Annotated in this window: 57 protein-coding genes; 17 read left to right on the top strand and 40 right to left on the bottom strand. The window is 41.3% G+C overall.

The window, feature by feature from the left end:
* The 4 genes from M3210_RS10385 to M3210_RS10370 form a co-directional block, all read right to left on the bottom strand.
* Window positions 1-474 (bottom strand): GNAT family N-acetyltransferase, encoded by a 474-nt coding sequence (locus M3210_RS10385; protein WP_251514079.1) that lies wholly within the window; start codon window positions 472-474, stop codon window positions 1-3.
* Window positions 475-513: 39 nt separating this feature from the next.
* Window positions 514-1,260 carry a phosphotransferase family protein gene (locus M3210_RS10380; RefSeq protein ID WP_251514077.1) on the bottom strand — a complete coding sequence of 249 codons (747 nt, stop codon included), beginning with the start codon at window positions 1,258-1,260 and terminating at the stop codon, window positions 514-516.
* Between the two features lie 89 nt (window positions 1,261-1,349).
* Window positions 1,350-2,141 carry a hypothetical protein gene (locus tag M3210_RS10375; protein WP_251514076.1) on the bottom strand — a complete coding sequence of 264 codons (792 nt, stop codon included), beginning with the start codon at window positions 2,139-2,141 and terminating at the stop codon, window positions 1,350-1,352.
* A 187-nt stretch (window positions 2,142-2,328) separates the two neighbouring features.
* Complete coding sequence (locus tag M3210_RS10370) at window positions 2,329-2,664, bottom strand: zinc ribbon domain-containing protein YjdM (protein WP_251514075.1); 336 nt, start codon at window positions 2,662-2,664, stop codon at window positions 2,329-2,331.
* Between the two features lie 221 nt (window positions 2,665-2,885).
* Between M3210_RS10370 and M3210_RS10365 the strand changes: the two genes are divergently transcribed.
* The 4 genes from M3210_RS10365 to M3210_RS10350 all read left to right on the top strand — a co-directional run bounded on the left by M3210_RS10365 (window position 2,886) and on the right by M3210_RS10350 (window position 8,030).
* Window positions 2,886-3,677: a hypothetical protein gene (locus M3210_RS10365; protein ID WP_251514072.1), complete on the top strand. Its 792-nt coding sequence runs from the start codon at window positions 2,886-2,888 to the stop codon at window positions 3,675-3,677.
* 5 nt (window positions 3,678-3,682) lie between these two features.
* Complete coding sequence (locus M3210_RS10360) at window positions 3,683-4,054, top strand: GntR family transcriptional regulator (protein WP_251514070.1); 372 nt, start codon at window positions 3,683-3,685, stop codon at window positions 4,052-4,054.
* Window positions 4,055-4,057: 3 nt separating this feature from the next.
* On the top strand, window positions 4,058-4,747 hold the full coding sequence (locus tag M3210_RS10355) for an ABC transporter ATP-binding protein (protein WP_251514069.1): 690 nt from the start codon (window positions 4,058-4,060) through the stop codon (window positions 4,745-4,747).
* Between the two features lie 223 nt (window positions 4,748-4,970).
* Window positions 4,971-8,030 carry an efflux RND transporter permease subunit gene (locus tag M3210_RS10350; RefSeq protein WP_251514068.1) on the top strand — a complete coding sequence of 1,020 codons (3,060 nt, stop codon included), beginning with the start codon at window positions 4,971-4,973 and terminating at the stop codon, window positions 8,028-8,030.
* 139 nt (window positions 8,031-8,169) lie between these two features.
* Here M3210_RS10350 and M3210_RS10345 read toward each other — a convergent pair whose 3' ends face one another.
* Window positions 8,170-9,675 (bottom strand): class I adenylate-forming enzyme family protein, encoded by a 1,506-nt coding sequence (locus M3210_RS10345; RefSeq protein ID WP_251514067.1) that lies wholly within the window; start codon window positions 9,673-9,675, stop codon window positions 8,170-8,172.
* Window positions 9,676-10,318: 643 nt separating this feature from the next.
* Between M3210_RS10345 and M3210_RS10340 the strand changes: the two genes are divergently transcribed.
* Window positions 10,319-10,729 carry a GNAT family N-acetyltransferase gene (locus M3210_RS10340; RefSeq protein ID WP_251514066.1) on the top strand — a complete coding sequence of 137 codons (411 nt, stop codon included), beginning with the start codon at window positions 10,319-10,321 and terminating at the stop codon, window positions 10,727-10,729.
* A gap of 65 nt (window positions 10,730-10,794) precedes the next feature.
* Here the strand turns inward: M3210_RS10340 and fabG are convergent, their stop codons facing one another.
* The 12 genes from fabG to M3210_RS10280 all read right to left on the bottom strand — a co-directional run bounded on the left by fabG (window position 10,795) and on the right by M3210_RS10280 (window position 21,737).
* Entirely contained in the window at window positions 10,795-11,538 is a 744-nt protein-coding gene (fabG, locus tag M3210_RS10335; RefSeq protein WP_251514065.1) for a 3-oxoacyl-ACP reductase FabG, read from the bottom strand.
* A complete protein-coding gene (gene phaZ / locus M3210_RS10330; protein WP_251514064.1) occupies window positions 11,539-12,450 on the bottom strand; it encodes an intracellular short-chain-length polyhydroxyalkanoate depolymerase in 912 nt (303 codons plus the stop codon).
* Window positions 12,451-12,465: 15 nt separating this feature from the next.
* The gene (locus M3210_RS10325) at window positions 12,466-13,473 is read right to left on the bottom strand and encodes a 3-oxoacyl-ACP synthase (RefSeq protein ID WP_251514063.1); all 1,008 of its coding nucleotides are present in this window, start codon (window positions 13,471-13,473) and stop codon (window positions 12,466-12,468) included.
* A 7-nt stretch (window positions 13,474-13,480) separates the two neighbouring features.
* On the bottom strand, window positions 13,481-14,500 hold the full coding sequence (locus tag M3210_RS10320; protein ID WP_251514061.1) for a branched-chain amino acid ABC transporter permease: 1,020 nt from the start codon (window positions 14,498-14,500) through the stop codon (window positions 13,481-13,483).
* Window positions 14,501-14,506: 6 nt separating this feature from the next.
* Entirely contained in the window at window positions 14,507-15,367 is an 861-nt protein-coding gene (locus M3210_RS10315) for a branched-chain amino acid ABC transporter permease (RefSeq protein ID WP_251514060.1), read from the bottom strand.
* A gap of 11 nt (window positions 15,368-15,378) precedes the next feature.
* The gene (locus M3210_RS10310; RefSeq protein WP_251514059.1) at window positions 15,379-16,086 is read right to left on the bottom strand and encodes an ABC transporter ATP-binding protein; all 708 of its coding nucleotides are present in this window, start codon (window positions 16,084-16,086) and stop codon (window positions 15,379-15,381) included.
* Window positions 16,086-16,838, bottom strand: coding sequence for an ABC transporter ATP-binding protein (locus M3210_RS10305; protein ID WP_251514058.1), 753 nt, complete (start codon window positions 16,836-16,838; stop codon window positions 16,086-16,088). The genes M3210_RS10310 and M3210_RS10305 overlap by 1 nt, the downstream gene beginning before the upstream one ends.
* 72 nt (window positions 16,839-16,910) lie before the next feature.
* On the bottom strand, window positions 16,911-18,113 hold the full coding sequence (locus tag M3210_RS10300) for a substrate-binding domain-containing protein (protein ID WP_251514057.1): 1,203 nt from the start codon (window positions 18,111-18,113) through the stop codon (window positions 16,911-16,913).
* 71 nt (window positions 18,114-18,184) lie between these two features.
* Window positions 18,185-19,192, bottom strand: a complete 1,008-nt coding sequence (locus M3210_RS10295; protein WP_251514056.1) for a 3-oxoacyl-ACP synthase — start codon at window positions 19,190-19,192, stop codon at window positions 18,185-18,187.
* Window positions 19,189-19,605: a MaoC family dehydratase gene (locus M3210_RS10290; RefSeq protein ID WP_379595765.1), complete on the bottom strand. Its 417-nt coding sequence runs from the start codon at window positions 19,603-19,605 to the stop codon at window positions 19,189-19,191. Before M3210_RS10290 ends, M3210_RS10295 begins: the two co-directional genes overlap by 4 nt.
* A 33-nt stretch (window positions 19,606-19,638) precedes the next feature.
* Window positions 19,639-21,132: an o-succinylbenzoate--CoA ligase gene (menE, locus tag M3210_RS10285; protein WP_251514053.1), complete on the bottom strand. Its 1,494-nt coding sequence runs from the start codon at window positions 21,130-21,132 to the stop codon at window positions 19,639-19,641.
* A 5-nt stretch (window positions 21,133-21,137) separates the two neighbouring features.
* Window positions 21,138-21,737, bottom strand: a complete 600-nt coding sequence (locus tag M3210_RS10280) for a TetR/AcrR family transcriptional regulator (RefSeq protein WP_251514052.1) — start codon at window positions 21,735-21,737, stop codon at window positions 21,138-21,140.
* Window positions 21,738-21,899: 162 nt separating this feature from the next.
* Here M3210_RS10280 and M3210_RS10275 point away from each other — a divergent pair, with 162 nt between their 5' ends.
* Window positions 21,900-22,616, top strand: a complete 717-nt coding sequence (locus tag M3210_RS10275; RefSeq protein ID WP_251514050.1) for a ferredoxin reductase domain-containing protein — start codon at window positions 21,900-21,902, stop codon at window positions 22,614-22,616.
* A 171-nt stretch (window positions 22,617-22,787) separates the two neighbouring features.
* Window positions 22,788-23,648, top strand: coding sequence for a ComEC/Rec2 family competence protein (locus M3210_RS10270; RefSeq protein ID WP_251514049.1), 861 nt, complete (start codon window positions 22,788-22,790; stop codon window positions 23,646-23,648).
* Between the two features lie 239 nt (window positions 23,649-23,887).
* Here M3210_RS10270 and M3210_RS10265 read toward each other — a convergent pair whose 3' ends face one another.
* Window positions 23,888-24,370, bottom strand: a complete 483-nt coding sequence (locus M3210_RS10265; protein ID WP_251514047.1) for a nucleoside deaminase — start codon at window positions 24,368-24,370, stop codon at window positions 23,888-23,890.
* Window positions 24,371-24,655: 285 nt separating this feature from the next.
* The gene (locus M3210_RS10260) at window positions 24,656-27,892 is read right to left on the bottom strand and encodes an AfsR/SARP family transcriptional regulator (protein ID WP_251514046.1); all 3,237 of its coding nucleotides are present in this window, start codon (window positions 27,890-27,892) and stop codon (window positions 24,656-24,658) included.
* 246 nt (window positions 27,893-28,138) lie between these two features.
* On the opposite strand from M3210_RS10260, the gene M3210_RS10255 reads away from it, so the two are divergent.
* The gene (locus tag M3210_RS10255) at window positions 28,139-30,514 is read left to right on the top strand and encodes a polyprenyl synthetase family protein (protein ID WP_251514045.1); all 2,376 of its coding nucleotides are present in this window, start codon (window positions 28,139-28,141) and stop codon (window positions 30,512-30,514) included.
* Window positions 30,515-30,687: 173 nt separating this feature from the next.
* Window positions 30,688-31,104: a VOC family protein gene (locus tag M3210_RS10250; protein ID WP_251514044.1), complete on the top strand. Its 417-nt coding sequence runs from the start codon at window positions 30,688-30,690 to the stop codon at window positions 31,102-31,104.
* Window positions 31,105-31,198: 94 nt separating this feature from the next.
* Here M3210_RS10250 and M3210_RS10245 read toward each other — a convergent pair whose 3' ends face one another.
* Complete coding sequence (locus M3210_RS10245) at window positions 31,199-31,519, bottom strand: YflT domain-containing protein (protein ID WP_251514043.1); 321 nt, start codon at window positions 31,517-31,519, stop codon at window positions 31,199-31,201.
* 228 nt (window positions 31,520-31,747) lie between these two features.
* Here M3210_RS10245 and M3210_RS10240 point away from each other — a divergent pair, with 228 nt between their 5' ends.
* Window positions 31,748-32,266: a DoxX family protein gene (locus M3210_RS10240; protein ID WP_251514042.1), complete on the top strand. Its 519-nt coding sequence runs from the start codon at window positions 31,748-31,750 to the stop codon at window positions 32,264-32,266.
* Between the two features lie 101 nt (window positions 32,267-32,367).
* Here M3210_RS10240 and M3210_RS10235 read toward each other — a convergent pair whose 3' ends face one another.
* From M3210_RS10235 to M3210_RS10205, 7 genes are all read right to left on the bottom strand, one after another.
* Window positions 32,368-32,907, bottom strand: coding sequence for a GbsR/MarR family transcriptional regulator (locus M3210_RS10235; protein ID WP_379595570.1), 540 nt, complete (start codon window positions 32,905-32,907; stop codon window positions 32,368-32,370).
* 156 nt (window positions 32,908-33,063) lie between these two features.
* A complete protein-coding gene (locus M3210_RS10230; protein WP_251514041.1) occupies window positions 33,064-33,711 on the bottom strand; it encodes an ABC transporter permease in 648 nt (215 codons plus the stop codon).
* Between the two features lies 1 nt (window position 33,712).
* Window positions 33,713-34,591 carry an osmoprotectant ABC transporter substrate-binding protein gene (locus M3210_RS10225; RefSeq protein WP_251514139.1) on the bottom strand — a complete coding sequence of 293 codons (879 nt, stop codon included), beginning with the start codon at window positions 34,589-34,591 and terminating at the stop codon, window positions 33,713-33,715.
* Between the two features lie 54 nt (window positions 34,592-34,645).
* Complete coding sequence (locus M3210_RS10220; RefSeq protein ID WP_251514040.1) at window positions 34,646-35,293, bottom strand: ABC transporter permease; 648 nt, start codon at window positions 35,291-35,293, stop codon at window positions 34,646-34,648.
* 13 nt (window positions 35,294-35,306) lie between these two features.
* Complete coding sequence (locus tag M3210_RS10215; RefSeq protein WP_251514038.1) at window positions 35,307-36,470, bottom strand: betaine/proline/choline family ABC transporter ATP-binding protein; 1,164 nt, start codon at window positions 36,468-36,470, stop codon at window positions 35,307-35,309.
* Between the two features lie 224 nt (window positions 36,471-36,694).
* A complete protein-coding gene (locus M3210_RS10210; RefSeq protein ID WP_251514037.1) occupies window positions 36,695-38,032 on the bottom strand; it encodes an MFS transporter in 1,338 nt (445 codons plus the stop codon).
* A 154-nt stretch (window positions 38,033-38,186) separates the two neighbouring features.
* Window positions 38,187-38,924, bottom strand: coding sequence for an SDR family NAD(P)-dependent oxidoreductase (locus tag M3210_RS10205; protein ID WP_251514036.1), 738 nt, complete (start codon window positions 38,922-38,924; stop codon window positions 38,187-38,189).
* Between the two features lie 113 nt (window positions 38,925-39,037).
* Here M3210_RS10205 and M3210_RS10200 point away from each other — a divergent pair, with 113 nt between their 5' ends.
* Window positions 39,038-39,814 carry an ABC transporter substrate-binding protein gene (locus M3210_RS10200; protein ID WP_251514035.1) on the top strand — a complete coding sequence of 259 codons (777 nt, stop codon included), beginning with the start codon at window positions 39,038-39,040 and terminating at the stop codon, window positions 39,812-39,814.
* 248 nt (window positions 39,815-40,062) lie between these two features.
* Window positions 40,063-41,409, top strand: a complete 1,347-nt coding sequence (locus M3210_RS10195) for a cyclic 2,3-diphosphoglycerate synthase (RefSeq protein ID WP_251514034.1) — start codon at window positions 40,063-40,065, stop codon at window positions 41,407-41,409.
* Between the two features lie 77 nt (window positions 41,410-41,486).
* Here the strand turns inward: M3210_RS10195 and dhaM are convergent, their stop codons facing one another.
* From dhaM to nagA, 5 genes are all read right to left on the bottom strand, one after another.
* Window positions 41,487-41,864 (bottom strand): dihydroxyacetone kinase phosphoryl donor subunit DhaM, encoded by a 378-nt coding sequence (dhaM, locus tag M3210_RS10190; protein ID WP_251514033.1) that lies wholly within the window; start codon window positions 41,862-41,864, stop codon window positions 41,487-41,489.
* Between the two features lie 5 nt (window positions 41,865-41,869).
* A complete protein-coding gene (gene dhaL, locus M3210_RS10185) occupies window positions 41,870-42,490 on the bottom strand; it encodes a dihydroxyacetone kinase subunit DhaL (RefSeq protein WP_251514032.1) in 621 nt (206 codons plus the stop codon).
* A 15-nt stretch (window positions 42,491-42,505) separates the two neighbouring features.
* Complete coding sequence (dhaK, locus tag M3210_RS10180) at window positions 42,506-43,501, bottom strand: dihydroxyacetone kinase subunit DhaK (protein ID WP_251514031.1); 996 nt, start codon at window positions 43,499-43,501, stop codon at window positions 42,506-42,508.
* A 112-nt stretch (window positions 43,502-43,613) separates the two neighbouring features.
* Window positions 43,614-44,003, bottom strand: coding sequence for a hypothetical protein (locus M3210_RS10175; protein WP_251514030.1), 390 nt, complete (start codon window positions 44,001-44,003; stop codon window positions 43,614-43,616).
* 36 nt (window positions 44,004-44,039) lie between these two features.
* On the bottom strand, window positions 44,040-45,212 hold the full coding sequence (gene nagA / locus M3210_RS10170; protein ID WP_251514029.1) for an N-acetylglucosamine-6-phosphate deacetylase: 1,173 nt from the start codon (window positions 45,210-45,212) through the stop codon (window positions 44,040-44,042).
* 115 nt (window positions 45,213-45,327) lie between these two features.
* On the opposite strand from nagA, the gene M3210_RS10165 reads away from it, so the two are divergent.
* The gene (locus M3210_RS10165; protein ID WP_251514028.1) at window positions 45,328-46,053 is read left to right on the top strand and encodes a GntR family transcriptional regulator; all 726 of its coding nucleotides are present in this window, start codon (window positions 45,328-45,330) and stop codon (window positions 46,051-46,053) included.
* Between the two features lie 199 nt (window positions 46,054-46,252).
* On the opposite strand, the gene M3210_RS10160 is transcribed toward M3210_RS10165, so the two are convergent.
* The 5 genes from M3210_RS10160 to M3210_RS10140 all read right to left on the bottom strand — a co-directional run bounded on the left by M3210_RS10160 (window position 46,253) and on the right by M3210_RS10140 (window position 51,095).
* On the bottom strand, window positions 46,253-47,149 hold the full coding sequence (locus tag M3210_RS10160; protein WP_251514027.1) for a DUF7916 family protein: 897 nt from the start codon (window positions 47,147-47,149) through the stop codon (window positions 46,253-46,255).
* A 58-nt stretch (window positions 47,150-47,207) separates the two neighbouring features.
* Window positions 47,208-48,662, bottom strand: coding sequence for an N-acetylglucosamine-specific PTS transporter subunit IIBC (nagE, locus tag M3210_RS10155; RefSeq protein ID WP_251514025.1), 1,455 nt, complete (start codon window positions 48,660-48,662; stop codon window positions 47,208-47,210).
* Between the two features lie 214 nt (window positions 48,663-48,876).
* Window positions 48,877-49,608, bottom strand: coding sequence for an SIS domain-containing protein (locus M3210_RS10150; protein WP_251514024.1), 732 nt, complete (start codon window positions 49,606-49,608; stop codon window positions 48,877-48,879).
* A 19-nt stretch (window positions 49,609-49,627) separates the two neighbouring features.
* On the bottom strand, window positions 49,628-50,107 hold the full coding sequence (locus M3210_RS10145; RefSeq protein WP_251514023.1) for a PTS sugar transporter subunit IIA: 480 nt from the start codon (window positions 50,105-50,107) through the stop codon (window positions 49,628-49,630).
* Between the two features lie 97 nt (window positions 50,108-50,204).
* On the bottom strand, window positions 50,205-51,095 hold the full coding sequence (locus M3210_RS10140) for a LysR family transcriptional regulator (RefSeq protein ID WP_251514022.1): 891 nt from the start codon (window positions 51,093-51,095) through the stop codon (window positions 50,205-50,207).
* A 130-nt stretch (window positions 51,096-51,225) separates the two neighbouring features.
* On the opposite strand from M3210_RS10140, the gene M3210_RS10135 reads away from it, so the two are divergent.
* Window positions 51,226-52,422 carry a coenzyme F420-0:L-glutamate ligase gene (locus M3210_RS10135; RefSeq protein WP_251514017.1) on the top strand — a complete coding sequence of 399 codons (1,197 nt, stop codon included), beginning with the start codon at window positions 51,226-51,228 and terminating at the stop codon, window positions 52,420-52,422.
* 298 nt (window positions 52,423-52,720) lie between these two features.
* On the opposite strand, the gene M3210_RS10130 is transcribed toward M3210_RS10135, so the two are convergent.
* Both M3210_RS10130 and M3210_RS10125 read right to left on the bottom strand, forming a co-directional pair.
* A complete protein-coding gene (locus tag M3210_RS10130) occupies window positions 52,721-53,224 on the bottom strand; it encodes an LURP-one-related/scramblase family protein (protein ID WP_251514016.1) in 504 nt (167 codons plus the stop codon).
* A 64-nt stretch (window positions 53,225-53,288) separates the two neighbouring features.
* Entirely contained in the window at window positions 53,289-54,131 is an 843-nt protein-coding gene (locus M3210_RS10125; protein WP_251514015.1) for an aldo/keto reductase, read from the bottom strand.
* Between the two features lie 110 nt (window positions 54,132-54,241).
* On the opposite strand from M3210_RS10125, the gene M3210_RS10120 reads away from it, so the two are divergent.
* From M3210_RS10120 to M3210_RS10110, 3 genes are all read left to right on the top strand, one after another.
* Entirely contained in the window at window positions 54,242-55,243 is a 1,002-nt protein-coding gene (locus tag M3210_RS10120; protein WP_251514014.1) for an aromatic acid exporter family protein, read from the top strand.
* A complete protein-coding gene (gene menC, locus M3210_RS10115) occupies window positions 55,240-56,346 on the top strand; it encodes an o-succinylbenzoate synthase (RefSeq protein ID WP_251514013.1) in 1,107 nt (368 codons plus the stop codon). Before M3210_RS10120 ends, menC begins: the two co-directional genes overlap by 4 nt.
* A 395-nt stretch (window positions 56,347-56,741) precedes the next feature.
* Complete coding sequence (locus M3210_RS10110) at window positions 56,742-57,065, top strand: nucleoside triphosphate pyrophosphohydrolase (RefSeq protein WP_251514012.1); 324 nt, start codon at window positions 56,742-56,744, stop codon at window positions 57,063-57,065.
* A gap of 17 nt (window positions 57,066-57,082) precedes the next feature.
* Here the strand turns inward: M3210_RS10110 and M3210_RS10105 are convergent, their stop codons facing one another.
* Complete coding sequence (locus M3210_RS10105; protein WP_251514011.1) at window positions 57,083-57,538, bottom strand: DMT family transporter; 456 nt, start codon at window positions 57,536-57,538, stop codon at window positions 57,083-57,085.
* Window positions 57,539-57,671 lie beyond the last annotated feature (133 nt).

Below are 57,671 nucleotides of genomic sequence, written 5' to 3'. Positions count from 1 at the left end.
TTAGAAGTGACCCTTTTTAACCTCAGAACGAGTTTTCTCAAATTCCATTAAGGTCAGTCGTTCATTCACGATTATTTCTTTCGTAACTTTAAAACCGTTCTTTTTATAAAATTTAACTGCTGGGATATTTTTAGATGCTGTTGCAGTTTTTATTGTGATACCTAGATACTTTTCTTCGAGAAAGATAAACAGTTTTTGGGCAATCCCTCTTCCAAAATAATCAGGGTGAACAAACAGCCGATGAATATCGACTACCTCATTTACTTCTTTTATTGATAAAACGCCACAAAGTCTATCATTGTAAAAATAACCGTAAAATGTTTCTCCACACTGTTCTAATATATCGATTGTTTCTTTAAGTGGTGGTAGTTCCAGATAATTAATGATTTCCGCCTCTATTTTGTAAGAGGCTACTTGAAGCTCCAAGACCTCTTCAGAAATAGTACGGTCGCGGATATCGAGTTCTTTGATCAAGACACATCACCTTCTACAGTCATAATGAATCAGCTATTATCAGGAGCAGGCATCTTTAATTATACCTAATAGACGTTCTGCCTCAGCCTTCTCTATATTCTCAGCCAGCCTGGCGCCCGCAAGGATCGGCTCCCATTGTAAGATTTCGTCTCTAGAAAAATCACTCTTACTAAGATATACTCGCATATACATTTCAGCTAGCTCTGTGGAAAGCTGTGAGTACAAAAGGTATGTCCGACAAATGTCAGCACAGCTATCCCCTGCACTTGCATCTACCCAGTCTATTATTTTTACTTCATCATTATCTGTAACAATTAAATTAAAAAAGTGGAAATCTCCATGGCATAAACTATTGTTATTCGGCATGGATTCTAATTTGCGAACTAAACTAGTTTTATATTTTTCTTCGATGACAGCCTGCTTAATTTTACTCCTTAATTTAACCGCCATCGGTTCGAATGAATCAGCTGTAACGCTATGAATCTGTTGCTGCACGTCAATGGAGAGATCCATGTAATGCTCCGTTTGCTGTCTATTCTCAGATACAAGTTCACCAATTGTTTTCCCGTTGATATGCTCCATGACTATCGCTTGTTTCCCATGTACTTTCAAAACATCAATGACTCGGGGTACAGGAAGTCCTTTTGAATACACAAACTCCTGCTTTTTCGCTTCATAAACTGACTCTGTATCTGGTAAATGGTCTTTAAATACCTTGACAACCATACCCTCACAAAGATAGATCTCTGCAGTATTTCCCACTGCTATTGGTCCTTCTAAATTCATTTGCTTTCTCCTAATCCATACTCTATTGTCAAAAAAATGGGCCAATCAAGGAACTCCTGACTGACCCAAACGATGTATTATTTATCTGATTAAAATAATCCAAAATCAATTCCAGTAATAAAGTAAGTTGCGACTAACAACACTAGTAAATACCCTGAACTCAACCAAAACAAATCATATTTTGGCTTATCCACATTCATAAGGAAAAGATAAATATGAATCATTCCGAACAGCATGAGTCCGAATACATACATGATTAAAAAGAAATCAATCAGTACGAATCCGAAGAGGGTGAAAATTAAACAAAATACAAGGACGAACGGAATGTTGACGATAGCATATTTCGTTAATAATAATTGGTGATCCATTTTTCTGTTGCCGAAGTAGGATAGCATAAAGTACAAAGAAAAATACCCAATGGCAAATGTAGCGAGCCAACCTAGCATCGTAAGGAATAAAAAGTCGATTCCAATCGAGGGACCAAAGAGGCTTCCAAAGCCGCCGAACGCGTTGTCCATAAAGTTTTTAACACTAAAATAAGCAGATACCCCTACAAGTATAGTAAGGATTACAAAAATGATGACACTTGTTTCTATACTGATGGATCGATTCGAAACGATTAAGGAATGCGGTCTGAACACAGCATCCTTCACAATACTCTTCGATTCATTCATGCTCTTTCCAAAGTCAAAGTTGATTTTGTTTTGGGATTTTGTTTCTTGCTGATTAGAACTTTGTTCCATATTCGCTTGATGAGGGGTGTGGATCTCTGGTTGAGTGGTTGAAGCATGTTGATGTAATGTTTCTTCTTGGGGGTCAGTAATTTCCTCTTCCGTTTGATTTTCATTGTTTTCAGAATCAGGGTTTAAATTTTTGTCCATTCCTTTTCTCACCTTTCCTATTCATTTCTATCACTCTTTTAACCTATGTTCCTCTGGATTAAACATACAAGCTCCAGGTATTATACAAACATAACTTTTCACTATTTACAATAGACTTATGAATTAGGAGTAAGGTGGCAAAAAGGGGCAGTGTTAGTGTATCAACTCTCCCTGCCCATTTCCTGCATTATAATTTTTTAACAAATTCTGATTTTAACTTCATCGGCCCGAAACCATCAATTTTACAATCAATGTTATGATCGCCATCAATTAGTGTAATATTTTTCACTTTTGTTCCTTGTTTCAGCGGATTCGAGCTTCCTTTTACTTTAAGATCCTTGATTAAAGTCACGGAGTCTCCATCTGTAAGGATATTGCCAAATGCATCTTTCACAACTGACTCTGTTTCTTCTGTCTCTGCAGCAGGTGACCATTCATGACCGCACATTGGACAAACTAAAAGAACACCATCCTCATATGTAAGATCAGATTGGCACTCTGGACAATTAGGTAATTGACTCATATGTATCCCTCCATATTAATTTTAAATAAGCAGGCTTAGCTTTGATTCTCCCATGCTTTTAAGATTTTGTCTAATGTACATATCCGTCTATCCCCCATCCTGATAAAAGTCTGTAACTGCAGAATATTTTTTAATTTATCTAAAAATTCATTGACATGTATTGATGTATTAGTGTACTATACAAATAGTACACTAATTTTTGTTTTTAGGAGGCTAAAAATATGAACGCTTGGTTGGCTTTAACAAAGAAGGAATTGCGCCTTGGTTTACCCATATTCATCTTTGTTTTGATTCTCTATGCTGGAGTCATTGCCTTAGCTTATTACATTGGTTATCGTCTCGGCTTGGAAGAGGAACTCATCATGGGAGCATTAGGAGTTGTTCTTCTGTTCCACTTATTCTTCTTATTCCTCTACCTCCTCTATGCTTTGAATTCCGAAAGAAAGAGATTGCATCTATGGTTGCATACACCAATGCCAGTCACAGGTTTGCTCCTCTCTAAACTGGCAGCAGGCATCTTGTTTATGTCACTAACCTTTATTCCTATCGCGATATTTACAAATAATTTCTTCAGTGACCATTATAATTTTTTGACGGAGCAATCAACGATAAATCTTCTTGGACTATCCACCTTTGGAATTTACACCTCAGCCATTCGGATGGCGTTGACGTTCATGTTCTTTTGGTCAATCTTCCTGACATGTAGCCAGCGGATGAATGATTTCCTTAGTTTTTTAATTACATTTGCATCCTTCTTACTGTTCGGGTATCTTTACGACCAATTCGTCCATTTGTCATTCATTCAAATGCTCACAGATTGGGGAGCTATTTCAGCAAACGACGTCATTACAGGATTTGAGTTCAAGTTTACGATGACGGAAGATTATTTTGAAGCAGGAACAATGATGGATACTTCCATTTTCTATATTGGACATTTTATTAGGGATTCGATTATGGCAATCCTTATGTTTTTCGGTGCATGCTGGATCATAGACAAAAAAGTAGAGGTGTAGACATCATGGCAGAATTATTTCATTCATCTAAGCCTATATACGAACAAATTGCAGAAATGATTAAGAAACGGATTATCCGGGGTGAACTGACGGCAGGTGGTAAATTGCCATCCGTCCGCGAAATGGCAATTGAAGTAAATGTCAATCCGAATACGGTACAACGAACTTATAGGGAGTTGGAAACGATGGATATTGTTGAATCCAAACGTGGGCAAGGAACATTTGTTACAGAGGATACGGAAGTGATTGCATCCATACGTGAAGAAATGAAAAAGGAAATCTTAATGAATTTCACCAAGCAGATGTTTGAAATGGGCTATACAAAAGAAGAGATAAAACAGGGATTAACGGAATATTTAAATCGGAAAGGAGAATAAGCAGTGATTAAGTTGACGAATGTAACGAAAAAATACGGATCCCGAACTGCACTGAATCAAGTGGATTTGGAACTTGATCAAGGTAAATTGATCGGACTTGTCGGGGAAAATGGCAGCGGAAAATCGACTACTTTAAAGTTGATTGCCGGATTGATCCATCCGACAAGTGGTGAGATTACGGTAAATGGAGAAAAAGTGAATCGGCAAATCGCTTCTTCTGTTGCCTATCTGTCAGAGCTTGATGAATATTACCGCTTTTTTACTGTCAAGGATACGATTGAGTTTCATGCAAGTCAATTTGGGGACTTTGATATCGAAAAAGCATATGAGATCATGGATTTCATGAAGCTTGAACCGGAAAAGAAATTAAAACATCTTTCAAAAGGGAACCGTGGGCGGGTCAAAATCGTACTAACATTAGCACGCCATACTCCGGTAGTTTTGATGGATGAACCCTTTTCCGGCCTTGACCCGATGGTCCGGAATTCCATTGTAAAAGGATTGATTTCCTTTGTGGATTTGGAAAAGCAGCTCATCTTAATTACCACTCATGAAATTAGAGAAATAGAAAACATCCTGGATGAGGTAGTGGCTATAAAAGACGGTCACATTATTGGCCATCATAACGTCGATGACCTTAGGAAGGAAAACCAACTCAGCATTGTGGATTGGATGAACGAGATCTATGGATAGATGGGGAGTCCGTGTATATATCTCTAGTAAGTTTTTAAAGGCAAGCCCTGACTCCTCATCCATCGGCCTTAAACCAACTAAGTCTCAAGGCTGAGATAAAATAAATCTTTAGCTCATTATAGAATTTTTGTTTTCATTATAAGCTTAACTTAAGGATTAATTAGGGGATTGGGACAATAAAACAAACCATTGTCTCCAAAAAAATCAGGGGCGGGGGAAGTAAATGATTCGATTTATTTTAAACAGGAAGATTTTGGTCGGGTTGTTAACTATTTTAACGATTTTGGTTGGGGCCTATTCCATCACCAAGTTAGATGCGGAATTAATGCCGGAAGTTGATTTTGATGGTGCTTATGTCGCCATTAGTGCTGGGGATATGGCGGCAATTGAAGTGGAACGGCAGATTACTACACCATTGGAGCGAGCAATTCTTGGAATTGAAGGTGTAGAGGATGTTTTTTCTACAACAATGACTGGGATGAGCAATATTCAAATTATGATTGAGCAAGGCCGTGGTGAAGAAGTTTCCAAGGAAATCCAAACGACCACTACTACAATGACTGCCAATATTTCAGGAGTGACCGATGTTATCGCAGAGCAAATGAGCTTGAGTCAAAGCTATGAGTTTTTCATGGACATCTCCGACGGGGACATGAATGAAATGACAAGTTTTGCAGAGGAAGTCCTTGAGCCCCGTTTAGAAGATTTACCAGAAGTAAAAGATGTCGCTCTGATGGGTATCCAGGAATATGAAATGGTCATTTCCTTTAACAAGGATCGTTTGACAGAACATGGATTAGACAGTAACCAGGTGATATCGATTATCCAGCAGGCAAATACAGATGCAACATTAGGGGAATTCACTGCTGAAAATGAACAACCTGCAATACGTTTTGAGACCAATCTTTCTTCGGAAGAGAACATTGAAAATATAAAAATCCCAACACAGAATGGTTTAATCACCGTTTCTGATATTGCTCAAGTCTCTTTAGAGCCAATGGAAACATCTTCGTATGTCTGGAAAGAAGGATCGAAGGATTTTATTTTTGTCCAAGTCGGCAGATCTGCTGGTGTGACTCAAATTGAAATGGCCGATGCTGTAAGAACAGAAATTCAAAAGATAAAAGACGAAAATTTAGTGGATGGCTTTACGGTAAATGAGCTTGTCGCACAAGCGGATTATGTAGAAGATTCGATTAATGGGATAACGGAAAACATCATTATCGGAGGAATTATCGCAATTCTCATTCTACTTGTTTATCTGCGCAATATCCGAGCCACCGTCATTATCGCCATCTCGATTCCAACTTCCATTTTGTTGACATTTATGTCCATTTGGATGTTGGGTTATAGTTTCAATATGATGACATTAGTCGCCTTAGGACTTGGTGTAGGAATGATGGTCGACTCCTCCATCGTTATTTTAGAATCCATATTCAAGAAGAAAGAAATAGGACTTGATGCACGTCAAGCTGTCCTGGAAGGAACAAGAGAAGTAAGCTCTGCAGTCATTGCTTCCATACTCACGACAATCGTTGTGTTTATACCGATTGGATTAATGAGTGGTGATGTAGGTCAGTTCATGGTCATTCTGTTCGCTGTTGTTTCCGTCACATTGATCAGCAGTCTTCTCGTTGCTTTCACTATCATCCCTGCCCTTTCGGAAAAATTTTTGAAAGCACCGAAGAAAAAAGTAAAAGAAGGAAAACTGCTCCGAATTTATGACCGTATCATTTCTTGGATTGTAAAGAGAAAACGTCATAGCTTGGCCATGGTTGTCATCTTTATCGTCATGTTCGCTGGTTCAGTCTTTCTCTTATTCAAAATTCCAATGACGATTATGCCTGATATGCTAAATCGATATACAGAAATCTTGGTTGAATTGGAACCTGGGATTACACCAAATGAAAAAGAAGAACTCGTTTCACAAGCTACAAAAGAATTGAACCAAATTGACGATGTGGATACAAGCTATATCATGGACGATGGCACGCTGCTCTTCATGCTGATTAATATGACTAAAGATGAGGACATCACGAGAGAACAAAAGGAAGTCAATGAGGAAATCTTAAGAAGTTTACGTGGACTCACTGAAAATTATCCAATAGTAAGTGTTGAGAGAGCGATGGTAGCAACTGTTGGCCAACCAGTACAAATTCAAGTAAAAGGAGAAGAGTTTGATCAGTTGCTGGATATTGCCAATTCGCTTAAGGAAGAATTGAGTGATATTGAAGGCTTAGTTGGAATCAACACCTCGATGGAACGGACATCAATTGAAAAAGTAGTCGAATTGGACAGCAAGAAAATGGATGACGCAGGCATTTCTGAACTTCAATTGCGGGGAGCGATGGAAGAAGCATTTCTACAAATGCCAATTAGTGAAATCAGCACGGATGACCGTACCGTTCCATTGGTCGTAAAATGGAAAGATGAAGTCGTTTCAGAAGCAGAATTATTAGAATGGAAAATTCCTACAGCTCAAGGGGAAGAAAGTTTAGGCACATTCATCGACTTACAAAGTGTGGAAGTCCCAAATGAAATCTCTCATTTGGATGGGGAAAGATATATTACCGTATCAGCTGACATAGAGAATACAGATTTGGGAACAGTTAATCGGGAGATACAACAATTGCTTAGTGATTTTGAGACGCCAAATGGCTATACGGTTTCAACAGGCGGGGATATTGAAACTCAACAAGAGTTGATTTACGATCTCGCATTGATTTTGGTGATTTCTGTCTTCCTCGTCTATCTTGTTATGGCAGTACAATTTAATAACTTGGCACATCCACTGATTGTGATGTCCACCATTCCGATGGCATTCATTGGGGTTGTAGTTGGGTTGTTTGCAACACAACGAGAACTCAGCATTATGTCGGCGATGGGGATTTTGATGTTATTTGGAATTGTATTGAACAATGCAATCCTGCTAATTGACCGCACGAACCAATTGCGGAGAAAAGGAATGTCTGTGAATGAGGCGATTGTAAGTGCAGGTAAAGACCGAATCCGGCCGATTTTTATGACGACCTTCACAACAGTTGGTGGAATGATGCCACTCGCATTGGCAACCGGAACAACCGGGAATTATCAAGCACCTATGGCAACCGCCATCATATCCGGACTGCTTTTTGCAACGATGATAACTCTCGTATTAATCCCAGCAGTATATCGACTCTTCCATTCGTTCGGCAATGGCATTCGGAAATTGTTTAAACGGGAAAGGAAAAACAAAGTAATAGAAAGCACGAATGGACCGAAACCTATCGAACTCGTAAAATAAACTACAATATATTTAACATAAAATAATTAAGGGACGCGGGATATCCATCCAGCGTCCCTTTAAGAAGGGGGACTAAGGTTCGGAACATTTGTCCCATTTGTTTTTTTAGACAAATACTCCGAACTTTAGTCCGGTTTTTTTATAATAAACTTTTATTTGGCTTGCTATATGATTCTTTCAATAAATTTTTATTTACTTTACCGACATCTGTCTTCGGCAATTCCTCTATAAAAATAAATTGCTTCGGTACTTTATAACGAGTCAATTGCTCGTTACAATACGCTTCCAATTCTTCCGGAGTAAGTTTACTTTCACTTACAATAAATGCCGTTACCGCTTCTCCCCATTTTTCATCCGGCATTCCAACCACTGCCGCTTCTGATATGTCGGGATGAGATTCCAGCCAATGTTCAATCTCTAGCGGATAGACATTTTCGCCGCCTGTGATGATCATATCCTTTTTCCTTCCCACGATATATACATATCCGTCCGCATCCTGCCGTGCCAAATCACCGGTCCTGACCCATCCATCCACAAGCGTCTCCTCTGTTTCTTCTGGTCGGTTCCAATAATACATAAATGCATGATTCCCACGGACATACAGTTCCCCCACCTCATCTGTACCTGCATGTAACGAGTCTTCGGCTACAATTTTAATTTCATTAAACAGCATCGGTTTCCCTACCGAGCCCATCTTGTTCATAACATCACTCGGATCAATATAAAAGTTATTCGGACCCGCTTCGGTTAAACCATACCCCTCTTTAAAGACGATTCCTTTATCAAGGAAAGCCTGGTATACCCGAAGAGGACAAGGAGCACCGCCAGAAACGAACAGTTTCATACTTGGAAATTCAGTGGTTCTAAAGGTTTCTGATTCGATTATCATATGATACATCGTAGGCACTAACATGACAACCGTACATTGGTGCTTATTAATATCTGACATGACTTGCTCTGGGTCAAAGTCAGAACGAAGAACGACCTTTCCGCCGACTAATAATAGTGGCAGAGACAATACATTCAATCCACCTGTATGAAACATCGGTAAACATGTAAGTGTCACATCATCTTTTGTCAGTCCCCAACTCGTAATCGTATTTAATGCATTCCATAAAATCGAACGGTGTGACAGGATGACACCCTTTGGCCTTCCGGTCGTTCCTCCGGTGTAAATCATTGCTAGAGGATCAATCTCTTCCATTTTAGTTTCGGTATCTATAAATCCTGAAATGATCTCTTTTTCCAAGTAATCATCGTGCTCGATGATAAGTGTATTTACCTGATGATCACAAACTGCTAGTTTCGCTGCAAAATTGGGTGATGCACCTACTAGTATTGGAGCGGAATCATTTAGGCAATAATTCAACTCAGATGTTGCAAGCCGCCAATTGAACGGTACAAATATTGCACCTATTTTCATACAGGCAAAGAAAAAATCAAAGTAACTGATATCATTAGGTGATAGAAGACCAACTCGATCCCCTTTTTTCACACCTTTTGCATGGAATATTGCCGTAAGTTTCATTACTCGTTCGTGTAACTGTTCATATGTCCAAGACTTATTTGTCTTTGCATCAACTATAGCTGTTTCCTTCGGTGTGAGTTTTACCCGACCCTCAAACCAATTCACATCATTAACCATCCGAGACACCCCTTGCCAACGAATTAATTAACCATACTATAATCCAGCAAAGTTACAACGTAGTTACATGATTCAAAAAGCATATTTATCCATATAACCGAATCCGGACAATACGCTTCCGTCCGTGGCTCCGCATCCCCCGATACACCTTCGCTTTCCGTGGGCGGCTGGTGAGCCTCCTCAGGCGCAAGCGCCTTGCGGGGTCTCACCGATGCCTCTGCTCCCACAGGAGTCTTCGGTGTATCGGGGGATGCTCCGAGGAGAACAGTTAAATAGCTTATTTATAAATATTAAAAGAGATTCCTTTGTAAATAGTTTTGTAGTTTAATTCAATTAACTAATATTCTAATCTTCATTCTATATTTTAAATAAAATTCATTGCGTATAACCTGGCTTTAGCAGGGAGCAGTCCAAATACCCCGAGACTCCTGCAGCAAAGCAAGGAGGCTCACGGGCCGCCTGCGGAAAGCGAGGGGTATTGGACTGCGGACCTCGGATAGAAGCGTTGCTATTTCCAATTCAAGAAAGCAGGAATTTGGTTACTATTGTCGAATTAGTTAGGTAGAGATATTTAAGGAGGCATGTTGGTGGATAAATTATGGATTGACTCTTCAAAATAATACATTTTGAGGAGGATGAGGAAATGATAATTACTTATAAAACTGATAAAAATATAAACCGCGACCAATTGGAAAGCTTATATAATGACGTGGAATGGTATGCATATACAAAAGAAATGGAAGTTCTTCAACGTGCGCTGGAACAATCATTGGACGTCATCTCTGCTTGGGATGGTGAAAAACTGGTTGGACTTGTGCGTGTTGTGGGAGATGGATTAACCATTATTTATATCCAAGATATCCTTGTATTAAATGCATATCAAAACCAAGGTATTGCCAGTAGATTAATGGTACAAATCCTCGAGAAATATAAAGACGTTCGTCAAAAAGTTTTATTGACAGAGGAAGCCCCTGATGTAAGGCATTTTTATAAAAAGAATGGCTTTATATCCTGTGACCAAGGCACTCTGGTGGCATTTGCAAAGTTGAATTAAGAAGACGTGTAGAAAAGAATACGAGCAGTGCTGTTGGCCACTGCTCGTTTTTTATATTTGCTGCATCACATCATAATTCCGCCATCTACATGAAGAGCGTGGCCATTCACATAATCCGATTCATCTGACGAAAGGAAAAGATAAGCATTGGCGATTTCCTCTGGTTTCCCGAGGCGTTGCTGTGGAATTTGTGCCTTGATCTGATCAATTACTTTCTCGGGAACAGTATTTACCATGCTCGTTTCTGTAAACCCTGGCACGACCGCATTGACATTAATCCCTTTTCTCCCTAGCTCCTTCGCCCAGCTTTTTGTCATACCGATAATTCCCGACTTGGCCGCTGCATAATTCGTTTGTCCGACATTTCCATACACTCCTGAAACCGAAGAAGTGCTGACGATTTTACCTTTTCCTTGTTCGATCATATAGGGGATTACGGCCTTCGTACAATGGAATACGCCAGTCAGGTTTACGTCGATGACTTGCTGAAACTGATTGACCGTCATTTTTGCCAACATAGCATCCCTTGTAATTCCGGCATTATTGATTAAGATATCAATCTTGCCATATACATTTTTCGTTTCCTTGGCAAGGGATTGCACACTTTCCCAGTCGGAAACATCGACCTGGATAAATTTACAATCTATTCCTTCCCCTTGTAGGGCTCGTTCCTGTTCTTTTCCAGCCTTTTCGTCAAAATCTGCGAGCACCACTTTGGCCCCTTCTCTCGCAAAAACACGGACAGCTGCAAGTCCAATTCCATTTGCCGCTCCCGTAATTATGGCAACTTTACCATCCAATCTTTTCATCTACAAAACTCTCCCTTGTCTACTTCTAGCGAAGAAATGTTCCATCGTTTCGACCACTTGCGATAGATTATCGACTTGTGGGGAATGGCCGCAATTTTTAAGCTCAACTACTTCTGCCCGCTCACCAAAATCCTCAATCAACTCATCTGTCATATTTTTCGTAACGACCATATCATTATCTGCATATGCGATGAGCACCGGGATATTGATATCATCCACTTGATTGGTGCCTTCCACCAAGCCATTATGCACATTACTGATATTGAATGTATTTAACGCATGATAACAATCCACCAAATTCCGCTGATTCGTCATCGCTTCCAAATACTTTTCATAGCGAGCTTCATCCGGCTTTTTATTTACATAAATGACCATATCCCACATTTGTCTTAAAAAGTCATAATTCAGCGTATCATAAGCGGTCTGCACATATTTCGCCTTATCATCTTCACGAATCTCCTCCAACGTGCGCAGACGGTTTGCGACATCAGGCAAACCGTCTTCTCCTACTGGATAGTAAGGGTACCCGCGTGAAGAGCCGGAAGCAAATAGATATAAACGATTACAATATCCTGGATAATCCGCACAAAACTGCTGACTCACCGTACCACCGAGGGACCAGCCAACTAAACCGAAATCTTTCAATTCCAGTTCGTCTACAAATAACTTCAAGTCATCAGAAAAGTCTTTTATTCCCGTAATTGGTTGCTTGTAACTCGATTTACCAAATCCGCGCAAATCAATCGCATACACTTTGAAGTGAGGGTCCAGCTTTTCGATTACTACATCCCAGTGAACGGAAGACGTCATATTTCCGTGTATGAGTATGACCGGATCTTCACCACCATTTCTTTCCTGATAGTAAATCTCTTCACCGTTCGCTAACTCTACACTTTTCTCTTCAACCAACATGATTATCAGTCCTCCTTACTTTCCCCATTTAATGACATTTGCACCCCATGCATAACCGATTCCCGCAGAAACTAAGACAACAATGGAGCCATCTTTGAGCTTTCCTTCTGCTTCAGCAAGCTCTAATGATAATATTTGATCGATTTGCCCGATATGGCCATAATCCTCTAAATAAATCGATTGTTCAGCTGACAATCCAAGCTGATCCAGCACATAGTGATGTGCCGACCGTTTCATATGAAGGATGGCGACATAATCAACGTCTTTCTTTGTGTATCCGCTCTTTTCCAAAGCCTTCTCGATACATTGGATAAAATTGACCATTGATTTTTCTTCCAAGCGCGCCTTCATTCCGGCTGGATCCGGGACGTCAAAAAAGTGAAGACCGACCTCCGCCGCTTCTTGGCTGATAGGCTGTTTCGTCCCGCCTGCAGGGACAATCACATCTTCTGAAAAAGCACCATCGGTAATCAGATGCGATGTTAAGATCCGATTCTCCGCATGCCCCTTTTTCAGTACCAATGCGCCGCCCCCTGCAGCAAGATTAAACATAAACCGGGTACTGCTATTTTCATAGTTTATCAAGTCACCGTTCCGGTATCCCCCTGCAAGCAGTACCGTCTCGATTGAATCATCCTGAAGCATCATGTCTTTCGCAAGTTTCAATGCCATGACTGTCGTTCCACAGCGGAGAGCTGTATCAAAAGCCCACGCATTCGTCGCACCAATTTCATGCTGCAGTTTAATTCCCGCTGTCCAAACTGGATATTCCTTATACTCCTCACCAATATATATGACAAGATCGATTTCCTTCGGGTCAATCCCCGCTTTTTCAATCGCCTTATTGGCCGCTCTCACTCCCATTTCGACTGTATGATCATCTTCCCCAGGTATAGGTTTTTCCTTAATCCCCATCTTCTGTTCGACAACTTCTAATGGAAGTCCTGCTTTTTCGGCAATTTCCTCTGATGTCATCCGCTGCTCAGGTAGGTAGATTCCCGTACTTACAATCCCAATGTTCACAATATGTTCAAGCCCCTTTCCTATTTTCCTTCTTGCCGTCTGATTTTCGATTCGTTCGGAGCGCCCGCACTGGACGGTTCATAAACTTCGATTGAATAGTTCCGACAATCCCGAGCGGGAAAAAGATAACGACGAGGACATAGACGATTCCGTAAAGGATGATCCACCGTTCAAAAATCCAATGCACATCCGCCAGACCAGATAGCCAATGATGTGCAAATTCCACTAACCCTGCTCCGACAATCGGGCCAATCAATGTTCCAACTCCACCGATAATCGTCATGAGTAACACATCAATCGTCAGGTCTGTTGCAAACACTGCTGTATTTACAAATCGGAGTGACAAGGCATATAATACCCCTGCAAAACTAGCAACAACACCTGCGACAACACTTGCCAACACTTTATAATAAGTGACCTGAAAACCTAATGATTCTGTCCGATTTTCATTCTCACGGATTGCCATGAGCACCCGGCCAAATGGAGATCTTGTAAACCGTCTTAGCCCGAAAAATATCAACACCATCGACAGTAAGGAGAACCAATACATCGTCTCCGAATCACGGAAAAATTCGGGCAGGCTGAAAGTGAATCCGTCATTCCCTCCTGTAACCGAGCGCCATTTTTCCGCTAATACGAGGAATAATCCTGCAAGCGCCAAAGTGAGCATCGCATAGAAATGACTTTTCAGCCTAAGCGTGAGCGCTCCAACAATCAAACTTACAATTGCGGCAATAACTAATGCGATGATTGCTCCCAGAACGAAGGAACCAATCGTAGCATCCATCCGTCCAAGAGTAACCGCAGTGGAATAAGCACCAATCCCAAAGAACATGACATGTCCGAACGAAATGATACCTGTAAACCCTAGCAAAATATCATAACTCATCGCGAAAATCGCAAAAATGAAGATTTGAATGAAGATAAATTGCATACTTCTGCCCGTTACAATAAACGGAATAAAGATTAATAGAAAACTAATGGCTAAATAGATCCACGTACTCGTTTCCACACGACGTAAATTCACTTATCCTCACCCCTTCACCTGAAACAAGCCTTGTGGTCGGAAAATGAGTACAATGGTCATCAAAAGCATGTTCACTGCCAATGATAGAGCCGGCACATAGTAAGCCATAAAGGCTTGTGCTAATCCAACCAGAATAGCTGCAAATAATGATCCAGGAAAACTACCCATTCCACCGATAACAACAACGATAAATGCCAAGATAGAGAATTCAAGTCCCATCTCTGCATATATGACACCAGAATATACCGCATGCAGGATTCCACTTAATGCGGCCAACCCAGCACCTGTCATGAACACAAGCATAAAAACAAGTTTGATATTGATTCCAAGCGCCTGCACCATTTCCTTATCCATTACCCCAGCTCGAACGATCAAGCCGATTCGTGACTTTTTCAAGATTAAACTGGCAATGACAAAGACGAGGATACCAACCGCAATAATAAACAAACGATATTTGATAAGTACGATGTCTCCAACCATGAAGCTTCCCGCAAGAAAATCAGGTGGGAAAACCGCTTTTTGGTCAGGACCGAATGCTACTTTAATCAATTCTTGCAAAACGAGCATAAATCCTAACGTAATTAAAATTTGCTGCATATGGTTTCCATATACTGGACGTATGACGAGACGCTCTGTAACCAGACCAAGTAGTAGACCAATTAGAATTGCAGCGACAATTCCCAGTGTAAAGCTATTTGTCATCTGAAAGACCCAAACACCGGTATACGCTCCCCAAATGAATAACCCACCATGTGCAAAGTTCAACACACTCATTAATCCAAATATCAGTGTCAGACCGGCAGCAAGGAGGAAGATTAACATGCCCGTCGCAAGCCCGTTAATGACTAAGCTTATGAATAACTCCATTTTCACTCCCCCTATGAAATCCCAAGGTATTTTTTCATCGATTGCTTATCTTCCTTCAGTTCATCCATTGCACCGCTATGGACTGTAACTCCATCATCAATAATGTAGAAGCGGGTGCCGATTTGACTAGCCATCATAAAATTCTGCTCCACCAATACGATGGTCGTCTGTTCCTTCATTTGCTGGATGGATTCTGTCACTTTGTCCACCATAATTGGAGCGAGTCCTTTACTTGGTTCGTCGATAAGCAAGAGATCATTTTCATTTACATAGGCTCTGGCGATTGAGAGCATTTGCTTTTGCCCACCACTTAACTGTCCGCCTTCCTTCTTCCAGAACTTCTTTAAATCTGGAAAAAGCTCCAATATCCACTCGAGTCTCTCCGTCGTTTTTTCATCTTCCTTCTTCATCGCGACCCGTAGATTTTCACCAACCGTCAAGCCACCGAAGATCCCTTGGTCCTCGGGGACATAGCCGATTCCACTATTCGCAATATCAAAAGTAGTGCGTCCTACAATGGATTCACCTTTAAAGGAAATGCTTCCCTTGGACACCCGGTTCAGTCCCATGATTGTTCGAAGCGTCGTCGTTTTTCCGGCTCCATTTCTGCCTAATAGGACCGTCACTTCACCCTTAGGCACTTCAAAAGAGATGTCGTGTAAAATATGATAATGTTGGACAAATGCCTCCACTTTTTTTAATTCGAGCAGATTTTCCATTACACGCCACCTCCTAAATACGCCGCCTGCACCGTTTCATTTTCAACAATTTCTGCAGGTGTGCCCTTAGCAATCAACTCTCCGTGATAAAGCACCAACACTTCATCAGACAACCCCATAATCATATCCATTTTATGCTCTATCAGTACGATGGTACGATTGCCTTCATCTTTGATATTCCTGATCACATCCATAATTGCGGGAACTTCCTCGACAGACATTCCGGCTGTCGGCTCATCCAATAGTAAAATTTCAGTTTCCAAAGCGAGAAGCATCGCAATTTCCAATTTCCGCTTTTCTCCATGGGCGAGGCTTGCTGCAATTGCATTCGCTTTTTCCTTTAAGAAAACGATATCCAATAACTCTAAGGAACGCTTCTCAAAACCCGGGTAATGCTTAAAATGAGAGAAAATATTATATCTAACCTTATTTTTTGACTGCACTGCTAAACGAACATTTTCTAAAACTGTTAAATTCGGGAAAACATTTGTAATTTGAAAGGACCTACCAATTCCCATGCGGGCTCGTTTTGTAGTTGATACTTTAGTGATGTCTTCGCCTTTAAAATATATTGACCCGTTGGTAGGAGAGAGCTGACCGCTCAGTAGGTTGAAAAAAGTGGTTTTTCCTGCTCCGTTTGGTCCAATGATCGAGGTGAACTTCTTCTCGGGTATCTCCACAGTTACACCGTTAACAGCCACATGCCCACCAAAAGCAATCGATAAGTCCTTTGTCTCTAGTATTGCTGTCAAGCCACTTCCTCCTTCACGTTAAAATGGAGGACAAATCCTTTCTATAGGAAGAAAGGATTTGTCTTAAATTTTTTATTGATTCATAATCGGTGGTGCCGTTTGTTCTGGTGTCAGGACTTCCTTCAGAACCGGAACAGGATAGTCGAATTCATCACTTTCTTCCAATGTGACGGAATACATTTCCTGTAACGCCTGATGGTCTTCCGGTCTGAACGTCATTGTCCCTTTCGGTGTCTCAAAACTCATGCCTTCCATGGTTTCAATTAACTTGGCACCATCGGTATCTCCATCCGTTTGTTTAAGCGCCTCAATAATCGCAAGTGCGGAACTCATTCCCCCTGCTGTAAACAGATCTGGTGGAGAGTCATGCTCTTCCATATGTTTTTCTACGAGCCAATCATTCACTTCGTTGTCTGGAAGGTCATGATAATACAGTGTAAACCCTTCCATTCCAACTAACGGTGTCATTGATGGCAACGTAGCAATATCTGCCACACCTGTTGTCACTTTAATTCCTTGCTCGTCCAGACGCATATCCGCAATTTGGTTCCATGGCGTATTCGCTCCTGCCCAAACAACGAATAAATAATCTGGTTTTGCTTCAATAATCTTCTGGATGTTCGCTGTGAAGTCTGTAGCTGCCTGGTCTGCATATTCTTCCAGTACAAGCTCTGCCCCTAGCTCTTCCGCAGCTTCAATGAATGCTTTTGCACCGTCATGCCCAAATGAATAATCTGGTGCAAGGGTAGCAATTTTAACTCCTTCTCCTGCAACTGCAACAGCTGCAGCCTTAGCATCCTGAGAAGAGTTTCTAGCAGTTCGGAATACGTAGTCATTGTATTCCGCTCCAGTAATACTATCTGCCGCCGCAGGTTCAACTACCATAATCGTTTCATACTCCTCTGCTAACGGAGTGACTGCCAGTGTATCCCCTGAACTGGAAGATCCGACAAGGAAATCCACTTCATCTTCTTCCAACAACTTCAATGCTTTTTGTCTTGCAACCGTTGGATCGGTTTCTGTATCTTCAAAAATATACTCGATTTTTTTGCCTGCTACTTCATTGGTACCGTCTGTCCCATATTCAATACCTAATTCGAAGCCTCGTTGGGTTTGCAGACCGTATGTCTCTAATGCTCCCGTTCCGGAAATAAGTACCCCAACTTTTACAACATCTTGATCGCCTGATGCAGCTTCCCCATCATCGCCGCATGCCGCAAGAATACCGATTATAAAGACAATCAATAGTAAACCCCAAATACGTTTAACTTTCATGATACGTTTGCCCCCTTTTAGAAATTCATTACTACTTGAAGTCATCATAGTCACTTTAAGTTACAAGGAAGTTACATCGCAGATTCCAACCACCGAATGGCAGTGGCAGCCCATGTATAACCTGTGCCTGCAGAAACGATGACGGCAAGGTCTCCCTGATTCAGCATCCCCGCTTTTTCTGCCAAATGAATCCCAAAACAAGGGTCCAGTGCAGACATATGTCCATGATGCGTTAAATAAACGGCTTGTTCCTCTTGTAAACCTACTGATTTCAGCAAATCCCGAAACATCGACTTTTTAGTGTGTAATGGTAGAAGTACTTTTAAATCTTTTATATTTGCACCACTCTTTTCTACTGCCTCATGAATGACACGGGTGAAATTTGGAATGGATACTGGGTCCAATCTTTCTTTCATTCCTTGTGGATCAGGCACATCTAAATAATGCGATTTTTCTTGGACCACTTCTTCACTGACAGGATGGACAGAACCTCCTCCAGGAACAAGGACATCCGCATGAAAGGAGCCATCCGTAATAATAGATGACGCTAGAATTTCACTTTTCGTCGCATTCCTGGACACTAAAGCAGCCGCTCCTCCATCCGCAAAATTGAACATAAAGCGGGAGCGCGGATTCTCGTAGTTGATAGCCTGTGATTCCTTCGAGCCACCAACCAGTAAAATATGGTTAATACTTTTATCAGAATAAATCATGTCCTTGGCAACCTTGACAGCGATTGGAAAGCAAGAGCTCACATTCATCATCTCAAACGAGTATGCATTTTTTGTACCAAGTTCATATTGTGCTTTGGAGGAAGCAGTCCAGATTGGATAATCTTTATACGGACTGCCAAAATAGATGACAACATCAATCTCAAGGGGATCGACGGATTTCAGAATCTCTTTTCCCGCTGCGACCGCCAAATCGGAAGCATGTTCATGCTCTGGAGCAACCCTCTTTTCATAGAGTCCGAACTTTTCAATAATCACCTCTTCCGGAATCCCTGTTTTAATTGCCAATTCTCCCGCTGTCGCTTTTAGAGCAGGTTCATAAATACTCGTAGCTTGAATACCGATCATCTTTGCTCCTCCTTTTTTGGAAGTTTCATCAATCCCTCGCCCTGTAAAACAATATCTCCGTGTTGATTCTCACAAGTCGTTGCCAATGTCAGCAGCCGTTTGGAATTCTCCAAGTCTATTACCTCAGCTTTGGCTGTAATCGTATCTCCGATATATACCGGCTTCTCAAAATGCAATGTTTGCGAAACATAGACAGAACCTGGGCCAGGCAAATGCATTCCCAACAACCGGGATAGGAAACTCGCAGTCAATAATCCATGACTGATCCGTTCTTTAAAAAATGTCTTCTTAGCATACACTTTGTCGACATGAATCGGGTTATAGTCACCGCTCAAACCGGCATACATCATGAAGTCTGTTTCGGTAATCGTTCTGGAAAAGGATGCAGTCTGTCCAATCTCAAAATCCATGATTGACACCTCACTTTCTATTATTAATATTCTGAATTAGGGAACCGTACTGATTAACTCTTTCAGCTTCACTTTATCAATCTTTCCAGTCGCATTTTTCGGCAATTCATCTAACACATAAATGCGTTTCGGAACTTTATAGTTTGCTAGCTTCGTCTTGCAAAACGAAATGAGTTCTTCATCGCTTATTGTTTTTCCATCACTTAGGGAAATGAATGCAATTGGTATCTCTCCCCATTTTTCATTTTCTATCCCTATAACAGCTGCTTCACTGACAGCCTCGTGTGTATAGATGATTTGCTCCACTTCGAGCGGATAAATATTTTCCCCGCCGGAAATAATCATGTCTTTCTTTCGTCCCGCTACATAAATGAATCCTTCTTCATCTTGGCGCATCAGATCACCAGTATAGAACCAACCATCACGAATCGCTTCTTTCGTTTGTTCTGGAAGTCCCCAATATTCTTTCAGGATGTTCGGACCTTTGAGGATGAGTTCTCCAACCTCCCCCTGCTTTACAGGCTTACCTGCTTCATCCACAAGTGCTATGTCACAAAACATCACTGGTTTTCCAATCGAACCGACTTTTCGCCTATAATCTTCTTCAGATAACATGAAAATCGTCGGTGAAGTTTCCGTCATTCCCATTCCCTGACCAAACGGCAAGCCACGCTCAAGGAAGCTATGGATAAGTTCCTTAGGACAAGGTGCACCCCCGCTATAGAACCAGCGGACAGAAGAAAAATCTGCAGTTGCAAATAACGGATGTTTACGGATTGTATCGTGAATGGTCGGGACACCCATAACTATGGTTATTCCGTACATTTCAATTGCCCGGATCACTTCTTCCGGATGAAATTTATTCGGTACGACGATCGTCCCACCGGCAAGCAAAGTAGGGAAAGCGAATAAGCCAATCCCGCCGATATGGAAGAGCGGCAATAGAACATGCGTGATATCCTTTGATGTAATATCTAGGGCATATTGATTATTCAATGCGTTCCAAAACATATTCGCTTGAGTTAATACCGCTCCTTTAGGTCTCCCCGTCGTGCCAGACGTGTAACAAATAATAAACGGATCATCATTAAAGTCGATAGAAACGTTTGGAATGGTGTTCTTTTGTTTGGGAAATTCTTCATCAAATGAGTAAGCGTTTTCAAATCGGTAAAAAGTTTTTATGGCCTCTAATAACTCTTCTGTGCTGTTTTCATAGAGAATCATCTTTGTTCCACTATCATTTACTTGAAAGGCTAATTCTGCGGCACGCAAGCGGATGTTTAAAGGGACGGCAATTAAACCCAGTTGAGCAATTGCAAAGTAGGCAATCATATACTCCTCACGGTTATAAGATAAGATGGCCACACGCTCCCCTTTTTCCAGCTTGTATTCATGATGCAGCACACTTGCCATCTGCGTGACTTTTTCTGAAAGCTCCTTGTACGTATAACGATTCTGTTCACTTATGAGTGCAGTACGGTTCGGAGTAATCTCCGCTCGTTTATGAATCCAATAAGCAATCGATTCCATGTTCACTACCCCCTGCCATTTATTCCATGAAAGATAACTTCCATGACTTCATCGAACACATCATCCGGGACAAGCTCATTCTCCCAAAGGACCCAGCGCATTCCAATAAATTGACCGATGCCCATCATCGAGTAAGCAATTGTTTCAGGTAGGAGGGGTTTACAATCCCCACCATCAATCGCTGTTTCAATGGATTTGATGAAGCCATCGGCAAGCTTTTCATAATACCAGCGATATAAAGAAGGATCTACCAATACCAACTGCTGGACAACACTATAGAGGTTTCTATGGTCAAGCACCCATTTAAAAAATGCATGGTAGCCGGCCCGTTGTTTTTCCTCGAATCCCTCCTGCTCCTCCATTGCCTCCTTAATGGCAAAACGAAGATCAGAGCTCAATTGGTAAATCAATTCATCGAAAACAGCTTTTTTCGTTGGAAAGTAATTGTAGAATGTCCCTTGTGCTACTCCAGTTCGGAGCGTAATCTCCGCAACAGATGTTTCATAATAACCTTTCTCCCCAAAAACTTGTTCCGCAGTTGTTAATATCCTTCTTTTCGTCTCGATTCCTTTTTTCGTTAGTCGCGAACTTTTAATTTCTGACATATGACTCACCTCTCAGTTTTAGAATATAATTAATTATTAGAAAATTTGCAAGAGGATTTATAAAAAGTTTTAGGAATATATCATACATTTAATTGAGAATTGTTATCATTTATAGTATGTTAATAATAACAAAAGCTTTTATTGATGAAGGAGAATACCATCATGCAAATATATTGGACGAAAATAGATAAGATTATCGAAGAGACAGCTGAGGTGAAAACATACTTGCTTGAGTGCCCGGAAGGCTTCACTTGGGAAGAAGGCTCATTTATCCATCTGGCTTTAGAAGGATTTAATGCGGGGGAGAAACCAAATAAATCCCTCGTTCGACATATGTCCATCTGTACGTTGCCTAAAGAAAATTCCATTGGGATCACGACACGCATCAGAGAACAATGTTCCGAGTACAAGGCGATTTTAAGAAATCTAGAAGTCGGCAGTAAGGTTGCCGTCTTTAAAACACGTTGCAATGTACCGTTGAAAAGGGAGAATAAAAATATTTATCTTCTCTCATCAGGTGTAGGTCTGGCAACATTTAGACCGCTAGTCCTTGATTATCTGGAACATCCTGAGAACGTTCCACACATTCATTCTCTGAACATCGATTCGTCTAAGGATTTCCTCTTCCCTGATATTTTCAAAACTGCAGCTGACAAGAATTTCACTTCCGAATTCGTCGATAACCGTAAAGACTATTATGAAAAAGTAGAAGAACTTGCGATGGATAAAGAGGGATTGTTCTACATCGTCGGCAGTGATGAGTTCCTTATGCAAAACATTGAATTATTACGTGAGCACGGCATCCAGCCTCAACAAATCTTGCTGGATAAGAATGAGAAACAATTGCCTAATTTTTTACCAGTGGATTTGTCGGTTTAAAGAAGTAAGAAGTGTTTATCTCTGGATAACACTTCTTTTTTTGTATAAATTAGGGGGTTTTTTGCACATTGTTCATGGCATGCATCTAGTAGGGCCCCTCCGCTCTTGCTTCGGATAGTTTAATTAGCAATTAACTAGGGAATTATCATACATCTAAAGGGGGACTTTACTATGAAAAAGTGGTTCAGCTTTATTTTCATTCTAATTTTCATCTTTCCTGCCAGCATCCATGCTGATCCGAATCCCCCATTGCGGGTCCATTTCATAGATGTTGGTCATGGGGATAGCGTATTAATTGAAACCCCAAAAGGAAAATCTGTTTTAATTGATGGCGGCCAGCAAGATGCTGGAACTAAACTTGTCGACTATTTAAATCAAGCCGATATTGAAGAAATCGATTTAATGGTTGCAACACATCCGCATTTTGACCATATTGGCGGTCTCATAAATGTAATGAAAAATTTTCCGGTCAAACAGCTCATCGATAACGGACGAGTTGATTTAACAAAGACTTATCTAATCTATCAATGGCATATTCTTAGAGAAGGCATTCCTATCACAACAGCGGATGAAAAGGAGAGGATCCCATTAGATGACTCTTTGGATATTCAAGTATTAAATTCCGGCGGGGATATATTCAGCAACAATGAGTCCTCAATCGTATTAAAAGTATCTTATAACGATATCGATTTTCTATTTATGAGTGATGTTGAAGCAGAACAGGAAGAAGAAATCAAAGAAAAATACAATCTAGATGTAGAAGTCTTAAAAGCAGCCCACCACGGTTTCAATGCAAACACGATGGCCTTCTTAAAAGAAGTAGATCCGGAGACCGCAGTCTTGACATACAGCCAATCGAACGGATATGGCCATCCGACCGATCGCGTAATTAAGAACCTTAGGAAGCTCAAAACACAGATTTATTCCACTGCAAAATCAGGAAATATTTTAATTGAAACCGACGGAAAAGACTATGTTATTGTACCTCAGTTTGAGCCGAGGATGGAAGAAAACGAGGAAGATAAACAGTAAACAACTAGTCCTAAAATAAATTGATACTGAAGATGTATACTGTATTCCCGTAAAATCGGGGAGGGTTTTCGGTAGAGCAAATAGGAGATAGTCTCACGTGCCCTCTAGGGAGATTTTTCAATGATAGAGGGAACATAAGATGAACTTCCAACTTCATCGGCAAGTGCTTGGCAACAGAATAAAAAAAGGAGATCCAAATCGGACTCCTTTTTCGTAAATCACGTTAAATGTCAAATGCATCAACGTTTCTTTTCATAAAACTCAAGGTGCAGCTTATGAACTTGTTCCACTAATTCAGGTACCGGTCCATCCACTGTAACATCGCGGATCACGTCCTGGATCGGTAAATTCCTGACACGTGATGGCGGGACTCCAATTTCACTCAGCCATTGAACTAACTGTTCAGACGAGCTTGCATAAACAATCCGACCTAAGCCAACCCAGCCGTGGGCTGCTGCGCACATCGGACAATGTTCACCAGAGGTATACACGACTGCCTTGCTTCTTTCTTCAGGCGTCATATTATTAGCTGCCCATCTTGCCAAAGCAAATTCAGGATGTTGTGTGTGATCACCACCTGCAACATGATTATGATCTTCCATGAGAACTTCGCCGTCTGCTGACACTAGTACAGAACCAAACGGCTCGTCACCTTTCCTTAATGCAGTTTCAGCCAGTTCCACACAACGCCGTAAATACTTCAAATCCGACTCACTAATCATCCATGCATCCTCCCACCATATTAATCTAACTTGCTCTACTAAAAGTCAATCAAATTCTTGGGTGTTTAGCAAGCTAAGAACTCGAAGGAATGAAATCTAATTCTATTCGTGCTCTTAGAAGCGAGTTAAGAACACGAACGACGGAATGCTAATCCCATTCATGCGCTTAGAAATGAGTTAAGTACATGAAGGGCAAAACTTAGGGTCACGTTCATGTACTTAATACCACTTAAGGACTGGATTACCAAGGATTTTTTCTATCCCAGTCATTATTAATACCTGTTTCTAGTAAACATCCAGCTCTTCAGCATCCAACACCAATTTATACATTTCCCTCGTCTGCTCCATCGGCTCTACCCCCAACTCGTCCTCAAGCACTTCGCAACATTTCTCATACCAACGGATTGCTTGTGGGCGGTTGTTGTTTTGATAATAACAATACATGAGCAGTCGATACGCCTCCTCCCAAGTCGGATCTACCGCAAGAATCCGTTCACACCACTCTAGGGCGAGATTGAATTCCAGCAGCCGAATCGCGTGCTGGGCAAGTAGTTCAGCACCTCGTAGAAAGAGCTGACGTAGCCGTTCCCGTTCTGAGTTTGTCCATGATTTAAAACGGAGATCGTTTAAATAATCTCCTTTATAAAGATTAAGCCCTTCTTCCAGAATTTCGGCAGCATGTCTCGGATTGGTTTCTTCCAACCCTTTGCTGATGAGATTTTCAAATATCATACTATCCATTTCATAGGCAGCATTAGGGTTTAATCCGTACGCACTACCTTCACGTAAAACGAAGAAAGATTCCTCCCGTGCTTTTCTATGAGGTTCCAGTACTTTAAGCAAAGCGTTCAATGTCACCTTGAAGTTTTTATTCGCCGTTTCCTCCTCCTGATCCGGCCATAAATACTGGAAGATTTCCTCTTTCTGTAATTTCATATGACGATGGGTAATCAATAACTCAAATAATTCCTTCGCCTTTCCACGTTGCCAATCTTGAAGAGCTATTTCCTTTGTGCCTAAAGTCAATCTCAAGTTGCCGAGCGTATGAATAACTAATGTATAACCCGGATGATTCTTAATCGCATGATCAACTCCAAGCTCGGTGAGCATCCGTGAAACGAAAGCAGTTTCCACCTTCAACTTTCGCGCCTCAAGAAGCATTGGAGCGATATTTTGCATATCAAGCGGGCCGAAACTAGTCCGTTTCTTCAGGAAGAATTCATAGCCTTCCAATTGGACGGCTTGGAGAAATTCCGTCATTTCCATTTTGAATGTATCTGTATCTTGCTGTTCAAAAGCGATATAAGCGGACCAAAAATGCGTCAACATGAGTGCATAGCGATCACCACAAGCACGCATATCATTTCTTACTTGCTCCAGAATTTCCGATGCCCTTTCATAGTTACTTTGATAAATTTCTGTAATGACCATTCCGAGTTTGATAAGCGCACCAAGCCAGCGATCTTTTACTTTTTCTGTTTCGATTAGCCCACGTTCTGCATGATCGATGGCAAGATGATAGTTTTTCGCATGTCCGTATAAAATGGATAGACCCATATACGGTTCTGCTTTTCCACGGGATACATTAATTTTCTCCATCACATTCAAAGCCGTTTCATAACATTGGATAGCGAGCTTCTGGTCGTATTGATTCGTCAGCTGAGCGGAATGGCCCAGACGCATCCAACCACATGCCTCAACGAAAGGAGATTGGGTTTTCAAACCTAGTTGGATACTTTCTGTCGCTAGTCGTTTACTTTCCTCTGCGTCTCCCATAAAGGCTGCAATCAACGATAAAATTACATCCGTCTCCCGATGGGATTGGGGTAAGTGTTTCTGTGTGCGGCTTTTCGTTTTCTTTTCGATTAAAACTTCTTTCGCCTTCTGTAACCGGCCGGTCCTTAAATAGATACGGGCCTGCAGGTTGCTCTCCTCCAACGGTAGGTTCAGCCGTTTCGCCCGGTCATACCAAGCTTCTGCTTTTACAGCTTGTCCTGCATTCAACAAGTTTTCAGCCATCAGGATATAAATTTTAGCCATTTCCTTCTTTGTGGCATTTGCCTGTTCCCGAAGGATAAGCGCTTGATTAACAAACCGTTCTGCACGATCCGGTTGAATCGTATCGAGATAAATTTGTGCCTTGCCTTCAAGTGCAAGACTCATTAAATAGGTATCTTCATTTCCCTCTTCCAAGGCTGCAATCATCGCATCATAGCTTTGTTCAGCCTCTTCATATAATGAACGATATCGCTCAATTTCACCTTGGTAAAAGTAGAGTCGCGGATATTTCACTTTATAGACATCATGCAATCCGTTCAATAAATCATATAAAGCTTGTAATCGACCAGCCTGAAGCATGGAACTTCCCTTCTTATTAAGAATAGCTGCAATAGCCTGCTCTTCATTGATTTCCTGGTAATGGTATAATGCAGATTCGCTATCCCCTTTCCGCTCAAAGTAATTAGCGGCTCGCTTATGGAGCGCTTTCCATTCGACTTCGTATTTTTCTTTCATCGCATTTTCTAAAAATGCTTGAAACAGAGCGTGATAACGATAGGTTCCATCTCCTTCCTCAATAAACAGATTCTGTTCCAGCAGGTTGGTCAGAATTTCCTCAGATCCTTGGATATCTAATACATAATCACAAGTTTCCGGAGTGAGCACATGTAAAATGCTGGATTGCATAAGAAATTGTTGGGTGATTAGTGATTGTTTCGAAAGTACTTCCGTCGCTAAATAGGAAAACAAATCCCTGAGCGACTTTTTCTGATTGCTAAGCAAAGTCGTAATCGACGTATTCTCGACGAGCTGTTGGGCCAACATATTAAAAGCGATTGCCCAACCTTCCGTAAGACGATAAATATTAGCTACTTCCTTGTCGGATAAACTCATTTCATAAATTTCTTCCAATATATAAGACATCTCTGCTGGCGAAAGGACTAAGTCATACTGCGTAATCTCAAGTAAATCACCTTGCCCCATCAACTTCGGCAGTATTTTCCAGCGTGGTTTTCTTCTGCTTGCCACGATAAGATGGAAATTCGGCGGCATATATTCAAGGACATACAGCAACCAATTTTCAATGTCAGTCACCTGCATCACATGATGAAAGTCGTCCAAAATTAAAATAATTTTCTCTTGCCGTTCAGCTATCTCATTAATAAATAACGTCGCTATGGAATAAATTTCTTCAGTTGTCATATAGTTATCAAGATGTTGGATTTCCTTTTGGAGGGTTTCGCCAAATTCAGGATGGCAATGGCGAATGGCATAAATGGTTTTTACGATAAAGGGTAACAGATCGTCGTCATGTTGGGAAATGGAATACCAGGAAACTGCTTTTTGCTTCTCAGCAAACAAAGTGAGTGCCGTACTTTTACCATAACCAGCACCGGCATATACAAGAGTGAGTGGATTGTTCGGGATATCCCTGAACTTTTTATTCAATTGACTACGTTCAATAAACCGATTACTTGTTGGCGGTGCCGAAATCTGCCCTTTCACTATCGGTATATTTCTCATTTCCCAATCCCCCTTTCTGGACAATTTAGTATTTTCTTTCATTTTACCATAGCTTGACTAACCAGTGAAATCAATTTTACAAAGTATGGATAGTTGTTCAGTCTAGCTTATTCATTATATTCGTGTTACGTTGAGAATATTATTTTATCAAATGTGATCATTCCCTTTCATATAGAGGAATGAAGTAAAATTATGATGTTAGCTCGTTTTACGTAATAATTGAAATAAAGATAGAGGGTATTATAGATGGATAAAGAATGGAGTAAGAAAAGAGAAGAAAGCTATCAGGTGCAGGAAAAGAGAGCGATGGAATATTTTTCTGAGCTTTCTCATGGGGTTGCGGCAAAAACGTATGCCTCCACCTTGCTGGAAGACTTGAAAATCTGGGAAAAACAGCATGTCGGAAAGCACTCTGCTGTGGACTTCCTAATGAAACGCAAAAACAAACCTAGTCGAAAAAACTATCATCGCTACATCAAATGGTTGGATGGCACAAAGCAATTAGAAAGATTTCTTGATCGCAGTGTCGCCTACATTTTTATACGTGATTTAGGAAAGTCCTTAACCGAAGCAGATTCAGGAGAAAAGCTTGAACGCACAAAAGCATTCTTTAAAAACATACTAATCAGTGATAAGAATGAATTATTCCGGATGGAAAGTCTATTCAGACTGGCCCAAAAGGAAGGAATTGAAAGCTCGTTTATATGGTTAATTGAAAAAGTCAAGAACATCCAACAGGTCATCCCTGACGGATTGGATGCATCAGAAGCTCGTAGGAAATTACTGAAATTGATTGCTGGGGTACTCATGCATCAATTGGATCATCTACCGAAAGATGTGACTCCTGATGAGCGAAGAGAGGCATTGGATGAGTCCATCCGATTAGGATATGCGTACGGCCTTACCTACCCATTCATCGATGACTTACTAGATTCTGATCTATTGACTGCAGTTGAGAAAAAGCAGTATTCTGCTTTTATCCGTTCAACCCTTGTTACAGGTGAAGTACCAGACATGACGCAGTGGACTGGATCTCACCCCGATTTCATCGGTTTTATCCACACCGAACTGAAGGCAGGATTTGAATATATAAAGGAGAAGCAGCCAGAAGCTTTACGCAATCGCTTTTTCGAGGAAGCATATGTATTTTTTGAAGCACAGGAAAGAGACCGTTTAAAAACATTGGACAATCCACATTATCGTAATGAAGAAATTTTCGTTCCAATTATATTAAAATCAGCCTTTTCCCGATTGATCGTCCGTTCCATCATTGGCGCTCCGGTAGATGACGGTTTCCATGATCGGACATTTTATTATGGAATTTATAATCAGTTGGCAGATGACTTTACGGATATGTTTATGGATTTAGAAGCGGGGGCTGTCACTCCATACACGTATTATTTAACGTATCATGAAAAACGCAAGGATTTACTGAATCCGTTTGAACTGTATTGGACGGTAGTTACTTATTTACTTCATCATGTGTATGATTCTGATGACGTCGTACGGGAAGTCATGGTGAGCCGGGCAATCAATAGTCAGCAGCGTTTTAAAAAGCGGATCGGAGACAGCTCATATGAAGATTTGATGGCGGTCATAAAGCCTGGGGAAGAAGACTTTTGGAATCATCTTCAAAGGCTAATCCAAAAGGCAGAAGATGTAGATTTCCTTGATAAGCTGATCCGCGACCATATGATTGCAAATTATGGACAGGAAGAAGAGGAAAGAGATGAATTTTTGGCGAAGATTGAGGAACTTCGAATAGCCATCAATGAATTCATATCTGTTGAAGATATTCCTAACGCAACAGGGCTGTCAGCAAATTTGGAAGTACCCCTGGCCAAAGCTGCCAATTATTCTTTGGAAAGCGGCGGAAAAAGATTACGACCGATATTAACTTGGTTTATGGGCGTCGAAGAATTTGATCTTAAAGAAGAGGCGTTAGTTCCCGTATTAAAATCATTGGAATACATGCATACCGCATCCTTGATTTTTGATGACCTTCCTGCCCAGGATAATGCAGAATTCAGAAGAGGGCGCCCTACTTTACATGAAGTTTATCATACCGCGATGGCTGAAATTACCGGGCTTTACCTAACTCAAAAGGCTGTTTACGAGCAGACGACATTGGAAGCATTTGATGCGAAGCTTGTACTGAAATTAATTCAATATTCATCAAGCACGATTACAGAGATGTGCAAAGGTCAATTGATGGATCTGGAATCAAAAAATAAGCAGTTGACCCTCGAACATTTAGAGGCGATCTGTTTTTATAAAACTGGTCTAGCCTTTGAGGCATCTCTCGTCATGCCGGCGATTTTGGCTGGCAAGGATGCAGCGGAGATTGCGACCTTGAAGAAATACGCGTATCATGCTGGGATTGCGTTCCAAATTAAAGATGATCTACTCGATGCAGAAAGTGATGAAGCATTGCTTGGGAAGCCTACTGGCCAAGATATTGAAAATGAAACATCAACATTCGTGACAGTTTTAGGATTGGAACAAGCGAAGATTGCGATGTGGGAGCATTACACGCTTGCAGCAGAAACGCTTAAACAAATCAAACAGCGGACGAATTTTCTAAGACATTTCCTTCAATATATTGTAAATCGGGATAGTTAAGGTAAAGGGAATGCGATGCTTGTTTGCCTTTTGAAAAAGTTATAAAGGATAATAGTAAGTAATAGCGAATAGTAAATAAAAGGGTTTTTAAGATTTAATTCATAAATCGCTGTTCTTCAGGTGAAAGCAAGAGTGAACGAAGTAATCAAATTCAGAAATGGAGTTTGTTCAACATGTCAGTAGAGGTATATTTGGTTTTTAATGGAAATTGTCGCGAAGCTGTAGAATTTTATTCAAAAGTCTTCAATTCGGAGATTGAAATGTTGACAACCTTTGGTGATACTCCAGAGCAACCGGGTTTTGAACTTCCCGAAGAGGCGAAAAATCGAATCATGCATGCCCGTTTGAACATCAGCGGAAACAGGGTGATGTTTTCCGATACGTTCCCAGGACAGCCTTTTACCCAAGGTGACAATATTACCTTAGCATTAGTCCATCAAAATATGGACGATCTTCGTAATTGGTATGAACAACTGAAAGATGGCGGAACAGTTGCCGTTGAATTGCAAGAAACATTCTGGAGCAAACTGTACGGTAAAGTTGTAGATAAGTTTGGGATTCATTGGCAATTAAATTACGATGGCGAATAAGTGAATCGACAATACACTACCATTTGTAGTCAACATCATGAAAGAAGGCAGACCATATCTTGGCGCTGCCTTTTTCATTTATTACTATTTAACCTTATCGTTTAGCGACAATCACAATATAGCCTTTATCAAGCTCTTCCTCATAACGGTCAGCTTCTGCTTCAGATAGACCAAGGTTTTCAAATTGGGAACGAAGCTCGTCTCCTCGAGAACGGAAGACATTCGCGATTTTATCAAATACACCTTCTTCTTTCATACCTACTTCGTTCACATGTAAGTTGTCTGATAACTGTTCCGTACGATCTTCTTCATGAGCTACCACATAAATTTCATCTTTTGTATACCCTTGGAGTGTCAGTTGATCAATTTTATCTTTAGCTTTCACACTATTTTCTACTACATATACGTTTTCCATCATTACATCCTCCTCAGAAATTTGTTTCGTGTTGTACTGTATGTTTATCCGTTATAAAAAAAATGAAACATCAGTGAAGGATGTCAAGAAGTTTTTTAAATAAATCATTCTCTCACAAAAAAATGTTACATCCTTGTGAAGTATATTGCAAACTCGAGAAAAAAGGATTATAGTTGAATTGTAAGTTAGTGAAATGTTTCACAATATATTATGTGAGGAGATAATCAAATGAAAAACTTTCTTAAAGGACCTATTATGTCTATTGTCTGGACTGTGTTACGTATATGGCTTGGTGTAAAATGGATTACTGCAGGTTTCGGAAAAGTGACCGGGGAATTTGATGCAACAGGTTTCCTACAATTCGCACTTACAAATGCAACTGGTGAAAACCCTACAGTACAAGGCTGGTACGCAGCATTTTTAGAAGGATTTGCGATTCCTAACGTTGGACTTATTAATATCTTAATTCCTTGGGGAGAGCTTTTAGTCGGTATTGGTTTAATCCTAGGTGCAGCTACAATCCCAGCTTTAATTGCCGGTGCCTTCATGAACTTAAACTTTTTACTTGCAGGAACATTAAGCACAAATCCTATTCTTTTTACGGTTGCTATTGTGATTTTATTCACAGGTTCAGCTAGTTACTATTATGGTGTTGACCGTTTTGTTGCCCCATATATCAAGGCACGTTTTGGCAAAAATAACTGTCCAGAACCAAATCGTGGTGAAGCAGTTAATCAACCAGCTTAATAGAGCTTAATCAACAAAGAGACAGAGCTTAGAAGTGTACTTTATAGAGTACATCTCAAAAGCGTCTGTCTCTTTTATATAAAAGCATATTTCTGCAAGCATTAACTTTCCTTCTTAGGGACATGTTTAAATATTTCACCACTCTCGAAGAATTCGGCGACTCGGCGTACCCAGTCATGATAATCCATCCACTCTTTGAATTCAACGAGAAGTTCATTAATGAGTTGTTCTTCTTCCTCTGTCAAATCTGGAGACTCTTTCATCTCGCTTAGTCTTCTTTTCAGTTTTTGTTCAAAATTTCTGTTCTTGGTGATCGCTTTTTGCCATGTGGAATTGAATAAGGAAATAAAGGTTTCGTAATGATCTTTTTCCACCTGATATAAGTCTTTGCGTACCCCTTTTTTAAATGCCCGCTCCAGCATGTCGATGTCAAGCATCCTGCGAACGACTTGACTCATCCTTGTTTTGCTCATACCAGTTTCAGCAGCCAATTCATCTAGCGTCATCGGTCCACCGTTCATATAAATAATCCCAAGTACCCTGCCAACAGTTGATGGGGCTCCAAAAGCGTTCATACTCTCGGAAATTTTATCTATAAATTGTAATTTGATATCTTCAATACTTTCCATGCGTTCCATCATCCAATCCCCCCTTCCATCATCTGGTCAGCAACATGATAACTTAACTATACTACCATAATTCTATATCTAATAGAATGATGAAAGCTATTACAATTTCACTTTTAATTATTGCCGTTCAGAAGTGAGCTCTGAACGACAATTTCATAATAGATTAAACTATGATGTTTTCACCGGGTGGAGTTTACGTTCAATCCAGCCCATCACCACATCAGCAATAATTGCCATGAATGCTGTCGGAATTGCTCCAGCTAAAATAATTGCTGTACCGTCTGTTGCATTCGTACCGGTAACGATAATCGCACCTAATCCCCCAGCGCCGACGAATGCACCAACCGCTGCAATCCCGATACCGATAACGATGGCTGTCCGTAAACCTGCCATGATGACACTGACTGCCAAAGGCAATTCAACCATCCGAAGCACTTGGAAGCGAGTCATTCCAGACGCATAGGCTGCTTCTACGACATTCTTGTCGACGCTCTTCATCCCGACATACGTATTTTGTGTAATCGGCAAGATGGAGTATAGCATCAAAGTAAAAATAGCTGTATTGACACCAAGACCGAATACGAGCATGATGACTGCCATCGCCCCTAGGGCAGGGATGGTCTGAATGATACTTCCAAGAGATAGCACCCAGGCACTAAGTTTCCCATATTTTGCAATCAATATGCCAAGAGGGATGGCAATAATAGCTGCAAACAATACTCCATACGCCGCCATTAGAAAATGCCGGTAAAATTCAACCCAAATATAATCGGCATTCGTGCTGACATAAGTGATGAGTTGTTGTAATGTTTCCATCTTACTGACCCTCCTTCACGTCTTCAAAATAATTATTTTCCTTTAAGAAGTCCTCTGCAACTTTTCGAGGATTGATGAGTAAAACATCTGCTTGGTAATTCAACTCTTGCATTTGTTCGGTTGAGATTTGTCCGTGTAGACGATTCATAATATCTGCAATTTCCGGATAAAGTTCCAATGTTTCATTTCGAACAACGGGAGATGCGTCGTAAGGAGGGAAGAAGCGGCGATCATCTTCTAATACTTTTAGATCGAATTCTTTGATTCTACCATCTGAAGAATAGGCAAGCACTACATCCATACTGCCTGTCGCCGCAGCTTGATAAACGAGTCCCAGATTCATCGGATACACTTCTCCAAACTCAAAGTACATCTCCTGGAATCCGTCATATCCGTCTCCTTTTCTGTTAACCCACGCATTATCTACACCGAATCGTAACTCATCTGCAAACGGCTCCAAGTCAGAAATCGTCTCAATATTATTTTCCTCAGCAAATTCATTAGTAATCGCAATGGAATAACTATTATCAAACCCGTAAGTCGGTCCCCATGTTTGGTCAAATTGTTCCTGGAATTCCTTTTCAACAATTTCTAGAGCCTCATCCGGATCCGTCACCGGTTCCATCCCGAGCGCCCCGGACAAATCAGTTCCTGTATATCTTGTTGCCGTAATATCAAGGTCACCTTGCACCATTCCTTGATGCTGAACGATGGAAGAACCAAGGTGAGTAACAAGCTCTGTATCTGCACCGATATCCCTTTCAATGAGGATAGCTAACATCTCCGCTAATATATGGGATTCCGATTGAACAAGCGTTCCAATTTTCACTGTATTGGCGGCTGATCCTGTCAATCCAGGTAACGAACATCCCGAAAGCATCAATAATAAAGCAATTAGTATAATTCCCTTTCTCAAAACATTTCACCTCCAACATTATGCAGCTGTTTTATAGGATTCTCTCAATCCTTTAGGCGTCATTTTAGTTTCCAAAACAGCAAGTAACCGATCTGCGATAACCGCAAGAATCGTTGCTGGAATTGTTCCAGCTAAAATCAAGTCCGGTCGATATAAATTCAATCCATCAAAAATAAAATCACCAAGTCCACCGCCACCAATAAAGGCTGCTAGTGTCGCCCAACCAATCAAGTACACGGTAGACAAGCGAATACCCGCCATAATAACAGGAAGCGCTAATGGGAATTCCATTTTTATAATGGATTGCCAGGTATTCATTCCCATACCTTTTCCGGCTTCAACTATCCCTTTATCCACATCTCTCACTCCGACATACGTATTCCGTAAAATCGGCAGTAACGAATAGAAGAATAAAGCAATGATTGCAGGCAATTTTCCAACCCCTAAGAATGGGATGAAAAATGCTAGAATCGCTAAACTCGGGATAGTTTGCAGAACTCCGACAAGGGAGATAAACCGATCCGCAAACTTCGGTACCCTGGACAACGCTATTCCCAGTGGCACAGCCACAATGATTCCTAATAAAATAGCTGCCAGTGAAATATATAAATGTTCCCCAGTTTTGTAGATTAAGTCACTACCATGGGCAGCAAAAAACTCTGTCATTTACATCCACCTCCTACAGTGCACGAAGCTTTGGCTTTTCGTCTTCCAATTCCATTCCATCGCCCCAAATCGTGTCATACAATAGATTCGCCAAAGCTGCACGAGTGACGATTCCTGTCAAACGATTTTCTTCGTCTACAACCGGTACAAATTTCGCACCACGACGAAGTATCTTGTGAACTGTATCACGTAATAAGCTGTCTTCCGTAACAGCAAACAAATCTGTTTCCATTACTTTTTCAACTGTAGTTGCTTTTTTATAGTTCAAGTTCACCATTTCAATATCGATATATCCCTGTAGCTTACGATTCGAGTCAATGACAAGCAGTGCATCGACTTTTTTGTCCTTCATCGTAGCCAGAGCAGTTTTTAATGTGGCTTGTGGTTCAATCGTCACTGGAGAGCCACCGGTGATTTGTCCAACTGTAACAACATCAGGACGGCCTTGAATGAGACGTTCTTTTCCTAGGAATTCTTCGACAAACTCATTCGCCGGGTTTCTTAAGATTTCTTCCGGTGTGTCTGCTTGGACAATTTCCCCGTCACGCATAATGACGATTCGATCCGCAAGCTTCAACGCTTCATCCATATCATGGGTGACGAACACAATCGTTTTTCCTAATTCACGTTGCAATTTTTTGAACTCATCTTGAAGCGAGTCCCTTGTGATCGGGTCTAGTGCTCCAAATGGTTCGTCCATGAGAATCAATGGTGGGTTAGCAGCTAACGCACGTAATACCCCAATTCGCTGTTGTTGTCCCCCACTCAGTTCATGTGGATATTTATCGAGGTAATCTTCCGGTAAGTCAACAAGTTTAATCAGTTCTTTTGCCCGTGCATCTTTTTCTTCCTTCGACCATTTGAGAAGGGTACCGACAAGTACGATATTTTCCTTGATCGTCATATGTGGCATCAGCCCGATTTGCTGGATGACATAACCAATGGAGCGGCGAAGCTCTACCGGATTTTGCTTCATAATATCTTTTCCATTTATTAAAATCTGTCCTTCTGATATATCAATCAACCGGTTCACCATTTTCATCGTCGTTGTTTTCCCACAACCACTAGGACCGATAAAACAAACAAATTCTCCTTTTTCTATTTTTAAATTTAAGCTGTTAACAGCAGGTCTACCTTGGCTGCTGTAGCGTTTTGTAACATTTTTAAATTCCAACAAAACAACGCACCTCCGACAATTTTCATGTTTTCTGAAATCACTTCTTAAGTATAGCTTAGATTGCTTGCTAACTAAACTCAATTTAAACTTTATATAACGTGTTTAATACGTACAATTTTTATTTTATAAAGTGTATAGCGTTGTTTTTCTTACAATTGCTTCGTTTTTCGTCGGATTACTGAAGATTAGACATAAAAAAGAAGCATGAAACTGAAAAATACGTTTCATGCTTCTTTATTTCTCCTTGTTACATAGAGCATTCCTGGAAACAGGAGGGCTGCAATAAATAGGAGCACCATTGTCATCGTCATCATATTTTGATTGCCCATACCTGTGGCAAAAGCAATTCCATAAAGACTGGAAGCAAGAATATTTCCAATGAATCTCGATGTCATCAACAGACCTGAGGCAATTCCGCTGTCTGCTTTATCAATGAACGTAAACAACAGATTTTGTAAACCGATATTCTGGATTCCATTGCTGATCCCTATGATAGCAAGAACTAAGCCAACTAAGAAGAGTGATGAATTGCCTTTTACCATAAACATCATGAGTACGCCGATTATCCCTACCCCCACACTGACTAGAAGAGGAATCCGGAATCCCGAACGTTCCATCCACCTCGTTGCAATTGGAGTCATCACCATTGCAAATATCGACAACGAGAGCATGACCAATCCTGCTGTTCTCGACGTTGTTCCGATTGCACTCTGTAAGAATGTTGGAAAGCTGAGTAATACTGCGAAGAAAATGACCGTCGAGAGAATGTATTGTCCAAATATAAGCGTAATATTTAAATTTGAACGGAAAAAGTTTACATTTATAAAAGGATTTTCCCTTTTCTTTTCATGCATATAGAATACAACCGTAACAATAATCGAGAGAGTCAACGTACCTATTTGTACTTCCTGCTCCAATCCTAGTAAAAATATCATCCAAGCAATAATCGTCAAACTGAATAATAGGATTCCAAAGATATCCCATGAATGATCCTTCCCACTGGATTGCTCGTCTTTCGGAATATATCGTAACGTCAAGAAGATTCCCAATGCCAGAATGGGCAGATTCACATAAAAAATGACTGGCCAGCCCCCAAATTGAATTAGCAACCCACCAATAGTAGGTCCGAAAGCAGCCGAGGTCGTGGCAAATACAGCTAATGTTCCAATGACTCGATTTTGTTTATGTTGGATCACATTCCGGATAATGCCTACCCCTGCCGGGAATAAGGCGGATGTACCAATGGCTTGTATGCCGCGCATAATCAATAATACAATCATCGTATTTGATAATGGAGCCAGGATAGAGGAAACTACGACGAGAAGGAGTCCAATCACAAATATTAACCTTCTGCCGTAACTGTCGCTTAATTTTCCAATTAATGGGGTGAATATGGCGCTGATAATAAAGTAAGAAGCGATCAGCCAAGATATATCAGTAGCGTTCAATTGAAAATCCTGCTGGATGGCAGGTAGAGCGACGGTAATCATCGTCGTGTTTAAAGGATTCAAGATAACCCCTAAGGATACTGCTAGTACAATTAATTTTTCATGTTTGCTCACCGTCTAAAACTCCTTTTATGTAGTAAATCATCCTATACTATCTTAACACAGCCCAAATGAGTATAGTTTAAATGCTTTTATCTATATAAGCAGAAGTTTTATAACACATATTATAACCCTCCCTGTTTAAGTCAGAGAGGGTTCAGAGATGAACTTATTGGGCAGTGTATCCACCATCGACGATCAACGAGTTTCCAGTCATAAAGGAAGAGTCATCACTTGCCAAGAATAGTGCTGCTTTAGCCATTTCCTCAGGTTGTCCTAAACGTTTCATCGGCGTTGCATTCGTCAAGAATTCCCTGTCCGTATCGCCTAAAATCGGTGTTTCAATAAAACCAGGACAAAGAGCGTTGATACGGATGTTTCTTTCAGCATATTCAAGACCAAGGGAACGGGTAAGGTTAATCACTCCACCTTTCGCTGCGTTATAGGCTGCACTTCCCGGAGAACCTACCCAACCATACATCGAAGCTGTGTTGACTATGACACCGCCACCGTTTTGCAAAAACTCTTTGATCGCAAACTGGGCATTTAAAAAGACCGCATCCAAGTCCACTTCTACCGTTCTTCTCCATTCAGCATACGTTAACTCTTCGGTTGGTTTCACACTTCCGATTCCCGCGTTATTGAAAAGTATATCCACCTTGCCAAACTGGGACTTCGCTGTGTCGAATACGTTTTGCACATCCGCCTCATTCGTCACATCGGCTTTGACAAACACTGCATCGCCACCCTGCCCTTTTAATTCTTCAATAAAACGATCACCTAGCTCCTGATTCATATCGACAAGTACCAGCTTTGCCCCTTCTGCTGCAAAAAGTGTCGCAGAGGCCGCTCCAATTCCTGAGACCCCTCCTGTAATAACGGCTACCTTGTCTTGTAATTTACCCATACCCATTCCTCCTGTATAATGTTTTTAAGCCTCATGTAAAGGTTTACAGTTTTATAGCATCAGTGTTATTCTGCTATTCCATCGCATGATTTATTCTAGTCAGGGGGGGTTATATGGGGATTCGAGATCATCTTGGACGGATAGTTCCACTGGACGAACCACCAAAGCGGATTATTTCACTAGTTCCTGCAATAACGGAAACGATGTATCACATTGGATTGGAAAAGGAAATTGTCGGCAGGACGAGATTTTGTAAATTTCCTGAGGATAAAGTGAAAAGCGCCATTAATATTGGCGGAACAAAAGATATAAAGCTGGATAGGATCCACGAACTGAAGCCAAATCTCATTATTGCTGAAAAAGAAGAGAATACGAAGGAAATTGTAGAAACACTAGAACAGCATTACCCGGTTTTCGTGTTTGAAGTTCAGCATTTCAATGATGTGTTCCGGATGTTGAATGACTTGGGGCGCTTAACGGGTCGAGAAGAAAATGCGGCAACTCTCAGCAAACAAATTAAAGTTGCATTTCAAAACCTGCCACATGCTAGTGGAAAGAGAGTGGCCTACGTCATTTGGAAAAAGCCATATATGGTGGTCGGAAAAAATACATACATAAATTCACTGCTTGAGGAAATGGGTTTTATCAATCCTTTTACAGAAACAGAAGGCAGATATCCAGTAGTGACGGATTTGGATTTCAAACAGGCAGAGCTTGAGGAAGTTTTCCTGGCTACAGAACCATACCCATTCCGGGACGACCATCTGGATGAATTCCGTGAGATGCTACCAGATGTAAAAATTAGAATCGTCGACGGAGAAATGTTCTGGTATGGCGCAAAAATGGTGGAAGCTGCTACCTATTTTAAGACTTTTGGAGACAGAGGTTGAATTTGAGCCTCTGTCCTTCCCAACCACTCTTCATTACCCATCCTTGCTGCAACCCACCTTAATCTCCTTTTATTGGAGATTATAAGACACCGATTCTATCAAATAAAGTTCTTCCACACTTTCTCTGAATCTACATATTATATAAGTAGAAAGTTTTATCAAAATTATTTTTATTTAACCCTTGCATAATTATACATCGAGGAGTATAATTATAATCAATTCTTAGAAACGCATAGGAGCTGATGCAAATGGAAACTAAAAACGTGATTATCATTGGTGCAGCTGGTCGAGACTTTCATAATTTCAACACGTATTATCGTGATAATGATGCATATAACGTCGTTGCATTCACTGCAGCGCAAATTCCTGATATAGATGGACGTAAATATCCGAGTGAACTTGCTGGAAGCTTATATCCAGAGGGGATTCCAATTTATTCCCAAGATGAGCTTCCTCAATTAATTAAAGAACTAGATGTCGATGAATGTGTCTTCGCATTCAGTGATATCAGCTATGAAGATTTGATGGGAATCAGTGCAGTTGTGAATGCTGCTGGTGCAGATTTCAAATTACTTGGACCAAACAGTACGATGTTAAAAAGTAACAAACCGGTCATTTCCGTTACAGCCGTACGTACAGGGACAGGAAAAAGCCAAACTTCCCGTAAAATCATTGAAACGTTGCTTAAGCAAAACTTAAAAGTCGTTGCTGTACGTCACCCGATGCCTTACGGTGACTTGAATGCACAACGTGTACAACGTTTCGCGACTGTCGACGACTTGAAAAAACATGATTGTACAATCGAGGAAATGGAAGAGTATGAGCCACATGTGACAAGAGGTAATATTGTATATGCAGGTGTCGATTATGCAGATATTTTAAAAGCTGCGGAAAATGATCCAGATGGCTGTGATGTCATTCTTTGGGATGGTGGAAACAATGACTTCTCTTTCTATGAGCCAGACCTCGCAATTACCGTACTTGACCCGCACCGTCCAGGTCATGAACTGAAATATTATCCTGGTGAAGTTTGTTTGAGAACGACAGACGTGTCCATCATAAACAAAGTGGATAGTGCTCCGGAAGAAGCAGTTGCAACAGTGGAAAATAATATAAAAGCTGCAGCCCCTGATAGCAAAATCATCAAGGCTGAATCGACGATTACTGTTGATAAACCAGAATTGATTACAGGTAAAAAAGTTTTAGTTGTAGAAGATGGCCCGACACTTACACACGGAGAGATGAAAATCGGCGCAGGTTCTGTTGCTGCAGAACGTCTTGGAGCTTCAGAAATTGTAGATCCTAGCCCATATTTAGTCGGAACATTGAAAGAAACATTCAAAACTTACCCTCATATTGAAAAAGTGCTTCCTGCAATGGGATATGGGGAACAGCAACTGAAAGATTTAGAGGAGACCATCAATAATACGGACTGTGATGCAGTGATTATTGGTACACCAATCGACTTGACTCGTGTCATCAATATCAACAAACCTACTACTCGTGTGTTCTATGATCTAGACGAGGTGGAAGGGCCGAACTTGGAGAGCATCTTAAAAGAGTTTATCGAAAAACATCACTTACAGTTTGCATAACTAAAAAATCACACGTACCCAGGGGGCGTGTGATTTTTAAATTGTTTAAACTTACTTTTCAAAGTGAAATGAGCTTCTCATATCTGACTTGCATTCTCAGCAGCCTTGACCACTTCTTCTATTGATTTTCCCATCCCTGCTTCCACTGCTGCTACAAAAGCACCTTCCAATATAGGAGCTTCCACCACTTTCAAATTATCGTGTTCACTTATTTCAACAGCAATTTCCGCATTCATTTTCGCACTGCCGATATCATAAAAAATAAGCACACCTTGTTCATTGTACACTTCTTCGACTGCCTGTTGAATTTTATCAATGCTTGTCCCGATGGAATCTTCTTCAGTACCACCGGCAAGTGCAACAGACACATTCGGCACCATTTGACTGATGATATCTTTAATGCCTGCCACCACTTTAGAACTGTGGGAAACGAGCACAATCCCTACCTTGCTCATAACGTTCAAACACTCTCCTTCACTACATCAGACAAAGAAGAAAAAATATAATACGAGGAGACCGACCCCGGATCCAAATGCCCGATGGAACGTTCTCTCAAATAGGCAGCCCGTCCTTTTTTAGCTTCAAGTTCTTTCGTTGACTCCATAGCAAGCTTGGCCGTTTCCTCAAATCTGACAGAATCGAAGTCATCTTGCTCCTTCAGTTGCTCCAGTAATGTCTCCCAAACATCTACAAGTGTCTTCTCTCCTTTTTCTGCCTTTCCCCGCTGTTTTATTCCTTGAAGGGCTTCCTCCATCGCATGAACGAATTGAGGATAATCAACCGAATCACTATCCTTTAAAGCCATGGACATCTTCAAAAATGCTGTCCCATACAATGGGCCCGATGCGCCTCCGACTTTTGATAATAGAGTCATAGAAATATCCTTTAACAGGTCAGACACATTGCTATAATCTGATGCTGAAATCTTTCCAATTACTTCTTGGAATCCACGAGCCATATTAATTCCATGGTCCCCATCGCCAATCGCTTGGTCTAAAGATGTTAAATAGGTTTTATTTTGTTGTATTTTGTCATTAGCCTTTTCCATCCAATCTAATATATGAGCCACATCTAATTTCATCATTGCACCTCCATTTCAACGACGAAATGCTGGAGCTTTGGATTCAGCATCCAATAGGGTTTTTAGTTCTTGGTCCAATCTTAAAAGCGTTACAGAACAACCGGCCATTTCCAGAGAAGTCATATATTCTCCAACGAATGTATCATAAATGGTAATTCCTTTATCAGATAGTAATTGATTCACTTTTTTATTTACGATAAATAGCTCCATCTCTGGAGTTCCACCTAACCCATTAACCATCACTGCAACTTCCTCGCCACTTTTCAGACCTAAATCAGCAATCACCTTTTCAGTGAGTTCAACAGCGATTTCATCAGCAGTTGTAATTTCTTTCCGTTCAATTCCAGGTTCTCCGTGGATACCAATGCCAATTTCCATTTCATTTTCTTTTAGTTCAAAACTAGGCGTTCCTGCAGCCGGCACGATACATGGCGTGAGCGCCATCCCGATGGACCTTACATTTTGGATGGTCTTCTCAGCCACCGCTTGAACTTCCTCTAAAGAGGCACCTTGTGCAGCCTTTGCTCCAGCAATCTTATGCACGAAAACTGTACCCGCTATCCCGCGTCGTCCGGTTGTAAAAGAACTATCCTCCACCGCAACATCATCATTGACAACTACTTGCTTCACATTAATGCCTTCCGCTTCTGCAAGCTCAGCAGCCATCTCGAAATTCATGATGTCACCGGTATAGTTTTTAATGACCAATAACACACCAGCACCATTATCAACGGCTTTAATTCCTTCAAATACTTGATCTGGAGTTGGAGATGTAAACACTTCACCTGCTACTGCCGCATCAAGCATCCCTTCACCGACATATCCTGCATGTGCTGGTTCATGTCCACTCCCTCCACCACTGACAATTCCAACCTTATTCGTAACAGGGGCATCCTTTCTAGCAATGACTGTTGTACCAGGCAAACGTTTTACATCATTTGGATATGCTGCGACGAAGCCATCCAACATATCCTGTACAGCTGAATTTGGATCATTGATAATTTTCTTCACGAATATTCCCCTCCTAATATAGATGGATATTGCAATACTATAGTCTCTATATCTATTGTATTATAATTATATGAATAATCCCACAAATTAAGCTGGTGGAGAATATAGAGCATCAACGGAAGTGTTTAGGCCTGCTTTCCAGTAACCCTCTATAACTCTCTCGATAGTGCCATAGTAATACTCCTTCAAGAACGGTAATAAGGATTGCCAGGAGAAGTAGATCAGCATCTACAAAAATATGAAAAGCTAATATATTGACGATAATTCCTGCTAAAATCAGTAACATCAATGGCACATACCTTCGTATCAACAAAAATATCCCCGCTACAATTTCGACGCCTTTTTCTAATGCAAGAAAGTAACCAGAGCCTAGAAACTCCATTGCTGCCGGACTGGTGGGAGCCAGTGGTTCAAAACCAAATAATACGAGATATCCATTTAATCCGGCACCAAGAAAAATAATACCTAAAACAATTTCAGCAAGACGCATGCCCATACGCATTGTCATCCCCCCTGGATGAGTTTAATTTTTTACCCATCAACCCTCATAAGCAATAACGCCACGACAAATCGTAAATTTGATATTGAAACCATCATCAACAATAACCAAATCCGCATCTTTACCTTTTGCAATACTGCCTTTCCGATCAAACATGCCAACCTGTTTAGCTGGATTGACCGAGGCCATCCGGATAATGTCATGCCAACCTACGCCATCCAATTCAAGCATAAGTTTGGCGGCTGCATCCATCGTTAAAATACTTCCTGCAAGTGTCCCATCTTCCAATACAGCACGATCCTCCGTCACTTCAACCGGCTGGCCTCCGAGCTCATAGTCACCTGGTTCAAGCCCTTTCGCCCGCATCGCATCTGTTATCAAAATTAGACGATCACTTCCCATCTGGTTATAGATGATTTGAAGCATTTCTTTCGTAACATGGATGCCGTCTGCGATGAGTTCCGCAGATAACTCTTTCAATAAAAATCCAGCACCGACTGCCCCAACATCACGGTGGTGGATGCCATTCATAGCATTACAGAGGTGCGTCAATTGCCGAACACCATGCCTGACCGCTTGCTTCATTTCATGGAAACCAACATCGGTATGACCAGCAGATACGATGACACCCGATTCATTCAAAGCTTGAATAAAACTACCGTCTGTATCATGCTCCGGTGCAAGGGTAATCGTTCTAATATTATTTCCCGAGAGCCGCTGCCACTCATTGAAGAGTTGAAGATCCGGCTGCATGATGAATTCCTTCGGCTGCGCACCCGCTTTTGACTTCTCAACAAAAGGACCTTCAAGATGTACCCCAGCCACTTCCGCTTGACCAGGTGTATTCTCGTAACTTACTATATTCGTCAATGCTTGCTCAATATTATCCGGAGATTGGGTAATTGTTGTTGCAAGGAATGCAGTAGTACCCTCCTTGGGTAAAAATTGGGCCATCGTCTGTAATGCTTCGTGCGTACTGTCCATCACGTCGGCGCCGTTTGCTCCATGGATATGGCTGTCGATGAACCCTGGAATAACGTTTAGATTTTCTGCATCGATGATATGAGCCTCATTCAACATCTCACTCGACAGTTCACCTTCATCAATAATTTCCTTGATTTGTCCGTTTTCCACATAGAGATTGGCTCGGTTAAGAACCTGATTTTCCAAGTAGATTGTTGCGTTTTTTATAAGAAGTGCTGATTTTTTCATGATTGTTCATCCTTTCGAGCAAAGTCGTTCTCATACTTGTCTATACATCAGTACATCTATACATGTGTAATTTTGTTTGGTACAATGGTTGTAAGATGAAAAAAGGCGGGGTTACATGATTGACAAAAATTCACCGATTCCAATTTATTATCAGCTGGAATTGCAAATTAGACAATTCATTGAATCAGAACAGCTACAGCCGGGAGATATTTTACCGTCAGAACGTGAATTCACTGAGAAGTATAATATTAGCCGGATGACTGTAAGGCAAGCGATTAATAACCTCGTAAGTGAAGGATTATTATACCGTCAAAAAGGTAAAGGCACCTTTATAGCTGAACAGAAATTTGAACAAGATCTCTCTGGTCTGACAAGTTTCAGTGAAGATATGAAAAACCGCGGGTTTACCCCATCCAATAAATTACTTCACTTTCAAACAATCACAGGAAACGAACAAATTGCAGCTATTTTAAAAATAAGTGAAGAAGATGCTGTCTATGAAATTAAAAGAATCCGGATGGCAAATGATGAACCAGTTGCCCTTGAAACTGTCTACACTCCACAAAGAATAGTTGGAGATATGACAGAGCAAGACATCTCCACGTCTTTTTATCAACACTTGGAAAATAACTTGCAACTGCAAATCGCCTATGGAAAGCAAAGCATTGAAGCGGCACTCGCAAATGAAGAGGAAATCAAGCAACTGCGCATCAAAAAAGGTAACCCGATTCTTTTAATGAAACGCACAAGCTTCCTTCAAGACGATACACCGATCGAGTATGTAAAGTCCGCTTACCGGGCCGATAAATATAAATTCAATTTGCAAATGAAACGGGAGTAAATGTACTCCCGTTTATCTTTTCCACGTCCAGCTTCAGCGAAGCATCTGCATGTACTCTCTTCATGAATTTACATCTAAGGACTACATCGTGTGGCTTTGCGAGTGCCGCTTCACTGACTTAACTTGCAACACGACGAGCACTACGACTACCGGACTTGCTAGACCTCCGTACTTAAACGGGCGCTTCCTCTTTTGCATATCAGCGGAAAATGGAAGATGCCATGCGAAAATACGTATGCCTTTTTCCGCGGATGGCTATGGAATAATCCATAATCCGCTCTGGAATAGCCATCCCATACATGCCGGCATCACCAATATGATGCACATCTGCACCAGCCATTTTATTATACAACGCGATTTGCTGGATTGTTTCCCTCTCTGCTCCCTCTTGGCTCGTTCCGATTGAAGTCAGTGCCATTGCTCCAAGAGAGTGGACTTCCTCCACAAGACTTGCTGTTTTCTCTAACGTCGTTCCCGGAACTGTTCCGACTCCCGGCAGCAGGACAATATCCGCTCCAGCCTCCACAAAATTCCGCACTGTTTCTTTATCAGTTAATTTCTCATCGATCCCCGCGCCATGCATCTTGCCGGCGATAATAAGCAATCCCGCTTCTTTCGCAAGTTGAATCGATGCTAAAATCTCCTGATTCGTCACACCTGTTTTCGGGTTGCCGGTCAAGCAGACAAAATCCGCCCCCAATGCTTTTAGCTTTCTTAATGATTTGGCAGTTGCCCGTCTCCCTTCCGGCAATACATCGAGCGTTTCCAATCGTCTTGCACTAGAATCCACCGGCTCCAGATTCACTCCAACTGGACGGCCGATCATTTTCTTTAATGTTTGAATGCTATCTTCTATATTCTCAATTTCCAACCCCTCTATACTCGGTTTCTCCACATCCAACACATTCAGCAAAATCATATCCGCTCCAAAAGCCGCAGCATATTCCGCATTGGTGATACCTGGATACAGCGGCTGAGCATGACACATGACTTCGGCAATAAGCGTACGGCCCTCGGATGCTTTAATCGATTGTAACAGTTGGTCCTTATCCAAGTTTGCAAAATCGGATGCGGTTGAGCTGATTAGTCGTTTCATGTGCACCTCCATGGAAGAAAGGCTAGTATTCTAAAAAGCAGAATGCTAGCCTCTATGATTAGTTTTCTTTTCTAATTTTCTTCACTTCATCCGCAACTGCTTGCACTTGTGTACCTACGATGACTTGGACATTATTTTTTCCAATGACGTTTACTCCTGGTACACCTGTCGCTTTAATTTTTGCTTGGTCTACTAGTTCAGCATCTTTTACTTCCAATCTTAATCGGGTTGCACAGTTATCCACAGATAACACGTTATCATCCCCACCAAGTCCAGCATAGATTTCACGAGCCATGACGGCAAAACGATCATCCGATGCGGAACCAGATTGACTTGCTGCTGCCACTACCTCCTCATCATCTTCACGTCCTGGCGTTTTCATATCGAATTTAACGATCAAGAAACGGAACAGGAAGTAATAAACCACCGCAAATCCAAGTCCTTGCACGACGAGCATGAGCGGCATATTCGCTAGCGGCAAGCGTGAACTTAGGAAAAAGTCGATAAATCCTGCACTAAAACCAAAGCCCGCTGTCCAGCCAAAGGTAGAAGCAATGAACAGGGATAATCCCGTTAATGCAGCATGCACAACATAAAGGAATGGTGCTAAGAACATGAAGGAGAATTCAATCGGCTCGGTTACACCGGTTAAGAAAGAAGCGAATGCTGCTGCCATGAGTAAGGAAGCCGCTTGTTTTCTTCTTTTGCTTTTCGCAGTATGGTACATTGCTAAGCAAGCTGCCGGCAATCCGAACATCATGATTGGGAAAAACCCAGCTTGGTACATACCGGTAACACCTTTTTCCCCATTACCAGACCAGAAATTAGCAATATCATTAATTCCAGCTACGTCAAACCAAAACACAGAGTTCAGCGCATGATGCAGCCCAGTTGGAATCAGCAATCGGTTGAAAAACCCGTAAAGCCCAGCCCCAACAGAACCCATATTACTAATCGCTGTACCGAAGGAAACTAACCCACTATAAGCAATAGGCCATACAACCATCATTAATAATGAAATGACAAGCATGACAGCTGCCGTCACAATTGGCACACTCCTTCTTCCACTGAAGAAAGCGAGCGCATCCGGAAGCTTTGTTTTACTAAAGCGGTTGTACATCGCTGCAGCAATAAGACCAGAAATAATTCCGACAAAAACGTTTTCAATATTAGCAAACGCTGCATTGACACTATCCGCTTCAATTCCTTGGAACATTGCCATTTTATCAACAGAAAGCATGTTAGTTATAACTAAATAACCAACGAGACCAGCAAGCGCGGCGGCACCGTCTCTTTCTTTTGACATTCCAACTGCTACCCCAACTGCAAATATCGCAGGAAGGAAATCAAGTATCGAGCCTCCGGCTGCAATAAGGAAAGCCGCAGCAACGTTTTCGGAGCCCCACCCATCATGGTCGATCCAGTAGCCAATCCCCAAGAGGACTGCTGCTGCTGGCAAAACTGCTACAGGGAGCATTAGTGACCGACCAAGATTTTGTAAATACTTCAACATAATAATCATCCTTTTTTTAAAAAATTTGATGATATCGCAGCAAGCAACTTGTCTGATGATGATATACAACTATATGATAGCGCTACCAAATCACCAATAAAAATCCAGGCTCCCTCCTTTCTGTCCGTGTAAACAGATTTGGCAGCTATTAAACGAGGTAACTTGCTAATTCTATTTTACCAGATGCTAAGTATGGTTGTCTATACAACTATACTTATGTCTGGGATAGACGCAAATAATACTCTTTCATTAACTTTTTGTTACGCTCGTCAGCTTGATCGATATTACCACTCAATAAAACTGGAGGCTCCATCCCTTTCTCTGCTACATTCGCAATAGCTTGGGCAATTATACTATTGACAATTGCCGCTCCAATAACCGTTGAACTTGGTGCAAAAGGCACTGCTACTCCGTCATGCTTCAAGATAGCATCTCCTAGCGGAACATGGTTATCGATCTGCAAATCTACAACATCTTTCAAACATTTACCGCTCTCATGCCGCGAAGTCTGAGTTTCTGCATAGACACTGGAAGAGATTCCAATGATGTACGCATCTTTTTCCTTTGCAAGAAGTGCAACGTCGATCGGGACTGGGTTTCTTCCCGATGTAGAGACAACTATCATGATATCTCCTCTACGTATGGGCTGATTTTCCATAAACTTTTCCGCATACCCGCTTTTTCTCTCAAGCACAGAAGCACGTACTGCATCTTTATGGAGCATCACATCCTCATCAAAAATCGGATGGATCACAGCCAAGCCACCAGCTCGATAATATACCTCTTCTGCTAATATATGAGAGTGGCCGCAGCCAAATACATGAATAATTCCTTCCGATTGGATTGATGCAGCAATTTTTTCCGCAGCTTGGTTCATTGCTTGCATTTCTTTTGTTTCAACATGCTGCAACAGTTCGCTGATACGTTTAAAGTATGTGTGAATCATAGAATCCACCTTTCAGCTCTTATTTTACTGTAAGAAGCACCGTTTCTCCTGCCCGCGCTTCGGTTTCCTCTGCCACGGTCACCTGTTTATCATTGCTGTTTGTAATGATGACAGGGGTGATGATATCGGCAGCATTTTCTTTGATATATTCTAAATCCACATCCAATAACTGCTCGCCGACTTTTACTTGATCTCCAACACTCACTAAGGTCGTGAATCCTTTTCCGTTTAGGGATACCGTTTCCAACCCGATATGAATAAGAACTTCCGTACCGTCTTTCGTACGCATTCCAATCGCATGTTTTGACTCTGGAATCGTGACGATTTCTCCGTTCACTGGAGAGAAGACCTTTCCTTCTGAAGGAACAATAGCAATACCTTCACCCATCATTTTTTGGCTGAACACGGGGTCCGGAACATCCTTCAGGTTAACGACTTTTCCATTTAAAGGAGCATGAATTTCCACTCCATTTGATTTCTTGAATAATTTTTTTAGCATGGTTCGTTGACTCCTTTCTTTAAAAACTACCTTTAAAAATAGTTTAGCACTCCACATGTATACCTGTCTATACATTTAGATAGCAAGGTAACTTCTATCATTTATTAGTCGGGTTGATTTGTTGGACAAATTTTTCAGCAGCCGGAGATAACGGAACGGATTTTAAATTAACGATGCCAATCTCTCGACTAGGGATTGTCTCCTCCAATAGCACTTCATGAAGTATTCCCCTGTTTAAATATTCCTGTGAAAATTCACGCACAACACAAGAAATCCCTAGATTGCTCTTTGCAAAATCCATAAGCAAATCATAGGAACCCAACTCAAAAACAGGTGAAATCGCGTAACCTCTTTCCTCAAAAAATTCATCGACATATCTTCGGGAAATCGTATTCTTTTCAAATAGGATTAAAGGCAGCTGCATCAAATGATCAAAACTAACAGGTATCTTCGAGATGCGGCGATATTTTTCCCCACAAACAAAAATATCGTGGATTTTCATACACGGAATGACCCTGAACTGTTCATCCGCAATCGGCAAGTTACACACACCGACATCCGCTTCACGGGCTTTTATATAATCCAATATTTCCGGAGTCGTTCCATTTAATATCTTCAGTTTAATTCCGGGGAATCTCGCATGATACTCTTCTAAAAAAGGTAATAAAAAATACCGGGAAATCGTATCCCCAACCGCAATCCGTAATTCTCCCCTTCTCAGCCCCTTGAACGCTTGGATTTTGTCCTCCGCCACATCAATAATTCCGAGAGCCGAGCTTACATGTTCATGCAAAACTTTCCCCTCATTGGTTAAAACAGCGCCTTTTGGGGTACGATGGAAAAGCTGGACCTCCAATTCTTTTTCCAATCGTAAAATCGATTGACTGACAGCAGACTGAGTCATAAACAACTCTTTCGCCGCTTTGGAAAAACTTTTATTTTTACTGACGATATGAAAAACACGGTATAAATCCAATTGCCCCTTCATATTAACCCACCTAATACCTCTTATTATTATTATTAATTTTACTTATACCAGAGAATGAAGGTATAGTAAAGAAGGAGAAATCAAAAGTTAATGATACCTACATATACCTTGAAACAGAGGAGAGATTAGATTGGAAAGAGTAGTTGGAACGACAGTACGTGGACTCAGAGCACCAATTATAAACGAAGGTGATGATTTAGAGAAAATCGTTGTGGATACCGTATTGAACGCCGCAGAGGTGGAAGGAATCACGATTCAAGATCGCGACATCGTATCCCTGACTGAATCCATCGTTGCACGAGCACAAGGGAATTACGCTAGTATTGATGCGATTGCAGCGGATGTGAGTGAGAAATTCGGTGATGAGACGGTCGGAGTGATTTTCCCAATTCTAAGCCGTAACCGTTTTGCAAACTGCTTAAGCGGGATAGCAAGAGGTGTGAAAAAGGTCGTGCTTATGCTGAGCTATCCTTCAGATGAGGTCGGTAACCACTTAGTAAGCATTGATGATCTCGATGAAAAAGGCATCAATCCATGGACAGACAACTTAACAGAAGAACAGTTCCGTGAACTATTCGGCAACCAGAAACACCCTTTTACAGGCGTTGATTATATCGAATATTACCGCAGCCTTGTCGAAGCGGAAGGAATCAGCTGTGAGATTATCTTTTCCAATCACGCAAAGTCCATTCTTGATTATACAAAGCATGTACTCGCATGCGACATCCACTCCCGCTTCCGGACAAAACGTATCTTAAAGAATCACGGTGCGGAAACTGTGTATGGTTTGGATGATATTTTAACGGAACCAGTGAACGGCAGCGGCTATAACGAAGCTTTTGGACTGCTCGGCTGTAATAAAGCGACGGATGATAGCGTGAAGCTATTCCCGAATAAATGCCAAGGGCTCGTTGATGGTATCCAAGCAAAAATTAAAGAAGCAACAGGAAAAACTGTTGAAGTAATGGTTTACGGAGATGGTGCTTTCAAAGACCCTGCAGGGAAAATTTGGGAGCTTGCTGACCCTGTCGTTTCACCGGCTTATACGAAAGGCTTGGAAGGAACGCCAAATGAAATTAAATTAAAATATTTGGCTGACAATAACTTCAGCCATCTTCGCGGTGAAGAACTGGACAAAGCAATCGCAGAGTATATTGAAAACAAAAGTGATGACCTTGTTGGATCAGTGGAAGCCCAAGGTACAACACCAAGAAAACTTACGGACTTGATTGGTTCTTTATCTGATTTAACCTCAGGCAGCGGAGATAAAGGTACACCGTTTGTCTTTATTCAAGGGTATTTTGATAACTATACGAGCGGAAAATAGAGGATTCTTGTTGGGGCGAGCGGATTTGACTGTGGCATGAGCGATTCGGGCTATGGGGTGAGCGCTTTTGGCTAAGGTATGAGCGGTTCCGGGTCTGGGGCGAGCGCTTTTGAATATGGTATGAGCGGTTTCGACTCCGGGGCGAGCGCTTTTGAATATGGTATGAGCGGTTTCGGATCTGGGGTGAGCGCTTTTGGCTAAGGTATGAGCGGTTTCGACTCTGGGGTGAGCGCTTTTAGCTCTGATATGAACAATTAAATGGGACAGAGGGGAAATTGATTCTCCTCTGTCCCATTTTCTAATCTCCAAAGCTTGCGGAGGATGCTGCGGACGACTGATCTGCTTTCACGCAATCTATGGCAATGACAAGGGCGATGATTAGCTTTTCCACTGATTCGTCCATCACTTTCACCTGGTAGCTGTCTCCCCAAGAGAACCACTTTTTACTCACTTCACCGATTAATTCACCGTGCTGGTAGATTCCAAAGTCCATGTCCCACCAGTCACCTTCCACCTCTAAGCCAAGCGCATCAATCGTAAATTTCGATTTGAAGAAAGTGAATTCTTTTTTAATCGTGATGACTTCCTGCCCATCGATTGAAACCGTGAATTTCGGCAACCATGTTAAGAAATGTTTCGTGATCTGCGCGACTTCCGAGCCCCCGGTATCGGATACTGTAAAAACTTTCGGGACCTTAAGGAAGCTGCCCTCGACAAAGTAAACATCACGTTCATCCGCATCTTTTACCGTAAATCGGCCCCTCATACTTAATACTTTCTGTTTAATATACAGCTCTTTCATAGCCGTCTTCCTTCCTAAAGGTGTAGCCTATTAAAATGTTGCTAGTGAGCTTTTTTACGACGCTTTAAAATTCCTCATATTCTGCAGGGTCTTGATTTTTTTGTCTGCCATCTATGCGGGACAAGGTGGCAATTTTATTCATTTCATCATCCGTTAATGAAAAATCAAAAATGGAAATGTTCTCAAGCTGACGTTCGGAAGATGTGGATCTTGGAATGGAAATCGATCCTAGTTGATAATGCCAGCGTAAAATAACTTGCGATACCGATTTATTGTGACGTGCTGCGATTGGAGTTAAAATGTCATTGTCCAACACATTCTTCACCCGTGCAAGTGGGCTCCAAGACTGAGTCTGTACATTGTTTTCCTGATGCCACTTCCGCTGCTCTTCTTGATTGAAAAATGGATGTAATTCAATTTGATTCACACTTGGCTTCACACCAGTCTCTCTTTCCAGACGTTCGATATGTTCTGGCAGGAAGTTACTTACTCCAATAGAACGGACCAAGCCCCATTTTTTCGCATCAATTAACGCCTGCCAGGCTTCCACATAGACATCCTGTTTTGGATTTGGCCAATGGATCAAATATAGATCATAATAATCTAAATTCGCCCGATATAACGATTCTTGAATCGCCTCAACTGCGAGGTCATATGTATGATATCGACCAGGTAACTTTGACGCAATCAGCAATTCCTCACGGCGGACCGAACTTCTTCTGATAGCTTCGCCCACGGTTCCTTCATTTTCATAATTATAAGCACTGTCGAGTAAACGATAGCCGTGGTCAATCGCACTTGTAATCGACCGAACCCCAGCTGCCCCTTTCAGCTTATAGGTACCAAGACCGATTACAGGTACCGTCAGTCCATCGTTTAATGTCACTTCAGGTATGGCTTTACTCAAGATGATCTCCCCATTTCATTGATTGTCTTTATTGTCTAATAACTTTAGTATAGCATAACAAGTGAGTCTCAATAGTTTATAATGGTTGTATACAGAGGAAGGTGTTTCAGATGGTCGGTATGGGATATCGAACAATTAAAACTGCCGTTGGTGCAGGAATTGCCATGTGGCTAGCAAGTCTATTCAATTTGGAATTTGCCACTTTTGCTGCAATTATCGTAATCATGTGTATTGAAACAACGAAAAAACGGACCCTCCATACGATTAAAGATAAGCTTTTCGCATCGCTTTTATCGTTGGTGCTAGGTGCGATTGTATTTGAATTAGCTGGCTATCATCCGGTTGTCTTCGCTCTATTCATTCTCTTTTTCATGCCAATTTTGGTAAAGGCCAAGATTCAAAATGGCTTTGTCACGAGTATGGTTGTGCTGCTCCATATTTATTCTATCGGGGATGTGAGTGTGGAGATCTTCCTTGATGAGCTATTAATCATTGCTATTGGTATGGGAATAGCGATACTTACGAATAGTGTCATGCCAAGCTTTAAAGAAGATATAAATCAACATAAATTCAAAGTGGAAGAGAAGTTTACGAAGATTTTTCATGAGTTTCACGCATTTTTACAAGATAAAGACCGGAACTGGGACGGCAAGGAAATCAAGGAAGCCCAAGGTTTAATCAATCAAGCCAAATCCATCGTCATTCAAGATATCGAAAACCATTTATATCGTGAAAAAAATAAGGATTACTATTATTTCAACATGCGCTCCGAACAACTTGAAATTGTTAAACGAATGGTAACGATTGTCGGTATTGTCGCCAGCTCCGAAGTACATGTAAAACAAAAAGGGATGATCGCGGATTTATTTTTGTACATCAGCAAAAATGTCCGCTCGATGAACATTGACTACTCCCTGGATTTGCTTGAGGCTTATGAGCAATCGATCCGTGAAATGGACTTACCGAAATCAAGGGATGAATTTGAAGTTCGGGCAAATTTATTCTATTTGAACTTTGAAATAAAAAACTACTTGACGATTAAAAAGAAGATTATGGACCAACTTGGAGCTATATCCAAACGTTCCAAAGAACAAGAAGGAGAAGAGTCATGAAACTTACAGAAATCACCATCCATCACTTACAAATGGAATTGAAGTCACCCTTTTCGACCAGCTTCGGAACATTAAAGAACAGAGACTTTTTATTACTTGAAGCGAAAAGTGAGGATGGTATCATCGGCTGGGGGGAATCGGTCGCTTTTTATTCCCCATGGTATACGGAAGAAACGATGAAAACGAACTGGCATATGCTCGAGGATTTTTTGATTCCACTTATTTTACACAAAGAAATAACTTATCCAGATGAGGTAAGTGAAATATTTGCCCCAATCCGTAAAAACAACATGGCAAAAGCAGCGATTGAAGGAGCGATATGGGACATCTATGCCCAGCAAACTAATCAGTCGCTCGCTCAAGCTTTAGGAGGGAAACAGGAACGTATCGAAGTCGGCGTCAGTATCGGGATTCAGCCAACAATCGAAGAGCTCATCGCGCTGGTGGATAGCTACGTGAAGGAAGGCTATAAACGGATGAAGGTGAAAATAAAGCCAGGCTGGGATGTAGATGTCATCCGCGCCCTACGTAATGAATTTCCGAAGGTTGCGATTATGGCCGATGCGAATTCAGCCTACACCTTGAATGATATCGAGTTATTAAAGCAACTCGATGAGTTTGATCTCATGATGATTGAACAACCTTTGGCTGCAGATGATATCGTTGACCATGGCGTCCTACAAAAAGAACTGAAAACCCCAATATGCCTTGATGAAAGTATATGTTCTTTAGAAGATGCGAGAAAAGCGGTCGAGCTTGGAAGCACAAAGGTGATTAATGTGAAAATCGGCCGGGTTGGCGGCCTAACCGAAGCTAGGAGAATCCATGATTACTGCGCGGAAAAAGGGATCCCAGTTTGGTGTGGCGGCATGCTTGAATCAGGAATTGGACGGGCCCATAACATTGCGCTGACCTCATTGCCGAATTTTACCTTGCCAGGTGATACGTCAGGTTCAAATCGATATTGGGAAAGAGATATTATAACTCCGGAAGTCGTGGCAGTGGACGGGATGATTGAAGTACCCCAAACTGTCGGGATTGGTTATAAAATAGACAGAGAAGCTGTGGAAGCTTTCACTGTGGGGAAGAAGCATTATCGTTGATTTAGATGAAAAGCGATCTTCTATTGTAAGATTTTCACCAAGGCAGAAGGGCTTCATGACTTGAGAGACGCTCTATTGTTAGCTTTCAACCGAAACAAGGGTGATTCAGGACAAGAGGACCACTCTATTGTCAGTTTTACACCAAATCAAAAGTCATTCATGACAGGAGACACCCTCTATTGTCAGTTTTACACCAAATCAAAAGTCATTCATGACAAGAAACAGCTTCTGTTGTCAGTTTTCAACCAAAATAGAAAGTCTTCATGACAAGAGGGCCGCTCTATCATCGTTTTACATCAAATTAATTAACTTCATGTTTTCCCTACCAAAATTCAGGGAATATTTTTAGGACTTATCCTCAGCATAATAACAAGTAACAAAAAAGGAGTGTTCTGATGACAACCTACAATAAGCTTGTTCGTGACCGTATTCCAGAGATACTTGATGAGGCTGGGAAAAAGTATAATGTGGAGACGCTGAACCATGACCGTTATATTTTGGAACTGCGAAAAAAGTTGATGGAAGAACTCAGCGAATATCAAGAAGCAGCAAATGATGAGGAATCACTGGGAGAACTCGCAGATATTCTGGAAGTAATTTATGCACTTGCTGAAGTACATGGCGAATCATTTGAAAAACTAGAACAGCTGCGTAAACAAAAAGCTGAGGAAAATGGAGCTTTTGCGGATAAAGTATATTTAATGGATGTGGAAGAATAGAGACCGAGGCATTTAGGTTATTCCTGAATGCCTCTTTTATTCCCTTTGTAAACGAAAAAAAGTGCAAGCGCCATAAAGAAAATAGCCAGCCTACGATTGGAGTCAATAGGTATCACAGCTCCGTTAAACATGCCGAAATGATCAATAATGAGGCCCATGAATAGTTGTCCGCTAATGACGAGGATGCTCGTTGCGGCCACTCCAATTTTAGGAACAGCAAATACACTGAAAAGAACATATAACGTACCACAAAACACGGCACTCAACTGCCATTTCGGAGCGTCAAATATTGCCAACAGGTCACCTTGACCGAAGAAAAGGACAAGAATGGCTAGAAATCCTGTGCCGGTAAAGAAGGAAATAAAAGAAGCTTCAATTACTCCTATATTTCTGCCAAGAGTACCATTCACCGCCGCTTGACTATTGAGCATAATGCCACCAATGACGGTAAATAGAATTGCGAATGTAGCCATCGTCTCTCCCCCTCGTATATTATGTTTAGGCCTACATTTTCCGCCTATTATTTCCTTGTAATTCACCCTGTTGATATGTCAAATGACTTGGACGCTCTGGGATATTCCTAGATAATGGTCTTAGGATCATTTG

The organism is Oceanobacillus luteolus (assembly GCF_023715655.1).
GTDB lineage: Bacteria > Bacillota > Bacilli > Bacillales > Amphibacillaceae > Oceanobacillus > Oceanobacillus luteolus.
This window is presented reverse-complemented; position numbering and strand designations above follow the sequence as displayed.

Bases quoted from the DNA above. Each gene is read 5' to 3' on its own strand.
- M3210_RS10380 (WP_251514077.1), bottom strand. From the start codon at position 1,260: ATGAATTTAGAAGGACCAATAGCAGTGGGAAATACTGCAGAGATCTAT.
- M3210_RS10375 (WP_251514076.1), bottom strand. From the start codon at position 2,141: ATGGACAAAAATTTAAACCCTGATTCTGAAAACAATGAAAATCAAACG.
- M3210_RS10370 (WP_251514075.1), bottom strand. From the start codon at position 2,664: ATGAGTCAATTACCTAATTGTCCAGAGTGCCAATCTGATCTTACATAT.
- M3210_RS10365 (WP_251514072.1), top strand. From the start codon at position 2,886: ATGAACGCTTGGTTGGCTTTAACAAAGAAGGAATTGCGCCTTGGTTTA.
- M3210_RS10360 (WP_251514070.1), top strand. From the start codon at position 3,683: ATGGCAGAATTATTTCATTCATCTAAGCCTATATACGAACAAATTGCA.
- M3210_RS10350 (WP_251514068.1), top strand. From the start codon at position 4,971: ATGATTCGATTTATTTTAAACAGGAAGATTTTGGTCGGGTTGTTAACT.
- M3210_RS10345 (WP_251514067.1), bottom strand. From the start codon at position 9,675: ATGGTTAATGATGTGAATTGGTTTGAGGGTCGGGTAAAACTCACACCG.
- M3210_RS10340 (WP_251514066.1), top strand. From the start codon at position 10,319: ATGATAATTACTTATAAAACTGATAAAAATATAAACCGCGACCAATTG.
- fabG (WP_251514065.1), bottom strand. From the start codon at position 11,538: ATGAAAAGATTGGATGGTAAAGTTGCCATAATTACGGGAGCGGCAAAT.
- phaZ (WP_251514064.1), bottom strand. From the start codon at position 12,450: ATGTTGGTTGAAGAGAAAAGTGTAGAGTTAGCGAACGGTGAAGAGATT.
- M3210_RS10315 (WP_251514060.1), bottom strand. From the start codon at position 15,367: ATGGAGTTATTCATAAGCTTAGTCATTAACGGGCTTGCGACGGGCATG.
- M3210_RS10310 (WP_251514059.1), bottom strand. From the start codon at position 16,086: ATGGAAAATCTGCTCGAATTAAAAAAAGTGGAGGCATTTGTCCAACAT.
- M3210_RS10300 (WP_251514057.1), bottom strand. From the start codon at position 18,113: ATGAAAGTTAAACGTATTTGGGGTTTACTATTGATTGTCTTTATAATC.
- M3210_RS10295 (WP_251514056.1), bottom strand. From the start codon at position 19,192: ATGATCGGTATTCAAGCTACGAGTATTTATGAACCTGCTCTAAAAGCG.
- menE (WP_251514053.1), bottom strand. From the start codon at position 21,132: ATGGAATCGATTGCTTATTGGATTCATAAACGAGCGGAGATTACTCCG.
- M3210_RS10280 (WP_251514052.1), bottom strand. From the start codon at position 21,737: ATGTCAGAAATTAAAAGTTCGCGACTAACGAAAAAAGGAATCGAGACG.
- M3210_RS10275 (WP_251514050.1), top strand. From the start codon at position 21,900: ATGCAAATATATTGGACGAAAATAGATAAGATTATCGAAGAGACAGCT.
- M3210_RS10270 (WP_251514049.1), top strand. From the start codon at position 22,788: ATGAAAAAGTGGTTCAGCTTTATTTTCATTCTAATTTTCATCTTTCCT.
- M3210_RS10265 (WP_251514047.1), bottom strand. From the start codon at position 24,370: ATGATTAGTGAGTCGGATTTGAAGTATTTACGGCGTTGTGTGGAACTG.
- M3210_RS10260 (WP_251514046.1), bottom strand. From the start codon at position 27,892: ATGAGAAATATACCGATAGTGAAAGGGCAGATTTCGGCACCGCCAACA.
- M3210_RS10255 (WP_251514045.1), top strand. From the start codon at position 28,139: ATGGATAAAGAATGGAGTAAGAAAAGAGAAGAAAGCTATCAGGTGCAG.
- M3210_RS10250 (WP_251514044.1), top strand. From the start codon at position 30,688: ATGTCAGTAGAGGTATATTTGGTTTTTAATGGAAATTGTCGCGAAGCT.
- M3210_RS10245 (WP_251514043.1), bottom strand. From the start codon at position 31,519: ATGGAAAACGTATATGTAGTAGAAAATAGTGTGAAAGCTAAAGATAAA.
- M3210_RS10240 (WP_251514042.1), top strand. From the start codon at position 31,748: ATGAAAAACTTTCTTAAAGGACCTATTATGTCTATTGTCTGGACTGTG.
- M3210_RS10235 (WP_379595570.1), bottom strand. From the start codon at position 32,907: ATGATGGAACGCATGGAAAGTATTGAAGATATCAAATTACAATTTATA.
- M3210_RS10230 (WP_251514041.1), bottom strand. From the start codon at position 33,711: ATGGAAACATTACAACAACTCATCACTTATGTCAGCACGAATGCCGAT.
- M3210_RS10225 (WP_251514139.1), bottom strand. From the start codon at position 34,591: ATGCTTTCGGGATGTTCGTTACCTGGATTGACAGGATCAGCCGCCAAT.
- M3210_RS10220 (WP_251514040.1), bottom strand. From the start codon at position 35,293: ATGACAGAGTTTTTTGCTGCCCATGGTAGTGACTTAATCTACAAAACT.
- M3210_RS10205 (WP_251514036.1), bottom strand. From the start codon at position 38,924: ATGGGTAAATTACAAGACAAGGTAGCCGTTATTACAGGAGGGGTCTCA.
- M3210_RS10200 (WP_251514035.1), top strand. From the start codon at position 39,038: ATGGGGATTCGAGATCATCTTGGACGGATAGTTCCACTGGACGAACCA.
- M3210_RS10195 (WP_251514034.1), top strand. From the start codon at position 40,063: ATGGAAACTAAAAACGTGATTATCATTGGTGCAGCTGGTCGAGACTTT.
- dhaM (WP_251514033.1), bottom strand. From the start codon at position 41,864: ATGAGCAAGGTAGGGATTGTGCTCGTTTCCCACAGTTCTAAAGTGGTG.
- dhaL (WP_251514032.1), bottom strand. From the start codon at position 42,490: ATGAAATTAGATGTGGCTCATATATTAGATTGGATGGAAAAGGCTAAT.
- M3210_RS10175 (WP_251514030.1), bottom strand. From the start codon at position 44,003: ATGCGTATGGGCATGCGTCTTGCTGAAATTGTTTTAGGTATTATTTTT.
- nagA (WP_251514029.1), bottom strand. From the start codon at position 45,212: ATGAAAAAATCAGCACTTCTTATAAAAAACGCAACAATCTACTTGGAA.
- M3210_RS10165 (WP_251514028.1), top strand. From the start codon at position 45,328: ATGATTGACAAAAATTCACCGATTCCAATTTATTATCAGCTGGAATTG.
- M3210_RS10160 (WP_251514027.1), bottom strand. From the start codon at position 47,149: ATGAAACGACTAATCAGCTCAACCGCATCCGATTTTGCAAACTTGGAT.
- nagE (WP_251514025.1), bottom strand. From the start codon at position 48,662: ATGTTGAAGTATTTACAAAATCTTGGTCGGTCACTAATGCTCCCTGTA.
- M3210_RS10150 (WP_251514024.1), bottom strand. From the start codon at position 49,608: ATGATTCACACATACTTTAAACGTATCAGCGAACTGTTGCAGCATGTT.
- M3210_RS10145 (WP_251514023.1), bottom strand. From the start codon at position 50,107: ATGCTAAAAAAATTATTCAAGAAATCAAATGGAGTGGAAATTCATGCT.
- M3210_RS10140 (WP_251514022.1), bottom strand. From the start codon at position 51,095: ATGAAGGGGCAATTGGATTTATACCGTGTTTTTCATATCGTCAGTAAA.
- M3210_RS10130 (WP_251514016.1), bottom strand. From the start codon at position 53,224: ATGAAAGAGCTGTATATTAAACAGAAAGTATTAAGTATGAGGGGCCGA.
- M3210_RS10120 (WP_251514014.1), top strand. From the start codon at position 54,242: ATGGTCGGTATGGGATATCGAACAATTAAAACTGCCGTTGGTGCAGGA.
- menC (WP_251514013.1), top strand. From the start codon at position 55,240: ATGAAACTTACAGAAATCACCATCCATCACTTACAAATGGAATTGAAG.
- M3210_RS10110 (WP_251514012.1), top strand. From the start codon at position 56,742: ATGACAACCTACAATAAGCTTGTTCGTGACCGTATTCCAGAGATACTT.
- M3210_RS10105 (WP_251514011.1), bottom strand. From the start codon at position 57,538: ATGGCTACATTCGCAATTCTATTTACCGTCATTGGTGGCATTATGCTC.